Origin of the sequence: Streptomyces sp. NPDC006624 (assembly GCF_040611555.1) — a bacterium.
Lineage (GTDB): Bacteria > Actinomycetota > Actinomycetes > Streptomycetales > Streptomycetaceae > Streptomyces.
Genome location: NZ_JBEXOM010000003.1, coordinates 131,127 through 187,352 on the forward strand (window position 1 = coordinate 131,127; position 56,226 = coordinate 187,352).

Sequence of the window (56,226 nt, forward strand, 5' to 3'; positions counted from 1 at the left end):
GGGGTTCTGCCCCGGTCTGTGGGGCCCGGGGCCCGCCCCCCCAAAAAACAGGCCCGCGCGCCCGTTCGGGGGGCCCCCCGGCCCGCCCCCCCCGCCGCGGCCGGCGGCCCCCGAACGAACCGAAGGAGAAGCATGCGATTCCTGTTCGTCGCCGGAGGCGGCGCCGCGCCGGTGCACGCCAGTGCGCCGCTCGTCTCCGCGGCCCGCACCGCGGGCCACGAGGTCGTCGTGGCCGTGCCGGAGGAGAACCTCGGCCTCGTCACCGGACTCGGTCTGCCCGCCCGCGGGGTGACCTCCCTGGGCATGGCCGACGCCATGCTCAAGGACCGGCAGGGCAACTGGCTGCCCATGCCCACCGGCGAGGACCACGAGATGGACTTCGCGGGTCGCGGCTTCGCCCGGCTCTCCGCGGCCGGCCTCGCGGGCACCTGGGAACTCGCCGAGGCCTGGCGGCCCGACGTGGTGATCGGCGGCGAGTACAACCTGGCCGGCCCGCTCGTCGCCCACCGGCTGGGCGTGCCCTGGGTCATGCACACCTGGGCCATCTACGACCGCACCGAGGTCGACTGGCGGGGCGCCACCGACGAACTGGCCCCCGAGCTGAAGGAGTACGGCCTGGACGCCGTCCCGGACGCCGCCCTCTTCGTCGACATCACCCCGCCCAGCGTGCGGCCCGGCCACGCCGAACCCGCCCAGCCCATGCGCTGGACGGCGGGCAACCCGCAGATCCCGCTGGAGCCCTGGATGTACGCCAAGGGCGACCGGCCCCGCGTGCTCATCACCTCCGGCTCCCGCAGCGCCTTCATCCCCGCCCTCGGCATGGACTTCTTCCGGCCCCTGCTCGACAACAAGCTGCTGCGCGACGGCGGCATCGAGGTCGTCGTCGCCACCGGCGAGCCGCTGGCCGGCCAGATCAGGGAGGCGTACCCCGACGTCAAGGCGGGCTTCGTCCCCCTGGACGTCATCGCGCCGACCCTCGACCTCGCCGTCCACCACGGCGGCGGCGTCACCGTGATGACCCTGCTCAGCGCCGGCGTGCCGCAGCTCGTGCTGCCCGAGATCATGGCCTCGGCGATACCCCTGCGCCGGGTCGACGAGTACGGCGCCACCGTCACCCTCGCCTCGCACCGGGAACCGCCCGAGGTGGTGGCCGAGGAGATCACCCGGATGCTCTCCGACGAGTCCTACCGCGGCCGCGCCCGGGACCTCGCCGACGAGATCGCCGCCCTGCCGGCCCCGGCCGAGGTGGTCAAGGCCATCGAGGCCCTGGTCTGAGCGTTCCGGCACGGCACCACCCTTGTCCGGCTCACCGGGTCACAGGGCCAGCACGGCCTCCCGCACCGCCGCGATCACCTTGTCCTGCAGCCCCACGGGCAGCGACGGATACATCGGCAGCGAGAAGATCTCGTCCGCCAGCCGCTCGGTCACGGGCAGCGAGCCGGGTCCGTAACCGAGGTGCGCGAAACCGGAGTTGGTGTGCACCGGCCAGGGGTAGCTGATGTTCAGCGAGATGTCCTGGGCCTTCAGGCGCTCGATGATCTCGTCCCGCCGGGGATGGCGCACCACGTAGACGTAGTACACGTGCTCGTTGCCCTCCGTCACGGACGGCAGCAGCAGCCCCCGCCCGGCGAGGTCGCCCAGCCCCTCGCGGTACCGCTCGGCCACCGCCCGGCGCCCCGCCACATAGGCGTCCAGCCGGCGCAGCTTGCGCCGCAGGATCTCCGCCTGCACCTCGTCCAGGCGGCTGTTGTGGCCGGGCGTCTGCACCACGTAGTACGTCTTCTCCATGCCGTAGTACCGCAGCCGCCGCAGCACCGCGTCCGTGTCCGCGTCCGGCGTGAGCACCGCCCCGCCGTCGCCGTACGCGCCCAGCACCTTCGTCGGGTAGAACGAGAACGCGGCGGCGTCCCCCATGGAGCCCGCGAGCCGGCCGTGGTGACGGGCGCCGTGCGCCTGCGCGCAGTCCTCCAGGATCGCCAGCCCGTGCCGCTCGGCGAGCGCGCGCAGCGGCGCCATGTCGACGCACTGGCCGTACAGGTGCACCGGCAGCAGGGCCTTGGTACGCGGGGTGATGGCGGCGGCCACCTGGTCGGTGTCCATCAGGAAGTCCTCCTCCCGGACGTCCACGAAGACGGGCGTGGCCCCCGTGCCGTCGATCGCCACCACCGTCGGTGCCGCCGTGTTCGACACGGTGACGACCTCGTCACCGGGGCCCACACCGAGCGCCTGGAGACCGAGCTTGACCGCGTTGGTGCCGTTGTCCACCCCGGTGCAGTGGGCCACGCCGTGATACGCGGCGAACTCCTCCTCGAATCCCGCCACACTCGGCCCGAGCACCAGCCTGCCGGACCGGAACACCGTCTCCACGGCGTCCAGCAGGTCCTCGCGCTCCGCCTCGTACTCCGGCAGGTAGTCCCACACGTAAGTCGTCATGCCGACGGCTCTCCTTTTCGCGTCGCGACCTCTCGTCGCTCGGTGAACTCACGCCAGTACGCCTCCACCGCGTCCGTGAGCGGCCTGCGCGGCCGCCAGCCGAGCGCTCGCCACGCGGGTCCGGGATCCACCCGTGACCAGGTCTCGGTGGAGTGCTGCCGCCCGGCCCCGCTGTGTTCCTCCACGACGGCGGGCAGTCCGCTGCGGTCGATCAGCAGATCGACCAGGGTCCGCACGGAGGTGCTCTCGCCGCTGCCGATGTCGACCAGTTCCCCGGAGCGCGGCGACAGCGCGGCGGCCACGACGGCCTCCGCGACGTCCCGCACGTCCACGTAGTCGCGGTGGGCCAGCAGCGGATCGAGACGGATCACGGCCGGGCGGCCGTTCGCCCGGGCCAGTTGCCCGGCGACCTGCCCGAGCAGGCTCACGTCCGGGCTGCCCGGACCGGCCAGGTTGCTGATCCGCAGCACCATCCCGGTCAGCCGGCCCGTGTGCAGCCGGTCCAGCACCGCCAGCGTCGCGGCGAGCTTGGCCCGGCCGTAGGCGCTGGTCGGCCGGGTCTCGGCGACCGCCGTCGTGGAACTGCCCTCCCGCATCCGGCCGTACTCCAGGACCGAGCCGAGGTGCACCAGCCGGGGGCGTTCGGACAGCAGGTCCAGGGCGTCCAGCAGCCGCAGCGTCGGAACGGCGGCCGCCTCCCACATCTGCTCGTCCCGGCGCCCCCAGATGCTGCCCACGGCGTTGACGACGACCCCGGGCCCGATCGCCGCCAGCTCGCGGGCCAGCCCGGCCGGCGCCGACGCGGCCAGGTCGCGGGAGAGGAACCGCCAGGGCGGGGGATCGGCCGGCGGCGTGCGGGCCACGGCCACCACGTCGAGGCCCCGTTCGTGCAGGGCGGCGCACACATGCCGCCCGAGGAAACCCGTACCGCCCAGGACGACGACCGTGCCGTTCGCGGACATGGTGTCCTTTCTGCCGCTGCCTGTGCCGTCACCGTCGGTGCCCGTGCGGTCGTGCCCCACGTCCGGGAACGGCGTGCCGAGCACATCGTGGACCGCCGCGATCGCGACTCGCTCAAGCCCCGGCCGGGTTCCAGCGGCGCTCGACGGGCAGCGGGGAGCCTGCGGAGCGGGAAGAGACCCAACAGCGCCTGGCAACGGAGGAGTTCGCATGTACGGTGCCGAGTCGGCCAAGATCTACCACGCCCAGCACACCGCACGGGGCAAGGACTACGCCGCGGAGGCCGAGACCGTGGCCGAGCAGATCCGCCGCCGGCTGCCGGGCGCCGCCAGCGTCCTCGACGTCGCCTGCGGCACGGGCGGTCACCTCGGGCCGTTCACCGAACTCATCGGCCGCGCCGAGGGCATCGACCTCTCCGAGCCGATGCTGGAGATCGCCCGCGCCGAGCTGCCGGACGTCCCGCTGCACACCGGCGACATGCGCTCCTTCGACCTCGGCCGCACCTTCGACGCCGTCACCTGCCTGTTCGCCTCGATCGGCTACGTCGGCTCGCTCGCCGAACTGCGCGAGTCCCTGGCCTGTTTCGCCCGGCACGTGGTGCCCGGGGGAGTGGTGGCCGTCGAACCGTGGTGGTTCCCGGAGACCTACGTCGACCGGTGGGTCTCCAGCGACGTCATCGAGTCGGACGGCACCACCATCGCCCGGGTCGCGCACACCGTCCGCGACGGCGACGCGTCCCGGATGACCGTCCACTACCTGATCGCCTCCCCGGACGGCGGCGTCCGGCACGTCACCGAGGTCCACCGGGCCATGCTCTTCACGCGCGAGCAGTACGAGGACGCCTTCCGGCGCGCCGGTCTGCGGCCCGAGTACGTGCCGGGAGTGCTCTCCGGACGCGGGCTGTTCGTCGGCGTCCTCGAGTGAGGGGGCCGTCCGGGCGCAAGCTCCGCTCCGACCGCGTTCGAGCGGGGCAGCGGACCATGCGTCCAGCCGAGCGCTTGCCCAGGGCGCTCACCGCCCGTCAAGAGAGGTGCCCCGTGGCCCGCCTGCTGCACATCGACTCCTCCCCCTCGCCCTACTCCGTCTCCCGCCGGCTCGCCGGGGTGTTCCGGGAGACCTGGGCCAAGGAACTGCCCGACGCGGACGTCACCCACCGCGACCTCGTGGCGGACCCGGTGCCCCATCTGGACGCCGACGGGGTCCACACCCTGCTCAACGCCCCCGAGACCGACGCCCAGCGCACCGCCGCCGCGCTCCACGACGTACTCGTCGAGGAGATCCTGTCCGCGGACGCCCTGCTGATCAGCGCCCCCATGCACAACTGGACCATCCCCTCGCACCTGAAGGCGTGGCTGGACCAGTCCCTGCTGATGGGCCGCACCCTGCCCTACGACCCGTCCGCCAACCCGCTCGCCGGCCGCCCCGCCACGGTGGTCCTGGCGTACGGCGGTGACTACGGCCCCGCCTCCCCGGACCACGCGATGGACCACTGCGCGCCCTACCTGAGGACCGTGCTGGGCCAGGTCCTCGGCTACGAACTGGAGATCGTCACGGCGTCGCACACCGTGGCGCCCTTCACCTCCCAGGACCCGGCCGAGCACGAGAAGGCCGCCGTGTCGCTGCGGGAGGCGGAGAACGCGCTCACGGACCGGGCCAGGACGGTCGCCGCCGTACCGGCCCGCGCCTGACACCGGGGACGGCCGCGGCGCCACACCCCGGGACAGCCGGTTCCCGGGGCGGCGGCCGCGGCGGGGCCCGAGACCCCGGGGGGACCGCACCAGGGCCCACCGGGGCACGGCCGCCGACGGCGCACGACGCCGTGACGGCCGTACCGGAGCCCGACACCGGGACGGGCCGCACCAGGGCCTGACGCCGGGGACGGCCGCACAGGGAGCCGGCCGCCGGGACCCACCCGTCCCGGCGGCCGGCCCTCAGACGTACCCGCCGGCCGCCGCCGCGTCCCGGACCCGCCGGGCCCAGTCGTCGCCGTCCGGCCAGGCCGCCCGGCGCAGCCGGTCGGTCAGCGTCCGCAACCGCTCGACCAGCTCGTCGGGCTCGTGCACCACGAAGTCGAACCCGAACGCCGCGACCCACACGGCCAGATGGTCCAGGCTGTCCGAGCCGATGCGCAGCAGACACGACTCGTCGTCGACGGGCTCCACCGTGCCGAGCGTGGACGGCACCTCCTCGGCGACCTCGACCGCCGACCCCCGCATCGTCAGCACGGCCCGGTAGCGGAACTGGGCGGTCGTACGGCCCGTCGAGAGATAGCCGACCAGGTCCTCCGACGGCAGCGCCCGGGGGGTGAACCGGGGTCCGGTCGGCACCTTGAGCCGCAGCCGGTCGACGCGGAACCTGCGCCAGTCCGACCGCTGCGTGTCCCACGCGAAGAGGTACCAGCGCCGCGCGTCGTGCACCAGCCGGTACGGCTCCACGTCCCGCACGCTCGCCGTGCCCTCGTAGGAGACGTAGTCGAAGCGCAGCCGCTCCCGGTCGCGCACCGCCGAGGCGATCGCGCTGAGGGCCGAGGCGTCGACCGTGCGGCCCGTCACCGGCATGGTGACCACCGCGGCGCTCAGCGTGTTGATCTGGTGCCGCAGCCGCGACGGCAGCACCTGGTCCAGCTTCGTCAGCGCCCGCAGGGACGTCTCCGTGATGCCCGTGACGGCACCGGCCGCCGCCGTGCGCAGCCCCACCGCGACGGCGACCGCCTCCTCGTCGTCGAGCAGCAGCGGCGGCAGCGAGGCACCCGCGCCCAGCTGGTACCCGCCGCCGACGCCCCCGATCGCGTTGATGGGGTAGCCCAGCGCGCGCAGCTTGTCCACGTCGCGCCGGATGGTCCGCGGACTCACGTCGAGCCGGTCCGACAGTTCCTGCCCTGACCAGTCCCTCTGGCTCTGGAGCAGCCCGAGCAGACGCAGCAGCCGCGCCGAGGTTTCCAACATGGCTGGAGTTTCCCATCAATGGCGGTCAATAGGTGACCGCCATTGCTCCTAACGTCGGTCTCACCACGGAAGGAGACCCCCCATGACCATTCTTGTCGCAGGTGCCACGGGCAACGTCGGACGTCCCCTCGTCGAGCAGCTGCTCGCCGCCGGTCACGAGGTCCGCGCGCTCACCCGCAACCCGGACAAGGCCGACCTCCCGGCCGGCGCCCGGGCGGTGGCCGGGAACCTGGCGGACACCGCCAGCCTCGCCCAGGCCTTCGACGGGGTGACGGCCGCGCACCTGATCAGCTTCAACGGCGAGGACTTCTCCCCGCTCACCAACGGCACCGAGATCGCCGACCTGGCCCTCAAGGCCGGTGTCCGCCGGGTGACCGTCCTCAAGGGCGACGTGGAGAAGAGCCCGCTGGAGCAGGCGGTCGAGGCGAGCGGCCTGCAGTGGACGCACCTGTCGCCGGTGGAGTTCATGTCCAACGCGCTGGAGTGGGCCGAGTCCGTGAAGACGGAGGGCGTGGTCCGCGAGGCGTTCCCGGAGGCCAAGAGCGCCATGGTCCACGAGGCGGACATCGCCGCGGTCGCGGCGGTGGCCCTGACCGCGGACGGGCACGCCGGCCAGGAGTACTGGCTCACCGGACCCGAGGCGCTGACCCCGCCGGAGAAGGTCCGGATCATCGGCGAGGCCCTCGGCCGCGAGGTGCGCTACGTCGAGCTGTCCCGGGACGAGATCGTCGGCCAGTGGCGCGAGCAGGGCTACTCGGACGAGGACATCGAGTTCTTCGTCATGATGCGCACCAACCCGCCGGAGGCCGGCTACACGGTCCTGCCGACGGTGGAGAAGGTGACGGGCAAGCCGGCCCGGACCTTCGCCCAGTGGGTGCGCGAGAACGCGGCCGCCTTCGGCGGCTGACGGCGGCCACCCTCCGCGGCGCACCACCGCGCGGCCTGCACGGCGCGCGCACCGGCCGCGGGCCGCGCCGCCCCCGAGCGGGAGCCGGGCGGGCATCCCCCGACCGCCCGGCTCCTTCCCCGGGAACACGCCCCGTCCACTCGACCACCGCTGTGGGCGTCGTCGAGCCCACCTGACAACCGTGGCGGACGACCTGTCGGGCCATCAGGCAATCGGGAGTCCGCCTTGACCGCAACCGCCCCGCCGACCGCACGCCGGCCGGACCCGCCCGCGCAGTCCCCGGCGCCGCGCATCGCCCGGTCCGCCCTGGCGACCTCCGGCCTCCTCACCGGCCTTGACCACTTCCACCGCTGGTTCACCGACGCGGCACGGCAGTTGGCCATGGACGTGCGGGAGGTGCCCCTGGAGGAACTCGCCGGCTGGCACACCGACCCCGGCACCGGCGACCTGCGCCACGACTCCGGCCGGTTCTTCTCCGTGACCGGACTGGAGGTGCACGCGCCCGGCGCGCCCGTCGACCGGTGGCGCCAACCCGTCCTCGACCAGCGCGAGGTGGGCGTCCTGGGCATCCTCGCCAAGGAGTTCGACGGTGTGCTGCACTTCCTGATGCAGGCCAAGAACGAGCCGGGCAACCCGGACGGGCCGCAGCTGTCCCCGACCGTGCAGGCGACCCGCAGCAACTTCACCCGGGTGCACGGCGGCACGAGCGTGCCGTACCTCGGCCACTTCCTCGACACCTCGCGCCACCAGGTGCTGGCCGACGTGCGCCAGTCCGAACAGGGCTCGTGGTTCTACCACAAGCGCAACCGCAACATGGTGGTGCTCGTGGAGGAGGACGTCGAGGCGCTCGACGGCTTCTGCTGGCTGACCCTGGGCCAGTTGCAGCGGCTGCTCGCCGTGGACGACCTGGTGAACATGGACGCCCGGACCGTGCTGTCCTGTCTGCCCTTCGCCGGCGACGGCCTGTCGGAGCTGTACTCGGTGGCGGACCAGGACTCCTTCGCGGCCGCCGTGGTGCGGTCCTGCGAGCCCTCGGCCACCGGCGAGCAGGCCGTCCGCGACCTGCTCGGCTGGCTGAGCGGCATCCGGTCGGTGCGCGAGGACGACGCCCGCCTGGTGCCGCTGCGGGACGTGGACCGCTGGCGGCGCGCCGGCGGCCGGATCGTGCACGAGGACGGCGCCTTCTTCAGCGTCATGGGCGTGTCCGTCTCGGCGACGGGCCGCGAGGTGCGCAGCTGGTCGCAGCCCCTGGTCGAACCCTGCGACGAGGGCGTGTGCGCCTTTCTCGTACGGCGCCGCGAAGGCGTGCTGCAGCTCCTCGTCCAGGCCCGCGCGGAGCGGGGCTTCGTGGACGCCATCGAACTGGCGCCGACCGTGCAGTGCACCCCGTCCAACTACGACGTGCTGCCCGAGGGCGCCCGGCCCCCGTACCTCACCGAGGTGCTGTCGGCCCGGCCGGAGCGGATCCGCTTCGACACCGTCCTCGCCGAGGAGGGCGGCCGGTTCTTCCGCGCCCGCAACCGGTACCTCGTCGTGGAGGTCGACGAGGACGACCGGGACTTCGGCACCCCGCGCCCCGGCTACCGCTGGGTGACGATGGCGCAGCTGGCCTCGCTGCTGTGCCACAGCCACTACCTCGACGTCGAGGCCCGCAGCCTCGTCGCCTGCCTGCACGGGCTGTCCGCCGGACTTCGACCTGACTTCGAGAGCACGCCCCGAAGCTGATCGCCGTCACTTCGTCACCCGACCGTTCCCGACCCGAGGAGACCACCATGGCCGCTCCGGACGACCGCCAGGGCAGCGTGACCTTCGTCAACCGGTTCACCGTCTCCGGTGACCCCGGCGACTTCGAGAAGGCCTTCGCCCGCGTCGCCGACTTCATGACCGCACAGCCGGGCATTCTCGGCTACACCCTGTCGCGGCACGCCGACGACCCGCAGCGCTACGTGAACATCGCCCGCTGGCAGGACGCCGCCGCGCTGCGTGCCGCCGTCGGCCGGCCCGGATTCCAGGAGCACGTGGGGGAGTTGCGCAAGCTGGCCGAGAGCACCTCCGAGCTCTACGTCGAGCGGCAGCGCTACCTCGACGGCGCCCCGGCGGCATGACGTCCCAGCCCGCCGCCGCACCCGGCGGCGGGCCGACCCACCGAGAGGAGCGGTGCCCGTGTCCGTGGACGAGCTGACAGCGGCGGTGCTGGCGGACGCGCCCGCCGAGGAACTCCGGCGCATCCCCCTGCCGGAGACCTACCGTGCCGCCTGCCTGCGCGCGGAGGAGGCCGGGATCTTCACCGGGGTCGACGACAAGGACGTGCGCAAGACGCTCCACGTCGACGAGGTCCCGCTGCCCGAACTGGCCCCGGACGAGGTGCTGGTGGCCGTGATGGCGAGCGCCGTCAACTACAACACCGTCTGGTCGGCGACCTTCGAACCGCTGCCGACCTTCGGCTTCCTGTCCCGCCTGGGCCGCCAGGGCGGCCTCGCCGCCCGCCACGACCTGCCCTACCACGTGGTCGGCTCGGACGGCGCGGGCGTCGTGGTGCGCACCGGCGCGGGCGTCGCGCGCTGGGCGGCCGGTGACCACGTGGTGGTCAGCTGCGTCCAGGTCGACGACCACGAACCGGCCACCCACGCCGACGCCATGCTCGGCACGGGCCAGCGCATCTGGGGCTACGAGACCAACTTCGGAGGCCTCGCCCACTACGCCGTCGTGAAGGCGAGCCAGCTGCTGCCCAAGCCGGGGCACCTGACGTGGGAGGAGGCGGGCAGCTCCATGCTCACCGCGGCCACCTCCTACCGCATGCTGATCAGTGACAAGGGCGCCCGCATCAAGCTCGGCGACGTCGTCCTGATCTGGGGCGCGGCCGGCGGGCTCGGCGCCTTCGCGGTGCAGCTGGTCAAGCAGGCCGGCGGCATCCCGGTCGCGGTGGTCGGCTCGCCGGACAAGGCCGGCGCGGTACGGGCCCTGGGCTGCGAGGTGGTGCTGGACCGCACCGCACTCGGACTCGGCGGCGGCGGAACCGGCGACGAACTGGCCGAGCAGGGCAAGCGGCTCGGGCGCGCCATCCGCGAGGCCGTGGGAGAGGACCCCGCGGTGGTCTTCGACTACGTCGGCCGGGCCACCTTCGGGATCTCCGTGTTCGTGCTGCGGCGCGGCGGCACGGTCGTCACCTGCGGCTCCAGCACCGGCTACCGGCACGAGTTCGACAACCGCTACCTGTGGATGCACTCCAAGCGCGTCGTCGGCAGCCACGCGGCCAACCTCATGGAACAGGCCGAGTGCAACCGGCTGTTCGACCTCGGCAAGCTCGTCCCCGTGCTCTCCGAGGTGCACGGCCTCGACGAGGTCGGCGAGGCGGCGCGCAGGGTCCAGCTCAACCGGCACCTCGGCAAGGTCGGCGTGCTGTGCCTGGCACCGCGCGAGGGGCTCGGCGTCACCGACCCCGAACGGCGCGCCGCGCTCGGCGCCGACACGCTCAACCCGTTCCGCCGCGTCGCCGGCTGAACACCCGCTCCACCTCCCGATGAAGTGACACGAAGCGAAAGGCTCTCCGGTACACCCCGCATGCGAAACACAGAAGACGACATCGTCATCGTCGGCGCCCGTGAGAACAACCTCAAGGACGTGTCCTTGCGGCTGCCCAAGAACAGGATCACGGTCTTCACGGGCGTGTCGGGGTCGGGGAAGTCCTCCGTCCTGTTCGACACCATCGCCGTGGAGGCGCAGCGGCAGCTGAACGGCACCTTCAGCTGGTTCATCCGCAACCAGCTGCCCAAGTACCAGCGCCCGCACGCCGACGTCATCGCGGGCCTCACCTCACCCGTCGTCGTCGACCAGAAGCCGGTCGGCGGCAACGCCCGGTCCACCGTCGGCACCATGACGGACATCTACTCCAGCCTCCGGGTGCTCTTCTCCCGCGTCGCCACCCCCGCCCACCCGCCCTCCGTGTACTCCTTCAACGACCCGCAGGGGATGTGCGCCGAGTGCGACGGGCTCGGCCAGGCGCGCCGCGTCGACGTCGACCGGATGCTCGACCGCACCAAGTCGCTGGACGAGGGCGCCATCCAGCTGCCCACCCACAAGGTGGGCAGCATGGACTGGCAGCAGTACGCCAACTCCGGCCACTTCGACACGGCCAAGCGCCTGTCCGACTACACCGACGACGAGTGGCAGATGCTGCTGTACGGCAGCGGCGGCAAGGTCACCGTCCGCACCGCGAACAGCACCGCGACGCTCAACTACGAGGGAGTGGTGGCGCGTTTCGCCCGCACCAACCTCAAACGCGACCTCAGCTCGCTCAGCGAACGCGGCCGCGCCAACGTCGAACGGTTCATCACCCTGGGCGAGTGCACGGCCTGCCGGGGCGCCCGGCTGAACCCGGCGGCCCTCGCGTCCAGGGCCGGCTCCCACACCATCGCCGACTGGGCCGGCATGGAGGTCAGCGATCTCATCCGGGTCCTCGAGGCCTTCGACGACCCGGTCACCGCCGCCGTCGCCGAGGGCGTGGTCACGGCGCTGCGCCGGATCGAGAAGGTCGGCCTCGGCTACCTCTCCCTGAACCGGCCGACGACGTCCCTGTCGGGCGGTGAGGCGCAGCGCCTGAAGACCGTGCGCCACCTCAGCAGCAGCCTGGTCGGCATGACGTACGTCTTCGACGAGCCGAGCACGGGTCTGCACCCGCGGGACGTGGGCCGGCTCAACGAGATGCTGCGGGAGCTGCGCGACCTGGGCAACACCGTCCTGGTGGTCGAGCACGACCCGGACGTCATCGAGATCGCCGACCACGTCGTCGACATGGGGCCCGGCGCCGGTGCGCACGGCGGCGAGGTCGTCTTCGAGGGGAGCGTCGCCGACCTCCGGCGCGCCGACACCCCCACGGGCGTCGGACTGCGGGCCATCGGCGGGGTGAAGGAACCGGTGCGCGAGCCGTCCGGGGAGCTGCGCGTCGAGGGTGCGAGCGTGCACAACCTGAAGAACGTCTCGGTGAGCATCCCGGCCGGCACGCTGACCGCGGTCACGGGGGTGGCGGGCTCCGGCAAGAGCTCCCTGATGGCCGGGGCCTTCATGGCCGCCCACCCCGACGCCGTCTTCGTGGACCAGTCACCCGTCAAGGGGTCCTCGCGGTCCACGCCCGTCAGCCACCTCGACGCCATGGACGCCATCCGCAAGCTGTTCGCCAAGGCGACGAAGACCCAGGTGTCGCTGTTCAGCTTCAACTCGGCGGGCGCCTGCGACGAGTGCAAGGGACGCGGCGAGATCGTCACCGAGCTCGCCTACATGGACCCGGTGCGCACGCGCTGCGAGGCCTGCGGCGGCCGCCGCTTCAAGGACGAGGTCCTGGCCCACACCCTGCGCGGCCGGTCCATCGCGGACGTGCTGGAGATGTCCGCCGAGGACGCGGTCGCCTTCTTCCACGAGCCCGAGGTGCGCGACAAGCTCACCGGACTGCTGGAGGTGGGCCTCGGCTACCTCACCCTCGGCCAGCCGCTGAGCACCCTGTCCGGCGGAGAGCGCCAGCGCCTGAAACTGGTCGGCCACCTGCACCGCACCGGCGCCGTCCACGTCCTCGACGAGCCGACGACGGGCCTGCACATGTCGGACGTCGACACCCTGGTCGCCCTGCTGAACCGGCTGGTGGACCGCGGCAACACGGTCGTGGTGATCGAGCACAACCTCGATGTCGTCCGGCAGGCCGACTGGGTCGTCGACCTGGGCCCGGACGGCGGCAAGCACGGCGGCGAGGTGGTCTTCACCGGCACCCCGGGCGACCTGCTGAAGTCCGAGACCTCGGTGACCGGCGCGTACCTGCGCCGCTACTGCGGCGCCTGACCGGCGAGCGGCCCCGCGGGCTCCCGCCCGCCGGGCCGCGCGTCACGGCGGCGTGCGACGGTGGAGGGGAACCGGCATCCGGACCTCCGGAAGGAGCACCGGCCATGACCACCCACCCGGCCCACCCCGGCGCCCGGTCGATCAGGACCACCCCCGAAGGCCTCCTGTGGGAGCCCAGCGAGCGCTGGGTGCGCGGCCGCAAGGGCGACGTCACCGTCGTCGACAGCCGGCACCCCGTCCTCGTCTGGGAACCCCACCTGCCCGTGCCGCAGTACGCCTTCCCGCGCGCGGACGTCCGCACCGACCTGCTCCACCCGGCGCAGCGCCCGCCCACGGGCGCGCACACCGGCTCCCGGATCTTCTACGACCTCGACGCCGACGGCGAGCCCCGCCGGAACGCGGCCTGGACGTTCCCCGCCGACGACCTGGCCGGCCACATCGCCTTCGAGTGGTTCCGGCGCACCGACACCGGCCTCGACCACTGGTACGAGGAAGAGGAGGAGATCTTCATCCACCCCCGTGACCCGCACAAACGCGTGGACGCGCTGCCCAGCAGCCGCCATGTGCGGGTCGAGGTCGACGGGACGGCCGTCGCGGACACCCGGTCCCCGGTCCTGCTCTTCGAGACGTCCCTGCCGACCCGGTACTACCTCCCCCGCGAGGACGTCCGCCTCGACCTGTTCGAGGCCACCGCCCACCACACCGGCTGCCCCTACAAGGGCACCGCCGCGTACTGGTCCTGGCGCGGCGGGGGTGAGGTGCCGCCGAACATCCTGTGGAGCTATCCCGAGCCGCTGCCCGCGGTCGCGGCGGTCCGGGGCCGCGTCGCCTTCTTCAACGAGGCCGTCGACATCACCCTCGACGGCGAGCGCCTGGAGCGCCCGGAGACACCGTTCAGCCGGATGCTGCGCGGGGAGAGCCGCCGGTGAGGCCGCTCAGGCCCGCACCAGCAACTGGAAGTCGAACGTGTACCGCGACGCCCGGTACAGGTGCCGTCCGTACTCCACCGCCCGCCCGGTGTCGTCGTACGCCGTGCGCTGCATGGTGAGCAGGGCCGCCCCCGCCGCCTCGTCCAGGCGGGCGGCCTCCTGGGCCGTCGCCGCGCGGGCGCCGACGGTCTGGCGGGCGCTGTGCAGGGTGAGGCCCGCTCCGCGCAGCATGCGGTACAGGCCCGTCGACTCCAGACGCGCGCTGTCGAGGTCCAGCAGCGTCGCCGGCAGGTAGTTGCACAGCAGTGCCACCGGCTGGCCGTGGGTGCGCCGCAGCCGTTCCAGCACGGTGACCTCGCCGCCCTCGGGCACGCCGAGGGCGGCCGCCACGTCGCAGGGCGCCGCGACGACCTCGTTGCGCACGACCTGCGTGGTGGGCCCCTGACCGGCCGCCTCCAGGTCGTCGTAGAGACTGCTCAGTTCCAGGGGGCGCCTGACCTGGCTGTGCACCACCTGCGTGCCCACCCCGCGCCGCCGGACCAGCAGCCCCTTGTCGACGAGGGACTGGATGGCCTGGCGGACGGTGGGGCGGGACAGGCCGAGGCGCACCGAGAGGTCGACCTCGTTGCCCAGCAGGTCGCCCGGCGTGAGGACCCCGTGCTCGATCGCCGCCTCCAGCTGCCGCGCGAGCTGGTAGTACAGCGGCACCGGACTGGCCCGGTCCAGGGCGAAGTCCAGCCGGGCCAGCGCGGGCGCGGCCGCGGTGCGGGCCCGGTCACCTGTCCTCGCCATGGACGGACCTCCCTTTTACGGGGTCAGGAGTTGCTGGGGAAGCCGAGGTTGATGCCGCCGTCCGACGGGTCCGGCCAGCGGGTGGTGACGACCTTGCCCTGGGTGTAGAAGGCGATGCCGTCGTTGCCGTAGATGTGCAGGTCGCCGAAGAGGGAGTCCTTCCAGCCGCCGAAGGAGTGGTAGCCGACGGGCACCGGGATCGGCACGTTGACGCCGACCATGCCCGCCTTGACCTCCAGCTGGAAGCGGCGGGCGGCGCCGCCGTCCCGGGTGAAGATCGCGGTGCCGTTGCCCCAGCGGGAGGCGTTGATCAGCTTGATGGCGTCGTCGTAGGTGTCGGCGCGGACCACGCACAGCACCGGGCCGAAGATCTCGTCCCGGTAGGCGTCCGCCGTCAGCGGCACCCGGTCCAGCAGCGAGACGCCGAGGAAGAAGCCGTCCTCGTGGCCCTCGACGGTCAGGCCCGTGCCGTCGACGACGACCTCGGCGCCCTGCTGCGCCGCGCTCGCCACGTAGGTGGCGACCTTGTCGCGGTGCTCGCGCGTGATCAGCGGGCCCATCTCGGACGCCGGGTCGGTGCCCGGGCCGATCCGCAGGTTCTTCGCGCGCTCGGCGATCCTCCCCACCAGCTCGTCACCGGTGTCGCCGACCGCGACCACGACCGACACCGCCATGCAGCGTTCGCCCGCCGAGCCGTAGGCCGCATTGATCGCCTGGTCGGCGGCGAGGTCCAGGTCGGCGTCGGGCAGCACCAGCATGTGGTTCTTGGCGCCGCCCAGCGCCTGGACGCGCTTGCCGTGCTCGACGGCCTTCAGCTGGATGTACTTGGCGATCGGCGTCGAGCCGACGAAGGAGACCGCCTCGATGTCCGGGTGCTCCAGGATGCGGTCCACGGCCGTCTTGTCGCCCTGCACGACGTTCAGCACGCCCTCGGGCAGACCGGCCTCGGCGGCCAGTTCGGCCAGCCTGAGCGAGGCCGACGGATCCTTCTCGCTCGGCTTCAGCACGAAGGTGTTGCCGCAGGCGATGGCGAGGGGGAACATCCACATCGGCACCATCGCCGGGAAGTTGAACGGCGTGATGCCCGCGACCACGCCGAGCGGCTGGCGGATGGAGGCGACGTCGACCCGGGAGGAGACCTGGGTGGACAGCTCGCCCTTGAGCTGGACGGAGATGCCGCAGGCGAGCTCCACGATCTCCATGCCGCGCGCGACCTCGCCGAGCGCGTCGGAGTGCACCTTGCCGTGCTCGCCGGTGATCAGTGCGGCGATCTCGTCGCGGTGCGCGTCCAGCAGTTCGCGGTACTTGAACAGGATCGCCGTGCGCTTCGCGAGGGAGGAGGTGCCCCAGCTCTCGAAGGCGGCCTTCGCGGAGGCGACGGCGGCGTCCACCTCGTCGGCGGTCGCGAAGGGGACCTGCTTCTCCTGGGCGCCGGTGGCCGGGTTGTAGACGGGGCCGAAGCGGCCGGAGGTGCCTTCGACGGGCTTGCCGTCGATCCAGTGGGTGAGGGTCTTCATGGTGTGCGAGGGCCTTTCGGGCAGCGGGGGGTCGGGCAGCGGGGGTCGGGCGGGGAGGTCAGAGGTGGCGGCGGCGGCCGGCGACCTGGCGGTCGTAGCGCTCGCGGGCCGCGACGGCGGCCTCGCGGGAGGCGGTCTCGGCGACCGGCACGTCCCACCAGGCCTCGGCCGGGGGAGCGGTCGGGGCCGGGTCGGTCTCGACGTACACGCACGTCGGCCGGTCCGAGGAGCGGGCCGCGGCCAGCGCCTCGCGCAGGTCGCGCACCGTCTTGGCGCGCAGGACGTCCATGCCGAGGCTGGCGGCGTTGGCCGCGAGGTCGACCGGGAGCGGGGCGCCGGTGAAGGTGCCGTCGGCGGCCCGGAAGCGGTAGGCGGTGCCGAACCGCTCGCCGCCGGTCTCCTCGGACAGCCCGCCGATGGAGGCGTAGCCGTGGTTCTGGATCAGGACGACGTTGAGCGGCAGGCCCTCCTGGACGGCCGTGACGATCTCCGTCGGCATCATCAGGTAGGTGCCGTCGCCCACCAGCGCCCACACCGGCGTGCCCGGGGCGGCCTGCTGGACGCCGATACCGGCCGGGATCTCGTAGCCCATGCAGGAGTAGCCGTACTCCAGGTGGTACTGGCGCGGGCTGCGCGAGCGCCACAGCTTGTGCAGGTCCCCGGGGAGCGAACCGGCCGCGTTGATCACCACGTCGTCGTCGCCGACGGCGGCGTCCAGCGCGCCGAGCACCTGCGTCTGGGTCGGGACGGCGCTGTCGTCGCCGGCGCGGAAGGCGGCCTCGACGACCTCGTCCCAGCGCTCCTTCCCGGCGCGGTACCCGGCCTCGTACGCCGCGCCCACCCGGTGCCCGGCCAGCGCCTCGGCCAGCGTCTCCAAGCCGGTCCGCGCGTCGCAGACCAGGGTGCGCGCGGCGAGCTTGTGCGCGTCGAAGCCGGTGATGTTGAGGTTGAGGAACCGCACGTCCGGGTTCTGGAAGAGGGTGCCGGAGGCGGTGGTGAAGTCGGTGTAGCGGGTGCCGACGCCGATCACCAGGTCGGCGGTGCGGGCGAGGTCGTCGCTGACAGCGGTGCCGGTGTGGCCGATGCCGCCGAGGTCGGCGGGGTGGTCGTGGCGCAGCGCGCCCTTGCCCGCCTGGGTGGAGGCGACCGGGATGCCGGTGGCGTCCACGAACGCCTTCAGCGCCTCCTCGGCCTCGCTGTGGTGCACCCCGCCGCCGGCCACGATCAGCGGGCGTTCGGCCGACCGGATCGCCTCGACGGCCGCCGTCAGCTCCACCGGGTCCGGCGCGGGACGCCGTACGGTCCAGACGCGCTCGGCGAAGAACTCCTCCGGCCAGTCGTACGCCTCCGCCTGGACGTCCTGGGGGAGGGCCAGCGTCACCGCGCCGGTCTCGGCCGGGTCGGCCAGCACGCGCATGGCCTGCAGCGCCGACGGGATGAGCGCCTCGGGGCGGTGGATCCGGTCGAAGTACCGCGACACCGGGCGCAGCGTGTCGTTGACCGACACGTCGGCCTCGACCGGGTGCTCCAGCTGCTGCAGCAGCGGGTCGGGGGCGTGCGAGGCGAAGTAGTCGCCGGGCAGGAGCAGGACCGGCAGCCGGTTGATGGTCGCGAGGGCCGCGCCGGTGACGAGGTTGGTGGCGCCCGGGCCGATCGAGGTCGTCACGGCCTGCGCGGACAGGCGGTTGAGCTGCCGGGCGTAGCCGACCGCCGCGTGCACCATGGACTGCTCGTTGCGGCCCTGGTGGAACGGCATCACATCGGCGTGCTCGACCAGCGCCTGGCCGACCCCGGCGACGTTGCCGTGGCCGAAGATGCCCCAGGTCCCGGCGATCAGCCGGCGGCGCACTCCGTCCCGCTCGGTGTACTGGGCGGACAGGAACCGCACCAGGGCCTGGGCGGTCGTCAGTCGGCGGGTGCGGGCGCTCATCGGGAGGTCTCCGGGGCGGTGTAGAGGGGGAGCCGGGGGTCGACCGGCTGGTCCGGCCAGGTGTCGCGGACCCAGGCGTGGTCGGGGTGGTCGCAGATCAGCCAGGCGCGCTCGGCCTCCGGGCCCGCCATGACGTTGAGGTAGTACATGTGGTGGCCGGGCGTGGCCATCGACGGGCCGTGCCAGCCGTCCGGGATGAGGACGACGTCGCCGTCGCGGACCTCCGCGAGCACGTCGGTGTCGCGGCCGGGGCCGGAGGGGGTCACGCGCTGGTAGCCGAGGCCGGGGACGCCGTCGTGGGCGGCGAACTCGAAGTAGTAGATCTCCTCCAGCACGGACTCCTCGCCCGGCCGGTGCTCGTCGTGCTTGTGCGGCGGGAACGACGACCAGTTGCCGCCCGGCGTGATCACCTCGACCGCGATGAGCTTGTCGCACTCGAAGACCCCGGCCGCGCCGAAGTTGTTGACCTGCCGGGAGCAGCTGCCGGTGCCCCGCAGCTCCACGGGCACCTCGGAGGCGGGGCCGTAGCGGGCGGGCAGCCGGCGCTCGCAGCGCGCGCCGGTCAGGGCGAACCGGCCGCCGGCGGCGGACGTCACGGTGGCCCGGGCGTCGCGCGGCACGTAGGCGAAGTCGCTCACCGCGCTGAAGACGTCGGGGCGGCCGTGCAGGTCGAAGGAGTCCCGGCCGAAGTCGTCGGCGGAGGCGACCGTGCAGGCGCCGCTGAGCGGGACGACGATCCACTCGCTGTCGCCGCTGTCGAAGGTGTGGGAGCCGCCCGGCGGCAGCTGAAGGACCCGCAGGCTGCAGTGGCCCCAGCCCGCCGTCTCGGGCGTGACGTCGACGACGTAGGGGCCGGCGAGCGCCTTGCCGGCGGGAAGGTGGTACGTCATGGCATCCTCCGGTTCACAGCAGACCGACGGCCGTGTCCACCGCCTCTTCCACGCTGCCCCCGGCCGGGTAGAGCAGCGAGCGCCCGACGACCATGCCCTGGACGGTGGGCAGCCGCAGGGCCTTGCGCCAGCGTTCGTAGGCGCCCTCCTGGTCCTCGCCGACCTCGCCGCCGAGCAGGACGACGGGGAGCGTGGAGGTCTCCAGGACCTCCGCCATGTCGTCCGGATCGTCGGTGACGGGCAGCTTCAGCCAGGTGTACGCGGAGGTGCCGCCCAGCCCGGAGGCGATCGCGATGGACCGGGTGACGGCCTCGGCGGACAGGTCGTTGCGGACCCGGCCGTCGACCCGCCGGGAGATGAACGGCTCGACGAACAGGGGCAGCCGGCGCTCCGCCATGGCGTCGATCGCCCGGGCGGTGGACTCCAGGGTGGTCAGCGAGCCCGGGTCGTCGTAGTCGACGCGGACCAGGAGCTTGCCCGCGTCGAAGCGGAGCCGGGCGATGTCCTCGGCGCGGTGGCCGGTGAAGCGGTCGTCCATCTCGAAACGGGCCCCGGCGAGGCCGCCGCGGTTCATCGAGCCCATGACGACCTTGTTCTCCAGCACCCCGAGCAGGAGCAGGTCCTCCAGGATGTCGGCGGTGGCGAGCACCCCGTCGACGCCGGGCCGCGACAGCGCGGTGCACAGGCGCTGCAGCAGGTCGGCGCGGTTGGCCATGGCCAGGCGCCGGTCGCCGACGCCGAGGGCGCCGCGCGCCGGGTGGTCGGCGGCCACGATCATCAGGCGGCCGCTGTCGCCGATCAGCGGGCGGCGCACCCGGCGCGCCGCCGCCTCGGCGACGGCCTCGGGATGGCGGGCTCTGACCGTGGTGAGGTCGGGGATGCCGATGTTCAAGGAAGGCTCCGTTCAGTGGCTCGTGCTCGGCGACGGTGCCCCGGCGAGGAGGTCCTCGACCTCGGACTCGGTGGGCATCGCGGAGGAGCAGGCGAGGCGCGAGGCGACGAGGGCGCCGGCGGCGTTGGCGTGGCGCATGGTCTTCTCCAGGTCCCAGCCGGCGAGCAGACCGTGGCACAGGGAGCCGCCGAAGGCGTCGCCGGCGCCCAGGCCGTTGACCACCTCGACCGGCACGGGCGGCACCTCGGCCCGGCTGCCGTCGCGGTGCACGGCCAGCACGCCCTTGGGGCCCTGCTTGACCACGGCCAGCTCCACACCCGCCTGAAGCAGCGCCTCGGCGCAGGCCTGCGGTTCGCGCACGCCGGTGGCGACCTCGCACTCGTCGAGGTTGCCGACCGCGACGGTGGCGTGGCGCAGGGCCTCGCGGTAGTGGGGGCGGGCCTGCTCGGGGTCCTGCCAGAACATCGGGCGCCAGTCCAGGTCGAAGACGGTGGTGCCCGCCTTGGCACGGGCCTGCAGGGCGGCGAGCGTGGCGGAGCGGCTCGGCTCCTCGCTCAGACCGGTGCCGGTGATCCAGAAGACGCGGGCGCCGCGGATCGCCGCGAGGTCCAGCTCGTCGCTCCGGATCTCCAGGTCGGGGGCCTTGGGGCGACGGTAGAAGTACAGGGGGAAGTCGTCCGGCGGGAAGATCTCGCAGAACGTGAGGGGGGTCGGGTACGCCGCCACCGGGGTGACCCAGCGGTCGTCGACGCCGAAGCCCTTCAGCTCCTCGTGCAGGTAGGTGCCGAAGGGGTCGTCGCCGGTGCGTGTGATGACCGCGGTCCGGCGTCCGAGCCGGGCCGCCGCGACCGCCACGTTGGCCGCGGAACCTCCCAGGAACTTCCCGAACGTCTCCACCCGGGCCAGCGGGACACCGGTCTGCAGCGGATACAGGTCGACCCCGATGCGGCCCATCGTGATCAAGTCGAAATACTGGGCTGGCTCGGCCATGCGCGACCTCCTCGGGAAGCTGGGGATGCGGGTCCGGAGGTGCCCTGCCACGGTGAAGGGCGGGGGATCCATGGACCTGCCGCCTCCCAGGTGTAGGTCCCGGAGGGCGGTGGTGTCAATAGTTTGTACTTACATTCGGACCTGCTTGTGAAATGATGTCTTAACAAAGTATTGACAGCGGGCGCTGCAAGGACTTGGATCCCGTGGCATCGCAACAGTCTGTTTGCGGCATCATGATCCGGACTCCGTAAGGCTCCGGGACCACGGATCCCTCGTGATCCCCTCCCTTTCCCCCGCAGTAGCACAGTGAGGTGCCAGGAAAGATGGACCGCTCTTCTCACCCCCGCTCCCGCAGGTTCGCGCCCGTAGTCGCCGTGGCCGCCGCGGCGGCCCTGACCCTCGCCGGCTGCTCCAGCAGTTCCGGGGGCAAGAAGTCCGAGGAAGGCGGCGCGGACGCCTCCGCCGGCAAGGCGAACACGCCGCGCATGACGGTCGCGCTGGTCACCCACCAGGCGCCCGGCGACACCTTCTGGGACACCGTTCGCAAGGGCGCCGAGGCCGCGGCCGCCAAGGACAACATCAAGCTCGTCTACTCCGCCGACCCGAACGCCGGCAACCAGGCCAACCTGGTGCAGAACGCGATCGACCAGAAGGTCGACGGCATCGCCGTCACCCTCGCCAAGCCGGACGCGCTCAAGAGCGTCATCGGCAAGGCCGAGAAGGCCGGCATACCCGTCGTCGGCCTCAACTCCGGCCTGAGCGACTGGAAGGAGCTCAACCTGCTGGAGTTCTTCGGCCAGGACGAGTCCGTCGCCGGCGAGGCCTTCGGCAAGAAGCTCAACGAGGTCGGCGCCAAGCACGCCCTCTGCGTCGTCCAGGAGCAGGGCAACGTCGGCCTGACCCAGCGCTGCGACGGCGTCGACAAGACCTTCGACGGCAAGCTCGACACCCAGAACGTCAACGGCACCGACATGCCGTCCGTGAAGTCGACGATCACCGCCAAGCTCAAGCAGGACCCGTCCATCGACTACGTCGTCACGCTCGGCGCCCCCTTCGCGCTGACCGCCGTGCAGTCGGTCGGCGACGCCGGCAGCAAGGCGAAGGTCGCCACCTTCGACCTCAACAAGGACCTCATCAAGGCCATCAAGGGCGACGACATCCAGTTCGCCGTCGACCAGCAGCCCTACCTCCAGGGCTACCTGGCCGTCGACGGACTCTGGCTCTACAAGAACAACGGCAACTACAGCGGCGGCGGCGAACAGCCCGTGCTGACCGGTCCGGCCTTCGTCGACAAGGCCAACGTCGACAGGATCGGGGAGTTCGCCGCGAAGGGCACCCGGTGATGAGCATGACCCAGCAGGCCACGCCGGCGGTGGGAACACCGCCGGCCCCCGGCCCGAAGCAGACCGACGGCCGGACGCGGCAGCGCCCGCTGGCGCTGCGGCTGCTCGCCCGCCCCGAGGTCGGCGTCTTCCTCGGCGCCGTCGCCGTCCTCGTGTTCTTCCTGTTCGCGGCGCCGCCGGTGCGCGACGGCAGCTCGATGGCGAACATCCTCTACCAGTCGTCGACCATCGGGATCATGGCCCTGCCCGTGGCCCTGCTGATGATCGGCGGGGAGTTCGACCTGTCGGCCGGTGTCGCCGTGGTCACCTCGGCGCTGACCGCGTCGATGCTCAGCTACCAGCTGACGCTGAACGTCTGGGTGGGCGTGGTCGTCGCCCTGATCGTGTCCCTCGGCATCGGCGCCTTCAACGGCTGGATGCTGGTCAAGACCGGCCTGCCGAGCTTCCTGGTCACCCTCGGCACCTTCCTGATCCTCCAGGGCGTGAACCTCGCCGTCACCAAGCTGGTCACGGGCAACGTCGCCACCGACGACATCAGCGACATGGACGGCTTCGCCGGGGCGCAGAAGCTCTTCGCCTCGACCTTCGAGGTCGGCGGGGTCAACGTCAAGATCACCGTCGTGTGGTGGCTGGTCTTCGCGGCCCTGGCCACCTGGGTGCTGCTGCGCACCCGGTACGGCAACTGGATCTTCGCCGTCGGCGGCAACAAGGACTCCGCGCGGGCCGTCGGCGTCCCGGTGACCTTCACCAAGATCTCCCTGTTCATGCTGGTCGGCTTCGGCGCCTGGTTCGTCGGCATGCACCAGCTGTTCTCCTTCAACACCGTGCAGTCCGGCGAGGGCGTGGGCCAGGAGCTCATCTACATCGCCGCTGCCGTCATCGGCGGCTGCCTGCTCACCGGTGGCTACGGCTCCGCGATCGGCCCCGTCTTCGGCGCCTTCATGTTCGGCATGGTGCAGCAGGGCATCGTCTACGCCGGCTGGAACCCCGACTGGTTCAAGGCCTTCCTCGGCGTGATGCTCATCGGCGCCGTCCTCATCAATCTGTGGGTCCAGCGCACGGCGACCCGGAGGTGACAGCCATGACCAGCAAAGAGACCGCCACCCACGGCGCCGTCCTGACGGACGCCCCGCCCGACGGGGACCGCCCCCTCGTCGAACTCCGCGCCGCCGGCAAGTCCTACGGCAACATCCGCGCCCTGCACGGCGTCGACCTCACCGTCCACCCCGGCAAGGTGACCTGCGTCCTCGGCGACAACGGCGCCGGCAAGTCCACCCTCATCAAGATCATCTCAGGGCTGCACCAGCACACCGAGGGCGAGTTCCTCGTCGACGGCGAGCCGGTGCGCTTCTCCAGCCCGCGCGAGGCCCTCGACCAGGGCATCGCCACGGTCTACCAGGACCTCGCGGTCGTCCCGCTGATGCCGGTGTGGCGCAACTTCTTCCTCGGCTCCGAGATGACCAAGGGCCCCTGGCCCGTGCGCCGTCTCGACATCGACAGGATGAAGAAGACCGCGGACGAGGAACTGCGCAACATGGGCATCGTCCTGGACGACCTGGAGCAGCCCATCGGCACGCTCTCCGGCGGCCAGCGCCAGTGCGTCGCCATCGCCCGCGCCGTCTACTTCGGCGCCCGCGTCCTCATCCTGGACGAGCCGACCGCCGCCCTCGGCGTCAAGCAGTCCGGTGTGGTGCTGAAGTACATCGCCGCCGCCCGCGAGAAGGGCCTCGGCGTCATCTTCATCACCCACAACCCGCACCACGCCTACATGGTCGGCGACCACTTCAGCGTGCTGCGCCTCGGCACCATGGAACTGTCCGCCTCCCGCAGCGACGTCAGCCTCGAGGAGCTGACCAACCACATGGCGGGCGGCGCCGAACTGGCCTCCCTCAAGCACGAGCTGGCACAGGTCCGCGGCGTCGACGTCGACGAGCTCCCCGAGGAGGGGGACCTCACCGCTCCCGCAGCCGCGCCTTCGGAAGGAAAGTCCTGACATGGCCCTCGCGCTCGACCGCATCCGGGTCGGCTCCGCCCCCGACTCCTGGGGCGTCTGGTTCCCCGACGACCCCCAGCAGGTGCCCTGGCAGCGCTTCCTCGACGAGGTCGCCGAGGCCGGCTACTCCTGGATCGAACTCGGCCCCTACGGCTACCTGCCGACCGACCCGGCCCGGCTCACCGACGAGGTGACCCGGCGCAACCTGAAGGTCTCCGCCGGCACGATCTTCTGCGGACTGCACCGCGGCCCCTCCGAGTGGGACTCCACCTGGGAGCAGGTCAGCCGGGTCGCCGCGCTGACCCAGGCCATGGACGCCGAGCACCTCGTCGTCATCCCGTCCTTCTGGCGCGACGACAAGACCGCCGAGATCCTGGAGGAGCCGGAGCTCACCACCGAGCAGTGGCGCCACCTCACCACGGGCATGGAGCGCCTCGGCCGCGAGGTGAAGGACACCTACGGCCTGGACATCGTCGTCCACCCGCACGCCGACACCCACATCGACACCGAGGAGCACGTCGAGCGGTTCCTCGACTCGACCGACTCCGCGCACGTCAACCTCTGCCTGGACACCGGGCACTACGCCTACTGCGGCGGCGACAGCGTCAAGCTCATCGAGACCTACGGCGAGCGCATCGGCTACCTGCACCTCAAGCAGGTCGACCCGGAGATCCTCGCCGACGTCGTCAAGAACGAGATCCCGTTCGGCCCGGCCGTCGCGCGCGGTGTGATGTGCGAACCGCCCGCCGGCGTCCCGGAGCTGGGCCCGGTCCTGACGGCCGCTCAGAAGCTCGGCGTGGACCTGTTCGCCATCGTCGAGCAGGACATGTACCCCTGCGAGCCGGACAAGCCGCTGCCGATCGCGGTGCGCACCCGCAAGTTCCTGCGGTCCTGCGGCGCCTGACGACCCGAAAGGACGGCCATGACGGAGCGCGCCCCCCTGGGAGTCGCGGTCATCGGTACCGGACGGATGGGCGCCGACCACGTGCGCCGCATCCATGAAGTCACCAGCGGAGCACGGGTGGTGGCCGTCGCCGATGTCGACGCGGAGCGCGCGAAGGCCGTCGCCGCCCGCGTCGACGGCTGCACCGCCCACACCGACCCGGCCGCCGCGATGGCGGCGGACGGCGTCGACGCCGTGCTGATCGCCTCCCCGGGACCGGCCCACGAGGCCACCCTGCTCGCGGCGTTCGAGCGCGACCTGCCGGTGCTGTGCGAGAAGCCGCTCACCCCCGACGCGGCCTCCGCCCTGCGCGTCCTCGAAGCCGAACTGCGCCTCGGCCACCGCCGGGTGCAGGTCGGCTTCATGCGCCGCTACGACCCCGAGTACGCCAAGCTGAAGGCGCTGCTGGCGACCGGCCAGCTGGGCCGGCCGCTGATGCTGCACAACCGGCACCGCAACGTCGCCAGCCCGCCCTTCTTCACCAGCTCCATGCTCGTCACCGACTCCGTCGCCCACGAGGCCGACGCGACACGCTGGCTGCTGGGCCACGAGATCACCGCGGTCACCGTGCTGCGCCCCACCCCCTCGGCCAGCGCCCCGGACGGCCTGCAGGACCCCCAGTTCGTGGTCTTCGAGACCGACGGCGGCGCGATCAGCGACGTCGAGATCTTCGTCAACTGCGGCTTCGGCTACCAGGTGCAGGCCGAGCTGGTCTGCGAACGCGGCACCGCCCGCATCGGCGACGGCCACGCCCTGGTCACCAGCATGGCCGGCCGCTGGGGCGGCACCATCGCCCAGGACTGGACGGAGCGCTTCGAGACGGCCTACGACCGCGAGGTCCAGGCCTGGGTCGACGTCACCCGCCGCGGCGAGGTGACCGGCCCGAGCGTCTGGGACGGCTACGCGGCGGCGGCGGTGTGCGAGGCGGGGGCGCGGGCGCTGGCGGACGGCGGCCGGGTGGAGATCGAACTCGCCGGGAAACCCGCTCTGTACACGTGATTCCGCACCGCGAGGAGGGCCCGGGGGTCGCCCCCGGGCCCTCCTCGCGGCCTGCGCCTCAGATCCGGGTACGCGGCCGTGGCGCGAAGCCGGCCGCCCGGTAGCAGGCGTCGACGAGCTCCATCGTCGTCACCGCGTCGTCCGCGTCCAGCGGCAGGGGCGCCCCGTGGCGCACCCGGGCGGCGAACGCCTCCAGCTGGTACGCGTACGACGAGCGCGTGCCGAGGCGCTCCGTGCGTTCCCCCTCGGCCGTGCGGACCACGACGCGGTCGTCCCGCTGGGGCAGGACGAAGTTCGGCGCCGTCGCCTCGCCCCGGGAGCCGACGATCCGGATGCTCATGTCCAGCTCCCCGTACGCCATGTGGCAGCGGGCCGTGCCCGTCGCGCCGCCCGGGAAGGCCAGCTCGGCGTCCAGCCACTCGTCGGCCCCGGGGGCGCCCGCGCGCTCCCCGGCCCGGGCCCCGACAGCCGCGGCGCGCCTCCCGCCCAGGGCGCGAGCATGCGCAGGGCGTGCAGGCCGTAGCAGCCGAGGTCCATCAGGGCGCCGCCGGCCAGCGGCAGCGACCAGCGCGGGTCGGTGTCCGGCGGCGCGGGGATCGCGACCAGCGCCTCGGCGTGCCGCAGCTCGCCCAGCTCCCCCGAGGCCAGCAGTTCGTGCAGGCGACGGGTGACCGGGTGGAAGAGGTAGTGGAAGGCCTCCATGAAGACCGTCCCCGCCCTCGCCGCGGCCGCCCGTACCTCCGCCGCCTCCCGCGCGTTGCTCGCCGACGGCTTCTCCGACAGCACGTGCTTGCCGGCCGCGAGGGCGGCCAGGTTCCACGGGCCGTGCAGGCCGTTGGCGAGCGGGTTGTAGACCACGTCGATCTCCGGGTCGGCCACCAGCTCGGCGTAGGAGGACGCCACCCGCGCCACGCCGTGCGCCGCGGCGAACGCCTCGGCGCGGGCGCGGTCGCGGGCGGCCACCGCGACGAGGCGGTGGCCGGTCGCCCGGGCCGGGCCGGTCAGGGAGCGCTCGGTGATCCGCGCGGCTCCCAGCACGCCGATGCGCAGCGGGTCCCGGCCCCGGCCGCTCATGCCTGCCGTACCTCCTCGATCGTCACCGGCCGGTGCTCGCGCAGCGACAGCGTGCAGGCGTCCGCGATCCAGCCCGCCTCCAGGGCGTCCTCGATCGTGCAGGGCGAGGGCCGGGTGCCCGCCACGACCTCGGTGAAGGCGGTCAGTTCGGCGCGGTAGGCCTCGGTGAAGCGGTCCATGAAGAAGTCGTGCGGGGTGCCCGCCGGGAAGGTCACGCCCGGCTCGACCGAGCGCAGCGGCAGCTTGTCCTCCAGCCCCACGGCGATGGAGTCCTGGAAGCCGTGGATCTCCATGCGGACGTCGTAACCCCGCGCGTTGTGACGGGAGTTGGAGACCACCGCGAGGGTGCCGTCGTCGAGGGTGAGGATCGCGCCGGTGGTGTCGGCGTCGCCCGCCTCCTTGATGTAGTCCGCGCCGCGGTTGCCGCCGACGGCGTACACCTCGGTCACCTCGCGGCCGGTCACCCAGCGGATGATGTCGAAGTCGTGCACCGAGCAGTCGCGGAAGATGCCGCCGGAGGCGGCGATGTACCCGGCCGGCGGGGGCGCCGGGTCCAGCGTGGTCGAGCGGACCGTGTGCAGCGGGCCCAGTTCGCCGCTGTGCACGGCGGCCCGGGCGGCGGCGAACCCGGCGTCGAAGCGCCGGTTGTAGCCGATCTGGATGGGCACGCCCCTGCCCTGGACGGCCTTGAGCACCTCGACGCCCTCGCCCATCGTCCGGGCGACGGGCTTCTCGCAGAAGACCGGGACCCCGGCCTCGACACCGGCCAGGATCAGGGCCGGGTGGGCGTCCGTGGCGGCCGCCACGACGATGCCGTCCACACCGGCGGCCAGCAGCGCCTCCGGCGAGTCCACCACGTCCGCCCCGAACCGCTCGGCGGCGGCCTTGGCGGCGTCGGCGAACGGGTCGGTGAAGACGAGGGAGTCGACCGCGTCGAGTCCGGAGAGGGTCTCGGCGTGGAAGGCGCCGATGCGGCCGAGGCCGAGGATTCCGATACGCATGGGGTGTTGCTCCTAGAGAGGGGGAGGGGGTCCTGCGGGAGGTCTCAGTCGAGTCCGCCGAGCACGTTCTGGTCCCAGTCGATCACCGACCCGGTGACCACCCCGGACCGGTCGGACAGCAGGAAGACCACGAAGTCGGCGATCTCGTCCGGCTGGCCGAGCTTGCCCATGGGCAGCTTCGCGGCGGCCTCGTCGCGCCAGTCGTCCCCGGCTCCGTGGAAGGTCTTCTGGGTGGCGTCCTCGCCCTCGGTCGCCGTCCAGCCGATGTTGAGCCCGTTGATCCGGACCCGGTCCCAGCGGTGGGCGTGCGCCGCGTTGCGGGTCAGGCCGATCAGGCCCGCCTTCGCCGCGACGTAGGGCGCCAGGAACGGCTGCCCGCCGTGCGCCGAGGACGTGATGATGTTGACGACCGTGCCCGGCGCCTCGCGCGCGACCATGTCCGCGACCGCGGCCTGCATCGCGAAGAACGGCGCCCTGAGGTTGATCGCGATGTGCTGGTCGAACAACTCCGGCGTGGTGTCCAGCAGGGTGCCCCGGGACGTCAGCCCCGCCGAGTTGACCAGGCAGTCGATCCGGCCGTACGCGCCGACGGCCTCGGCGACGGCCGCCTTCGCCTGCCCGGCGTCCGCGAGGTCGGCCCGGACGAACATCGCCTTGCCCCCGGCGGCTGCCAGTTCCGCCACCAGCGCCTCGCCGGGCCCGGGGCGCCGCCCGGTGACGGCCACGACCGCCCCCTCGCGGACCGCGGCCCGCGCGATGGCGGCGCCCACACCCTGGCTGCCGCCGTTGACCAGGACGACCTTGTCGTCGAGAAGTCCCATGACGTTCCTCAGCTCTCTCGCCGTTCGGCACCGGCCCGAAGCCGCGCACGCAGCGCCTCGGGTGTCCACTCCTCGCGCAGCGCCCGCCGGACGACGTCCGCCTGCGAGGGCGGGGCCAGACCGTCGACCGGCGGGTCGCTGTCGAGGTTGGTCGGGAAGGGGTAGCCCTCGGCGCTCGCGGCGATCACGTTGTCCAGCCACGCCAGGTCGGCTCCCTGCGCCTTGCGCCGGAGCAGGACGGGATACACCGCGTTCGCGACGGCCTCCCGGTCCACCGTCTCCATCGCCCGCCCGAACGCGGACGACACCTGCAGCAGGTTGGCCATGCGGCGGATGTCCGCCGAGCGGTTGGTGCCGGCGGCGTGGAAGAGGGCCGGGTTGAAGAACACCGCGTCGCCCTTGGCCAGCGGCAGCTGCACGTGCCGCGCCTCGAAGTACGCCCGGAACTCCGGGAGCCGCCAGGCCAGATAGCCCGGCTCGTACTTCTGCGAGTGCGGCAGGTACAGCGTCGGCCCGGACTCGACCGGCATGTCGCAGTGCGCGACCGCGCCCTGCAGGGTCAGCACGGGGGAGAGGCGGTGCACGTGCGCCGGGTAGGCGGCGGCGACGTCGTTCGACAGGAAGCCGAGGTGGTAGTCGCGGTGCGCGGTCTGGGCGGCACCGCCCGGGTTGACCACGTTGAGCTGGGAGGTCACCTGGTAGCCGGGCCCCAGCCAGGCCGAGGACACCAGGGCCAGGATGTCGTTGGCGTAGTAGTCGGCGAACGTCTCCGGGTCGTACAGGGCGGCCTTCTCAAGCGCGTTCCACACGCGGTCGTTGGCACCCGGTGCGGCGAAGTGGTCACCGGCCGCCGCGCCCGAGGCGCGCTGCTCGGCGATCAGCGCCTCGAAGACGGCGGTGGCGCGGTCCACGATCTCCGGGTCGGAGAAGGCGCCGCGGAAGACGACGATGCCGGGGCCGTCGGCGAGGGCCCGCACCAGCTCGGCCTGGACCACGCGGTCCCCTTCGAGCAGGGCGGAGTCGTAGACCGGCACGTTCCGCTCCACGGCGGAGGCGTGCGGGTAGTCGGCGGGGTCGGTGGCCTGCTCGACCAGCGCGCGGAACGCGTCGAGGTCGCAGTCCTGCTCGGACAGCCAGGCACGGTGGGTCACGGAGGGGAAGGACATCGTCGTCCCTTCGGGGTCACGGAGCGACGCAGCCCTGTCATTCTTGTCAGTACAAACCCCTCGAACAACCAGCAGCGAGCCATCAAAAACCCCTCAAGGAGGCGGCGTATGGGCCACCCCTTCCCCATCCGGGAGATCGCACGTCAGGCGGGGCTGAGCGAGGCCACCGTCGACCGGGTCCTGAACGGCAGGGGAGGCGTGCGCGAGAGCACCGCGCGCGAGGTCCGCCAGGCCATCGCCGACCTGGACCGCCAGCGCACCCAGGTCCGGCTCGTCGGCCGGACGTTCATGGTGGACATCGTGATGCAGGCGCCCGAGCGCTTCACCACGGCGATCCGCGCCGCCCTGGAGGCGGAGCTGCCCGCGCTGCATCCGGCGGTGCTGCGCTCCCGCTTCCACTTCCGCGAGACCGGCCCGCCCGGGGAACTGGTGCGGACCCTGGACCGGATCGCCCGGCGCGGCTCCCAGGGTGTGATCCTCAAGGCGCCGGACGTCCCCGAGGTCACGGCCGCGGTCGGCCGGCTCGCCGCGGCCGGCATACCGGTCGTGACCCTCGTGACCGACCTGCCGTCCAGCGCCCGGCTCGCCTACGTCGGCATCGACGACCGCGCGGCGGGCGCGACGGCCGCCTATCTGACGGGCCAGTGGCTGGGGGACCGCCCGGGCAACATCCTCACCAGCCTCAGCAGCGGCTTCTTCCGCAACGAGGAGGAGCGGGAGATGGGCTTCCGCAGCGCCATGCGCGTCCGGCACCCCGAGCGCAGGCTGGTCGAGATCGCCGAGGGGCAGGGCCTGGACGCCACCCAGTACGACCTGGTCCGGGCGGCTCTGGAACGCGACCCGGACATCCGTGCCGTCTACTCGATCGGCGGCGGCAACATCGCCACGCTGCGCGCCTTCGACGACCTCGGCCGCGAGTGCGCGGTGTTCGTCGCGCACGACCTCGACCACGACAACACCCGGCTGCTGCGCGAGCACCGCCTGTCCGCGGTCCTCCACCACGACCTGCGCCAGGACGTGCGCGAGGCATGCCACACCGTCATGCGCGCGCACGGCGCCCTGCCGCCGGCCGGCCCGACCCTGCCGTCGGCGATCCAGGTGGTGACGCCGTACAACATGCCACCGCAGGCGGCCGTGTGATCCGGGGACACGACCGGGCGTGGGTCCGGGAGGGGACCGGCCCCGGCCCCTACCGTCGGGCCCATGTGGACCTCGCGCCCCGACGGCGGCCCCGAGCGGCTGGTGACCCTGGTCGACGGCGTGTTCGCCATCGCCATCACCCTGCTCGTCCTCGACCTCTCCGTGCCCCGGGAGCTGGACGACGCCGCCTACCGCAGGGCCCTGCGCGAACTCCTCCCGGACCTCGGGGCGTACGCGCTGAGCGTGTGGGTGCTGGGCAGCTTCTGGCGCGACCACCGCCGCATCTTCCAGGACGTCCGCGAGATCGACGGGCAGGTCATCGGCCTCTCCATCGCCGGCCTCGGCGTCGCGGCCCTGGTGCCCTTCCCGACCCGGCTGCTCGCCGAGTACGGCGACCTGTCCGTCTCCGTCGCCGTCTACGCGGGGGCGGTCGCCGCGCTCGGCGCCTGCCATCTGGCGGTGGCCGCCCTCCTGGCGAAGCGCCCCTGGCTGCGCCACCACACGCCCTCACCGACGGCGACCGCGCTCTACCTCGCCGACAGCGCCACGATCGTGCTGGTCTTCGCCGTCACCGTGCCACTGGTCTTCGTGACCGGCCCCGTGATCATGTGGATGTGGCTCGTCCTCGTCCCGGCGAAGGCCTACCTGGGCCGCCGGCTCGAGAACTCCGGCTGAGGCGGGCTCCGCCGGCGCGGCACCTCACACCGCCCCGCCCACCTCCGCCCACGTCCCCGTGCGCACCGACCGTGCCATCGCGTCCAGGGCCGCCGCGCTGCGTACCGCGTCCGTGAGGGTCGCCCCGTGCGGGGTGCCCTCGGCGATCGAGCGCAGGAAGCGGTACGCCTCGACGACCTTCAGGTCGTCGTACCCCATGGCGTTCGCCGCGCCGGGCTGGAACGCGGCGAACTCGCCGTCGCCCGGGCCGACGTAGACCGTGCTGACGGACTGGTCCTGGTACGTCGTGCCGCGGCTGACGCCCAGCTCGTTCATGCGGCGGAAGTCCCAGAACACGGCCCCCTTCGTGCCGTGCACCTCGAAGCCGTAGTTGTTCTGCTCGCCGACCGAGACCCGGCAGGCCTCCAGCACACCGCGCGCCCCGGAGGCGAAGCGCAGCAGGCAGCTGACGTAGTCCTCGTTCTCGACCGGGCCGGTCACCCCGCCCGAGGCGCGGCTGTGACCCGCGGTCGCGCCGGTCGGCCGGGCCCGCTCCGGCAGGAAGATCGCCGTGTCCGCCGTGAGGGAGGTGATGTCGCCGAGCAGGAACCGGGCCAGGTCCACGCCGTGCGAGGCCAGGTCGCCCAGCACGCCGCTGCCGCCCCGCTCCCGCTCGTAGCGCCAGGTCAGCGCGCCCTCGGGGTGGGCCGCGTAGTCGCTGAACAGCCGGATGCGGACATGCGTGACCGTGCCCAGCTCGCCGGAGGCGATCAGCTCGCGGGCCGCCTCGACGGCCGGCGCGTTGCGGTAGTTGAAGCCGACCGTGCCCTGCACGCCCGCCCTCGCCACCGCGTCCGCCACGGCACCGGCGTCCCCGGCGGTCAGGCCCACCGGCTTCTCGATCCAGATGTGCTTGCCCGCCTCGGCCATGGCGACGCCGATCTCGCGGTGCAGGAAGTTCGGCGCGGTGATGCTGACCGCCCGTACCCGCGGGTCGGCGGCCACCCCGCGCCAGTCACGCGTCGTCGAGGCGAACCCGAACTGCGCGGCGGCCTCCTCCGCCCGGCCCGGCACCTCCTCGGCGACCGTCACCAGCTCCGGGACGAGGGGCAGGTGCGGATAGTGGTGCCGCACGCGCGCGTACGCCTGGGTGTGCACCCGCCCCATCCAGCCGAATCCGATGACGGCGACGCCGAGCGTGTCCACCATGAGAGCCCTTCTTTGGACCGTTCCAGAACCTGTCCAGCTCACCCTGGGCGCGGTTTCCCGTCGCTGTCAACCCTTTGACAAGCCGATGGCGCGCATGGAACGGTCCATCCATGAGACCGCCGACGATCCGGGACGTGGCCGAACGGGCCGGTGTCTCCAAGTCGCTGGTCTCCCTGGTCCTGCGCGGCTCCGACCAGGTGCGCCCGGAGAAGCGGGACGCCGTGCTCCGGGCCGTCCGGGAGCTGGGCTACCGGCCCAACGCCGCCGCCCGCAGCCTCAGCGAACGGCGCACCCGCACGGTCGGCGTCCTGCTGAGCGACCTGCGCAACCCCTGGTCCGTCGACCTGCTGGACGGCCTCAACCCGCTGCTGCACGCGCACGGCCTGCACATGCTGCTGGCCGACGCCCGCCTGAACCGCCGCACCGGCCAGCACCCGGCCGATCCGCTGCTGGACCTGCGCGTCGACGGTCTGGTCGTGGTGGGCACGCTGCCCGACCCGGCGGCCCTCGGCTCGGTGGCCGAGCGCATCCCGGTGGTGCTCGCGGGCTCCCGCGAACCCGCCCCGCCCGGCGTCGACGTCGTGGCGGGGGACGACGGGCGGGGCGCCGGGCTGGCCACCGGGCACCTGATCGGACTCGGGCACCGCCGCATCGCGCACATCGCGGGCTACGGCGTCGTGGGGGAGCTGCGGCGCCGCAGCTTCGAGGAGACGATGCGCCGGCACGGTCTCGCGGACCGTGCGCCGGTCGAGCCGGGCGACATGACCGAGGAGGGCGGCTACCGGGCGACCGTACGGCTGCTCAGCCGCCCCGAACGGCCCACCGCCGTCTTCGCCGTCAACGACATCACCGCGATCGGCGTGCTCTCGGCGGCCGGGGAGATGGGGCTGCGCGTGCCGCACGACCTGTCCGTCGTCGGCTACGACAACACGAGCATCGCCCGTCTGCGGCACGTGTGGCTCACGACGGTCGACAACACGAGCCACGAGATCGGCCGCCGCGCGGCCCGCTGCCTCCTGGAGCGTATGGAGCGTCTGGAGGGCGGCGGCGGAGCGGGACGGCTCGACCTGACCGCGCCCACCCTGGAGACCAGGGGGTCGACGGCGTCCCCGCCCGCCCACTGAGCGGACCCGCCCCCCGCGCGCTCCCCGCCAGAGTTGCCCGCGTACATCTCAGAGCTTGCCCGCGTACACCTCAGAGGTTGATCGAGTACACCTTGCGGAGGGTCTCGTGCACGGTCCAGGTCGTACGGTCGCCCTCGCGCAGCACGGCCATGTCGCCGGGCCCGACCGTGAGGGTCGGCCCGCCCTCGACCTCGATCGTCGCCGATCCGCTGAGCACGACGAAGAGTTCGTCGGCCTCGGTGTCGGTGACCACGCCGGGCGTGATCTGCCAGACGCCCCGCACCTGGCGGCCGTCCTCCGACTCCCAGACCACCTTGCCGGTCACCTCGGGCGTTCCGGAGACGATCTGCTCGGGCGCGAGCGGCTCGGGTTCGAGCGCGGCGCCGGGGACGTGGACCACGAAGCTGTGCGTCATGCGGCCGACCCTAGACCCGGGCCGCGTGCGAGCGGCCCCGACAGAGTGTGGGGTGCCGGCGGCGCCGGGCGGACACTTCGTCGCACCGGCCACCGCGGCGCGCGGCCGTCCCACCCGCACCGGATACGGCGGACAAAATTGTTGACAATCTTGTCTGGCTAGATTTAGGTTCGACAGGCACTCATTCAGGGAGGGCAACGCATGCCGACTCAAGCCCGTCCGGGCACCGGGGAGCAGGCCAAGCAGCACGCGCTCGCGCAGCTGCGGCAGGCGATCCTGCACGGCGACATGGCACCGGCCCAGCGGCTGGTGGAGAACGAGCTCGCCGAGCAGTTCGGTGTGACGAGGGCCAGCATCCGGGCCGCACTGATCGACCTGGAGGCCCAGGGCCTGGTCGAGCGGATCCGCAACCGCGGTTCGCGGGTCCGGGTGGTGACCGTCGAGGAGGCGGTCGCCATCACCGAATGCCGCATGGTCCTGGAAGGGCTCTGCGCGGCGAAGGCGGCCGTGGCGGCGAGCGACGAGCAACTGGCCGAACTGACCGTCCTCGGCACGGCGATGAGCAAGGCCGTGGCCGACGGCGAACCGGTCACCTACTCCGACCTCAACCACGAACTGCACGCCCGCGTCCGGGAGTTCTCCGGCCAGCAGACGGCCGTGGAACTGCTGGAGCGGCTCAACGCGCAACTGGTGCGCCACCGCTTCCAGTTGGCGCTGCGGCCCGGGCGCCCCCAGCAGTCCCTGAAGGAGCACCTGGCCATGATCGAGGCGATCCGGGCCAGGGATCCGCAGGCGGCCGAAACGGCCGTCCGCGCCCACCTCGGCAGTGTGATCGAGGCCCTGCGCGACTGACACACACGCACGAGGCGGGCGCATCACCTGACCAGCAAGGAGATGCAGTATGACCCACGGCAACGCGCCCGCCGGCAGCCCACCCCGCTCGACCCTCGTCGTCACCGCGCACGCGGGCGACTTCGTGTGGCGGGCGGGGGGCGCCATCGCCCTGGCCGCCTCCCGCGGCGAGCAGGTCACCATCGCGTGCCTGACGTACGGCGAGCGCGGCGAGTCCGCCAAGGCCTGGCGCGAGGGGAGGAAACTGGAGGAGATCAAGGCGATACGCCGCGAGGAGGCCGAGCGGGCCGCCGCCACGCTCGGCGCCGAGGTCCGCTTCTTCGACGCCGGCGACTACCCGCTCCTCGCCACCCCCGAGTTGACCGACCGGCTCGTCGGGGTCTACCGGGAGACCCAGCCCGACGTGGTGCTCACGCACCCGGCCGAGGACCCCTACAACGGCGACCACCCGGCCGCCCACCACATGGCCCTCCAGGCCCGGGTGCTCGCCCAGGCCATCGGCTACCCGGGGCCGGGCGGGATCATCGGCGCCCCGCCCGTCTTCTGCTTCGAGCCGCACCAGCCGGAGATGAGCGGCTTCCGCCCCGAGGTGCTGCTCGACATCACCGAGGTGTGGGAGACCAAGCGCAAGGCCATGGAGTGCCTCGCCGCCCAGCAGCACCTGTGGGACTACTACACCGACCTCGCCGTCCGCCGCGGCGTCCAGCTCAAGCGCAACGCCGGCCCCAACCTGGGCCTGCCCCACACCACGATGGCCGAGGCGTACATGCGCCCCTACCCGCAGGTCACGAAGGAGCTGGCATGAGCGGCGTGATCGTCACCGACTGGCCCAAGGCCTCCGCCGAGGACGTCACGGCCCTCGCCGGACACGGCGTCGCCACCGTGCACGAGGCCATGGGCCGCACCGGCCTGCTGGGCCCGCACCTGCGCCCCGTCCAGCAGGACACACGCGTGGCCGGCACCGCCGTCACGGTCCTCAGCTGGCCCGGCGACAACCTCATGATCCACGCCGCGGTCGAGCAGTGCGGCGAGGGCGACCTCCTGGTGGTGACCACCACCTCGCCCTCCACGGACGGCATGTTCGGCGAACTGTTCGCCACCGCGCTCCAGCGGCGGGGCGTGCGCGGTCTCGTCATCGACGCCGGCATCCGCGACACCGCCGAACTGCGCGCCATGGGCTTCCCCGCCTGGTCCGCCGCGGTCTGCGCCCAGGGCACGGTCAAGGCGACCGGCGGCTCGGTCAACGTCCCGGTCGTCATCGGCGGCCAGGTGATCCGCCCCGGCGACGTGATCCTCGCCGACGACGACGGCGTGGTCGTCGTCCCGCGCGAACGCGCCCGGCGGGCGGCCGAGGCCTCCGAGGCCCGCGAACGCAAGGAGGCCGCCACCCGCGCCGCCTTCCTCGACGGCGAACTGGGCCTGGACCGCTACCACTTGCGCGAGAAGCTCGCCCGGCTCGGCGTCACCTACACCTCGTACGAGGAGCACCGGCGAGCCGGGGAGCGGCCATGACCGTGCGCTGCACGCTGATGCGCGGCGGCACCTCCAAGGGCGCCTTCTTCCTCGCCGGGGACCTGCCCGCCGACCCGGAGACCCGGGACGCGCTCCTGCTGCGCGTCATGGGCGGCCCGGACCCGCGGCAGATCGACGGCCTGGGCGGCGGGCACCCCCTCACCAGCAAGGTCGCCGTGGTGTCGCCCTCCGCGGACCCGCGCGCCGACGTCGACTACCTGTTCCTCCAAGTGGCGGTCGGCCGAGCGGAGGTGAGCGACCGACAGAACTGCGGGAACATCCTCGCCGGGGTCGGGCCGTTCGCCGTGGAACGCGGGCTGGTCCCGGCGGGGCGCGAGCACACCTGCGTGCGGATCCGCATGGTCAACTCGGGCGACCTCGCCACGGCCTCCTTCGCCACCCCGGGCGGCCGTGTCACGTACGAGGGCGACACCCCGATCGCCGGGGCCCCCGGCACCGCCGCCCCCGTGACCCTCGCCTTCCCGCCCGGCGACGGGCCGCTGCTGCCCACCGGCAGCGCCCGGGACGACATCGACGGCATCCCCGTCACCTGCGTCGACAACGGCATGCCGACCGTGCTGGCCGAGGCCGCCGCCCTCGGCGTCACCGGCTACGAGAGCCCCGCGGACCTGGAGGAGGACACGGCGCTCGCCGGCCGGCTGCACGCGCTCCGGCTGAAGGCGGGCCGCCTCATGGGACTCGGCGACGTCTCCGGCACGACCGTGCCCAAGCTGACGCTGCTCGCCCCGCCCAGGCACGGCGGCGCCATCGCCACCCGCACCTTCATCCCCGTGCGCTGCCACACCTCGATCGGCGTGCTCGGCGCGGCGAGTGTGGCCGCCGGACTGCGCGTCGAGGGCGGCGTCGGCGCCGGCCTCGCCCGGCTGCCCGCCGGCGGTGATCCGGTGCGGATCGAACACCCCACCGGCCACCTGGACATCGAGAGCGGTGTCGGCACCGACGCCGAGGGCAGGCCCGTGGCCCGGCGCACGGCCGTGGTGCGCACCGCCCGCAAGATCTTCGACGGCACGGTCTTCCCCGCCCCCGCCCCGCCCCCCGAGGACTCCCCATGACCCCACCCCTGGGCGACATCGCCCACATCGGCCACACCCAGCTCTTCACCCCCGACCTGGACGCCAGCGTCGCCTTCTTCACCGACTTCCTGGGGCTCACCGTCAGCGCCCGGGACGGCGGCACCGTCTACCTGCGGACCTACGACGACTACGAGCACCACAGCCTGGTCCTCACCGCCCGCGACCGCCCCGGCCCCGGCCGGCTCGCTCTGCGCACCTCCAGCGAGGAGGCCCTGCGGCGCAGGGTGCGGGCGATCGAGGACGCCGGCGGCTCCGGCCACTGGACGGAGGACGAGCCCGGCCTCGGCAAGCTCTGGGTCACCACCGACCCCGACGGCCACGAACACGCCCTGTACTGGGAGAGCGAGCACTACCGGGCCCCCGAGGAGCTGAAACCCGCGCTGAAGAACCAGCCGCAGGCCAAGCCCGGCCGGGGTGTCGGCGTCCGGCGGCTGGACCACGTCAACTTCCTCGCCGCCGACGTGCTCGCCGGCGCCGAGTTCCAGCAGCACCTCCTCGGGGCCAGGCCGACCGAGCAGATCCGCCTGGACAGCGGCCGGATCGCCGCCCGCTGGCTGACCTTCACCGACAAGTCCTACGACGTCGTCTACACCGAGGACTGGACCGGGACGTCGGGGCGGCTGCACCACATCGCCTTCGCCACCGACACCCGTGAGGACATCCTGCGCGCCGCCGATCTCGCCATCGACACAGGAGTGTTCATCGAGACCGGCCCGCACAAGCACGCCATCCAGCAGACGTTCTTCTTGTACGTCTACGAGCCGGGCGGCAACCGCGTCGAACTGTGCAACCCGCTCACCCGCCTGGTCCTCGCGCCCGACTGGCCGCTGATCACCTGGACCGAGGCGGAGCGCGCCAAGGGCCAGGCGTGGGGTCTGCAGACCATCGCCTCGTTCCACACCCACGGGACCCCGCCGGTCGCCTGAGAGGGGCTCAAGGGCCCACCCCGCCGACGGGAATCCGCAGGCCGGAAGACTGTCGATGAGATTGTTGACAAAAGTGTTGACTCCCACGGGGTGGGTCCTTAGCGTCTAGCGCACTCACGCACGAGAGGTAACCAACGATGTCGTCCTCACCCTCGCGGGCCACCCGCGGCAGCAGACTCGCCCTCCTGGCCGTGGCCCTGTGCTGGCTGGCCGTCCTCTTCGACGGGCTCGACATGTTCATCTACGGGTCGGTGCTGCCCCACATGCTCCAGGAGGGGGCCCTCGGCATCACCTCCGCCCAGGCCGGCGACCTCGGCAGCTACGCCACCTTCGGCATGCTGGTCGGCGCCCTCACCGCGGGCACCGTCGCCGACCGGATCGGCCGCAAGAAGCTGATGGTCGGCTGCGTCACCCTCTTCTCGCTGGCCTCCGGCCTGTGCGCGGTGGCCGACGGCGTCGCGGTCTTCGGCCTCGGCCGCACCCTGGCCGGGCTCGGCCTCGGCGGTCTGCTGCCCACCGCGATCAGCATGGTCTCCGACTACGCCCCGCGCGGCCGCGGCGCCCTCACCATCGGCCTGCTGATGACGGCCCACCACGCCGGCGGCATCCTCTCCGCCTACGTGGCCCTGTGGGTCGTCGAACCGCTCGGCTGGCGCGCCGCGTTCTGGGTCTGCGTCGCCCCGCTGCTCTTCGTCCCGGTCCTCGCCAGGCTGCTGCCCGAGTCGCTCAGCTTCCTGCTGGCCAAGGGCCGCACCGACGAGGCCCGCGCGCTGGCGGACCGCTACGAGGTCGAACTCCCCGCCGCCAAGCCGTCCGGCACCGCGCCCGCCTCCCGCCGGTCCTCCCTGGCCGCCCTGTTCCGCGGCGGCGAGTGGATCCAGACCCTGCTCTACTGGGTGGCGTCCTTCGGCGGCCTGCTCCTCGTCTACGGCGTCGCCACCTGGCTGCCCACCCTGATGCGCAGCGAGGGCTACGAACTGGGCTCCGCCCTGACCTTCGTCGTCCTGTTCAACCTCGGCGGCATCGTGGGCATGCTGGTCGCCGGCCGCGCCTCCGACCGCTTCGGCGCCCCGCGCATCTCGGCGATCTGGTTCGCGCTGACGGCCGCCGGGGTCTTCCTGCTCAGCGTCCGCATGCCGCTCACGCTGACCTTCACCGTCGTCTTCCTCACCGGCGTCTTCCTCAACAGCGCCCAGACGATGATCTACGCGACCGTCTCGATCCGCTCGGCCCCGGACAGCCGCGCCACCGCCGTCGGCTGGACCTCCGGCATGGGCCGCTTCGGCGCGGTCTTCGGGCCGTGGCTGGGCGGACAGCTGCTCGCCGCGGGCAAGGGCGACTGGGGCTTCACCGCCTTCGCGCTGGCGGGCGTGTCCTCCATGGTCTTCATCGGCCTGGCCGCCCTGCGCGGTGCGCGCCGGGCGCCGCAGGACAGCGCGGGGCGGGCCCTCATCGGCGCGCACTGACCGAGTGCGCCGCCTCAGGGGGGCGTGCACGGACACCGGCCGGCGCATCGGCGCCCGGCCGGTGTCCACTCGCCGTGCGGGCCCCGGCCGGATGCGCCCCTGGAGCCCGCTTAGGGTGTGCGGCATATGCCGGGGGAGGTCCCGGGCGGACCGTACGAAAGGGGTCACGGGTGGACACAGTGGGGGACCGGCGCGGCCGGCGAGCCGAGGCGGCCAGGGGCGCCGTCACGGCACTCCTCGCCGTGGCCGCCTGTGCCGGACACGCGACCAAGTCGGGCCTGCCCTGGTGGGCCGTCCTCGCGGTCGCCGTCTCGACGGCGGGCCTCGCCGGCTGGAAGGGAGCACGGACCGGCGCGCGGCCCACACCGCGCCACGAACTCCTGGCCCCCGCGGACCGGTTCCTCGGCGCACCGGCGCCCCCGCAGCCCCCGCCCGGGCACACGCCGCCCCCGGGACGGCGAGGCAGAACGCCCCTGCCCCCATGCGGTAGGGTTGACCTGCGTGATCACGCGGGTCACCCGCGCGAGCCGCATCGGGACGTGGCGCAGCTTGGTAGCGCACTTGACTGGGGGTCAAGGGGTCGCAGGTTCAAATCCTGTCGTCCCGACAGATGAGGCAGTGGGCCGGAGGGCCGTACCGGACGCGTCCGGTACGGCCCTCCGCTCGTCCGCGTTCCGGCACGGGACCAGGAGGTCCGGGCGCCGGGGCTCGGCGGCCAGCGGCAGGGGGACAGGGCGCGAGCGGGGCGGAGCGTCGGCAGGGGGACAGGGCGCGAGCCGGGTGGAGCGTCGGCAGGTCCCCGCGGAGCACGGCCCGGGGGAGCGCAGCGGACCGACGCCGACGGCACCGTGCGGCCCTCCGGGACCAGGCGCGACGCGCAACCTCCGCCTCAGGGTGAGCCCGTTCCCCCGGTCCTGTCCGGCGAGGCGGCCCGGCGGCGATCCCGGAAGCCCGCGGCGCCCGGCCCGCGCGCAGGCCGCGGGGAACAGGTCCTGCCGGGGGCCTGGGCGGGAGTCAGGGTGCCCGGTGCGCGGTCCCGCGGCCGCTCCTCCTCCCGGTGGCGCGGACAGCGTCCGCGTGAAGAAGCGGCCGGCGGCGCACGCGCCGCTGCTCCGCACGCGGCCGGACGGGGACCGGCGCGAGCGGGAGCCGGGCGCACATGGCGTGGTCGAGGACGTCACCCACCCCCATGGGCGACGTCCTCGACCGCTCCCCCGGTGCCGGACTGTGGCTCAGGTGCCCGTGCGGCGGGACCGTGCCGTCACCAGCACATCACCGCCGTCTCGCCGGCACCCCAGGCGGAGTACAGGCGGACACGGACGTGGTAGCGGCGGCCCTTCACGAGCCGGGCGCTGATCGTGGCGTTGTGCGGAGTCCCTCCGTCGTCCTGGCCGGCGAGGTAGCGCGGCTCCCCGTCCCGCTCCTCGAAGACCACGACGACGGCGTCGCTGTCGCCGAAGGTGCCCAGCGTGTACGTCCGGGTCTCCGGCGGGTCGACGGCGAAGTCGGCCTGCTCGCCCGGGCCCAGACCGAGCGGCACCGAGCGGAACGGGACCAGCGCGGGCGGCTCCGGCCGGGCCGCGGGCGGATACCAGCGCAGCACGAACTCCTTGTCCGCGGCGGACAGGGTGCCGGGCGGACGCAGACCCGCGTGGTACCGCTCCGGCTCCAGGATCAGCCCCGGCGCGAACGGGTACTCCATGATCGAGTGCGGGTCCCAGACGGAGCCGTTGACCTCGTCCGCACCCAGCTTGCGCAGGATGTTGTAGTGCGTCCGCTCCCGGCTCCAGTGGTTCGGCGGGCCCGCCAGCTCGGCGTACACCGCCTCGTCGTCCCAGTGGATCCCGGCGAACGGGCTCTGGTGCTCGTGCAGCATGCCGAGCGCGTGCCCGATCTCGTGCAGGGCCGTCCCGCGCTCCCCGGGTGCGGTCAGGTCCCAGCCGAAGTTCATGGTGCGCTCGTGCCGGCCGGCCAGCAGCGCGTCCCGGCCCACCGCCGACCAGGAGCCGTCGCCGAGCTGGAAACCGATGCGCAGTTCGGCCTCCGAGCGGTCGTCGACCTCGGCGAAGACGATCCCGATGCCGAGGTCCTGCCACTCGCGGAAGCAGTCGCGCACCACCTCCCGCTGGTCCTCGCCGCCGGCCCACGGCACCCGTCGCGTCATCCCCGTCCCCGGCACGGGGATGACGGACGCGTCGGTGTCACCGTCGAAGAACCAGTAGTGCAGGACCGTGCCGTTGACCCACATCCGCCGTCCGCCCGCGAGCGCGCTCAGCCGCTCGGCGGCCAGCCCCGGTGCGAAGGCGGGCGCCGGCGCCTGGGCCAGCGAGCAGTAGCGTGCGGTCATGGGCCACAGCCTGCCCGGCGGCCCGTCCCGGGCGCCTGAGTCGCGGGCTACTCAAGTCGCCCTGTATCAGGAGTGAGTAGCCGCGCTCATGTCTGTGTGACGACTTACGAGCGGGACGCGACGACACTGGAGCTGCCCTGGCCGTTCGCCGGGCGGGAGGACGAACTGGAGCTGGTCCGCCGGGCCCTGACGGGGACCCGGCGCGGCATCGTGGTGACCGGCCCGGCGGGCTGCGGCAAGACCCGCCTGGTCACCGAGGCGGTCCGCGGCACCGACTGCGCCCGGGCCGCCGGCACGCCCGAGAGCCGCCGCATACCCTTCGCCGCCTTCGCCCACCTGCTGCCCGAGGACGTCACCCTGCACCGCGCCGTCCAGCTCCTGTCCGGCGTCCGGACCCTGGTCGTGGACGACGCGCAGCTGCTCGACGACGCCTCCGCCGCCCTGGTCCACCAGCTCGCCGTGCACGGCCGCACCCGCCTGCTGGTCGTCGCCACGGACGGCACGCCGGTGCCCGGCGCCGTCTCCCGGCTGTGGACCGGCGAACTCCTGCCGCGCCTGCCCCTGGAACCCCTGCCGCGGGAGGAGACCGCCCGGCTCCTCACGGCCGGCGCCGGCCCCCTCGATCCGCTCACCGCCGACCGGCTGCGCCGTCTGAGCCAGGGCGACCTCAGGCTGCTGCGCGACCTGCTCGGCGCGGTGCGCGGCGTGCTGACCGCCGTCGAGGACAGCGGGGAACGGGCGTGGCGCGGCCCGGTCCCGCTGACCCCGGCCGTGCGGGACCATGCCGCCCCCGTCCTCGGCCGCGGCTGCCCGCGCGAACGCGAGACCCTCGACCGCCTCGCCTTCGCCGAGCCCCTGCCGCTGGACCCGGACACCCTGGACCTGGCGGCCCTCGAAACCCTGGAGGCGGACGGTCTGGTGCGGGTCGACGACTGTGGCGCCGTCCGTCTCGGCCGTCCGCTGTACGGCCCGGCGCTGCGCGCCGCGGCGGGCCGGCTGCGCGTGCGCCGGCTGTCCCGGAGCGCGGAGGCGTACGCCGCCGCCCTCGACGCCGAGCGCGCCGCCCTGGTCCGCCGGATCGAGCGGGACGACGTACGGGCGACGCCCACCCCGGTGGGGGAGTGGCTGGTGGCCGAAGGCCGCCCGCTGCCGGGCGGGTACGCCGCCGTACGCGCCCGGTTCGCCCGGCTGCGCGGCGAGGTGCGGCAGGCGGCGGCCTGGGCGCGGGAGGGCCTGCGGGCGGACCCCGGGGACGTCGCGTGCCGGGACGAACTCGCCCGCGCCCGCGCGGCGGTGGACAGCGGGGGCGAGGCCGGCACCGCCGTCTCGGCCCTCACCGACCCCTACGACGCCGTCCGGCTCGGCGCCCCCGGGCAGGCCGCCGGCCGGCTGCGCGGGGTGTTCGCCCGGCACGCCGCCGCACTGGCCCGTGCCGACGGTCCCGCCCTGGACGAGGTGGCCGGGGAGCTGGAGCGGCGGGGCTTCACGCTGTTCGCCGCCGAGGCGCACGCCCAGGCCGTGAGCGCGCACCGCGACCCGCGCGCCGCCCGGCACTCCCGTACGCGCGCCGTGGCCCTGGCCCGGCGCTGCGAAGGCGCCCGCACCCCCGCGCTGTCCGGGCTGGTGCTCGGCGAACTCACCGCCCGGCAGCGGCAGATCGTCACCCTCGCGGCGGCGGGGCTGAGCAACCGGCAGATCGCCGAACGCCTCACCCTGTCGGTCCGCACCGTCGGCAACCACCTCTACAGCGCCTACGCCCGACTCGGTGCCGGCGACCGCGGCGCCCTGCCGTCGCTGACCCGGGAGCGGGAGGCGCAGCCGGCCTGAGCCGCGGCGGACCACCACCGGCGGCGCGGACGGGCCCACGAGGCCGCCGCAGCCGCCCCAGGACCGGCGGCCTGACCCGCACAGGGGACGGGTCAGGCCGCCCCGAACGCCGAGAACGCCCAGCCCGTCGCCTGGTGCAGGGCGTCGCCCGGCAGCGACGCCCGGGCGTCGCGCAGCGCCTCCGCCAGGGACAGGCCGGCGTCCAGCCCCTTGTGCAGCGCGAGCATCAGCGGCACCACGGCGGCGTCGTTGACGGGCGCGCTGCACGCCACCACCCCGGCCGTGCCGAGCGGCAGCAGCGCGGTCACCAGGCCGAGCAGTTCGTCGGCACCGACGGAGGCCAGGCGGGCGGTGTCGCAGCAGGACAGGATGATCCGGTACGGGCTGCGGTCCAGGCGCTCGAAGTCGTGCACCACGATCGGCCCGTCCGCCATCCGCAGGGACGAGAACAGCGGGCTGTCGGCGCGGAACGTGCCGTGCGCGGCGATGTGCGCCAGCGCCGCCCCGTCCAGCTCCTCCAGCACCCGCGGCACCCGCGCCCCGTCGTCCTCCAGGACCGTCGCGCAGCCGTAGCGCTCGGCCAGTTCGGGCACCTCGGCGCCGCCGGTGGCCAGTCCCGGTCCGCGCACCAGCACATGGCAGCCGTCCGGCGGCGGCGCGGTCTGCCGGGCGCGCAGCCAACTGCCCGCCGACGGCGACACGCTGAGCACCCGCTCCCGCAGCGACGGCAGCAGCGCCCACGGCACCCGGTGCAGCCGCGCCGGCGGCACGACCACCACCGGCCCGCCGCCCAGCCGCGCCGCCGCCGGCCCCAGCAGCAGCTCCTCCAGCCGCCGCCCCGCCGCCTCCACCACCGCGAGCCGCGCGTCGGCCCCGGGGTGCGCCAGCCGCCGCAGCCCCGCCTGGACGTGCTCGGCCTCGGTCTCCGCCTCGGCGAGCAGCCCGGCCTCGAACCGGCGCACCCGCCCCTGCCCGCACAGCAGCACCTGCACCCGCCCGTCGAGCACGGCCAGCTCCACCAGCCGCACCTCGTCACCCAGGTGCTCCAGCAGCCGCCCGACGTCGAACCGGTCCCCGCCGCCGGGCGCCTCGCCCCTGATGTGCAGGGTCCGGGAGCGGATCTCCCGCTCCAGGCGCCGCTGTTCACGCTCCAGCGCCACCACCGGCCGGCCCTCCATCCGGGCGGCCTCCGCACGCGAGGCGATCTCGCGGAAGGCGGTCATGCCGCTCAGCAGCTCGGGGTCGGCGGGCGGCCGGGTCGGCGCGGCGGACAGCACGGTGGCCCGCCAGCGCTCGCTCCACACCAGCAGCCGCCGCGGCCCGCCCGAGACCAGACTCGCCCGCTGCGCCAACGCCGCCAGCTCCGCGCCCTGTTCGGTGGCGCGGGCCCGCAACTCCGAGGCCCCCAGCGTCATCCGGTGGTCGTCGAGCACGTCCAGGCCCCGCCTGCAGGCCTCCAGCACCCCCCGCGTCGACCCGGCGGCCCGCGCCCGCAGCGCCTGCGCCGCCCAGCCCGTCAGCCTCGCCAGCGGCGGACCGCTGCGCCGGCTGCGCGCCGCGACGGCCAGATGCCGCTCGGCGTCGGCCGTCCAGCCCAGCCCCAGGGCGATCCGGCCCGCGAGCAGCGAGGCCTCGGGAGCGGCGGGCGCACCGAAGGACGCCAGCTTCTCGGCGACCGCGGCGGCGTCCGCGACCAGCCGCCCCGAACCGCGCCCGGCCGCGTGCCGCGCCTCGATCAGCACCAGCCGGGCGTGCGTCTCCCACCAGGTGCGCCGCTGCCCCGCGAACAGCCGTACCGCGAGGGCGGCCCGGGCGATCGCGGTCTGCGGGTCACCCGCGAGCCGGGCGGCCCGCGCCGCGGCCAGCAGCAGCTCCGCCTTGCGGGTGGACTGCCCGCCGATCCCGTCGAGCGTCCTGATCGCCGCGTCCGCCTCCGCCAGCGCCTCCGGCGCCAGCCCCGCCGCCATCAGCACCTCGCAGCGCCGGATGTTCAGCATGAACGTCGGCGTGCCCAGCCGGGCGTAGCGCTCCTCCGCCTCGTCGAGCAGCCGCAGCGCCGCCGGCACGTCGCCCGACCGGAACGCGGCGAGCCCCCGGCTCTCCACCGCGTCGGCCTTGTCGTGCTCCTGGCCCGTGGTGTCCCACAGCGCCTCGGCCGCCGCGAAGTCCGCCTCGGCCCGCTCCACCGACCCCAGCGCCAGATGCACCGTCGCCCGCAGGGTCAGCGCCCGCGCCGTCCAGATCACGTCCTCGGCCTGCCGCAGCACGGGCACCGCACGGCGTACGTCCTCCAGCGCCTCGCGATGACGCCCGAGCACCCACCACACGTACGCCCGCCGGTACAGCACCCGCGCCCGGGTGTGCCCGCCGCCGCGCGCCACCCCCTGCTCGAACGCCGCCAGTCCCTCCCGGGTGCGGCCCGCGTGCACCAGCGCCACGCCCGTGGTGGCCAGCACGTCCGCCTCCCGGTCCGCGGAGTCCGCGCGCGCCGCGCACTCCCGCGCCCGCCGCAGATGGTGCAGCGCGAGCCGCAGATCGCCGAAGTCCCGCTGCCAGATGCCGATCACCTGGTGCGCGACGGAGGCGTCCAGCGGGGCCGGGTCGGCGTCGAGCAGCGCCCGGGCCCGCGTGAGAGCCTCGCCCGGGTCGGCGAACACCATCGGCAGCAGTTCGAGCACCGAGTCGCTTCCCGCTGTCACGCCTCGGATGGTAGTGGCCCGGCCACCGCGGCACACCGGGGTGGCGCTGTATCAAAAGACCGCCGCGCGGCTCATGTCGGAGAGAACCGACGGCCGCTCCGCGGCACCGTCCGACGCCGTCGTCCACCGGGAGGGGACCCGCCATGGCACCTCAGCGATTCCACGAGCAGTTCGACCAGATCCAGCGCTCGATGCCCGACGTGCCCCTGGCCATGGGCCCGGACGACTCGGCCGAGTTCCTGTACGAGAAGGGCGTCGTCCTCGTCCGCGACGGCGAGGAGGCCCGGGTCGTGGAGGACACCGTCCGGGCGCACTTCACGGCGGCGCCCGACCTCGACCAGCACCAGGTCCGCCGGGCGGGCCCCGAGACCAACCGCAGCGGCATCACCCGCATCCGGGTCGGCGACCCCGGCGAGGGGGGCCGCGACGCCGACCGCGCCGTCGCCCACGCGCTGCGCTCCGTACGGGAGCAGGAGACGCGGGCGGGGCGCCGGATGGTGGCCCGCAACCACGTGGTGCACATCGCCGTCAACGCCTGCCCCGGCGACGAACCGGTCCCCGCCCCGCTCAGCGAGCCACCCAACCCGGCCGCCGCCGACACCGCCCACGACCCGGACACCGCCGTCGGCGTCCTCGTCGTCGACACCGGCCTCATGCACGACTACCGCGCCTGCGGCCTGCTCGCCCACACCGACGGCGACGCCCAGGTCCGGGAGTGCGACGAGCAGGGGATCCTCCAGCAGTACGTCGGGCACGGCACGTTCATCGCCGGGCTCGTCGCGGCCGTCGCGCCCAACACCGACATCACCGTGCGCGGCTCCCTCAACGACGCGGGCGCCATCCTGGAGTCCGAGTTCGGCGAGAAGCTCTTCGAGGCCGTCGACGCGAGCGGCTGGCCCGACATCCTCAGCCTCTCCGCCGGCACCTCCAACGGCCGCACCGACGGCCTGCTCGGCGTCGAGAACTTCATGCGGGAACTGCGCGAGCAGCGCACCCTGCTGGTCGCCGCCGCGGGCAACAACGCCAGCGCGATGCCCTTCTGGCCCGCCGCCTACGCCGACCTGCCCGGCTGGGAGGACACGGTGCTGTCGGTCGGCGCCCTGCGCAGCGACGGCGAGTTCGGCGCCTGCTTCACCAACCACGGCCCCTGGGTGAAGGTCTACGCCCCCGGCGAGCGCCTCACCAGCGCCCTCACCGGCTTCGAGTCGCCCGTGCCGTACGTCTACCAGCACTCCACGTACGACGCCTGCCGCTACGGCTTCGCCTACGGCTGCACCTGCCAGCTCCCGCGCCACAGCGGCGTGCTGAGCGACGAGGGCAACGCGGCCAAGCCGGACCAGGTGATGTTCGAGGGCTACGCGCAGTGGAGCGGCACCTCCTTCGCCACCCCCGTGACGGCGGGCATGATCGCCGCCCACATGACCGCGCACAAGGAGACCGACCCGCGCGCCGCCCGGCGGCAGCTGCTCGCGGCCTCCACCGGCTTCGCGGAGGTGCGCGGGGCGCACGTTCCGGCGCTGCGCCCGCCCACCTGGCGCCCGGTCCCGGTCGTGCGCCTGGCGCCCGGGCTGTGACGGCCGGAACCGCCCCCTCCACGGCGTACCATGACGTGCCGTACACGAGGGGTGGGGCTGCCGTGGAACGTACTGATGCCGGCGCGCTCGTCCAGGCCGCGGCCGACGGCGACGCGGCGGCCTGGAAGGCGCTCGTGGAAGGGCTGAGCCCTTTGGTCTGGTCCGTCGTACGCGCTCACCGGCTGTCCGACGCCGACGCGCACGAGGTGTACCAGACGGCGTGGTTCCGCTTCGCCCAGAACCTGGGGCGGCTGCGCGACCCCGGCAAGGCGGGCGCGTGGCTGGCGAGCACCGCGCGCCACGAGTGCCTGAAGGTGATCAAGAGCGCGCAGCGGCTGACCCTGACCGACGATCCGCAGGTGCTGGACCGCGTCAGCGAGGACGGCACGCCGGAACAGTCACTGCTCGACTCCGAGGAGGCCGCCGCGCAGAGCGAACGCGTCCGGCGGCTGTGGCAGGAGTTCGAGGAACTGGGCGAGCGCTGCCGGCAGTTGCTGCGCGTGCTGATGGCCACACCGCCGCCCAGCTACCAGGACGTGTCCGCCGCGCTGGGGATCGCGGTGGGCAGCATCGGGCCGCTGCGCCAGCGCTGTCTGCGGCGCCTGCGGGCCCGGCTCGAGGCGCGGGGGGCGATGTGAACGGCACCCACGACGACGACCTCTTCGGCGAAGGCGACTTCGACGACAGGGAGTTCGACGACGAACTGCTGGAGGAGGAACTGCGGCAGGCCGCCGCCGTCCTCGACCCCGTCCCGGCGGAGCTGCAGCAGCTCGCCGTCGACGCGTATGCGCTGCACGACCTCGACGCCCGGGTCGCCGAGCTGACGTTCGACTCCCTCGTCGACGCCCTGCCGGTGCGCGGTGCCACGGACGTGCCCCGGATGCTCACCTTCCGGGCGGGCGAGGTGACCGTCGACGTCGAGGTGACGCCGCACGGCCTGATGGGGCAGGTGCTGCCGCCGCAGCCGGCCCGGATCGAGGTCCTGGGCGGACCCCGCCCGGGCGCGCCGCTCACAGCGGACGACCTGGGCCGCTTCACCGGCGACCTGCCCCTGTCGGGTCCGTTCGCGCTGCGGCTGCGCACGGCCGGGGACGTGGTGGTGACGCAGTGGCTGCGGGCCTAGCCGATCTGTCCGCGCGCCCGGTTCACCAGGTGCACGGCAGGGTCCGCGGCCCCCGGATCATCGTCCTGCGGCGCCAGGCGACCTGGTCCGCGGGGACGGCGAGGCGCAGGTGCGGAAGGCGGTCCAGCAGGGTGGTGAGCAGCAGGTCGGTCTGCAGGCGGGCGAGGACGGCGCCGGTGCAGTAGTGGGGGCCGTTGCCCAGGGCCAGGTGGGGGTTCTCGGCGCGGCCGGGGTCGATCCGGTCGGGCTCGGGGAAGACCTCCGGGTCGCGGTTGGCGGCGAGGTAGGACACGTAGACCGGGTCGCCCGCGCGGATGAGGTGCCCGCGCAGCTCGACGTCCTCCAGGGCGATCCGCGCCAGGCCCACGGAACTGCGGTGCGGGATGTACCGCAGCAGCTCGTCCAGGAGCGCGTCGCGGGCCTCGGGCCGCTCCTGCCACCACTGCCTCAACTCAGGCCTGGTGAGCAGCAGATAGAGCATCTGCCCGCAGTTGTGGGTGACGGCCTCGCCGCCGATCTGCAGGGGTCCGGCGAGTCCGATCGCCTCCGTCTCGCCGATGTCGCCGCGGGCGACGGCTGCTCCCAGCAGGGAGTACACGTCCTCGCCGGTGCTGTCGGCGCGGGAGCGGACCGTCTCCGTGATCCACCCGTACAGGCTGTTCTTGGCGCGGTCGGCGGCCTCGGCCCCGCCGGAGGTGGAGATGATCTGCCGGGTCCAGGTGTGGACCTGTTCCCGGTCGGCGGCGGGCACGCCCATGACCTCGCTGACCAGGGCGATCGGGAACGGTTCGAGGACCCGCTCGATCAGGTCGGCCGGCGGCCCGTCCCGCACCACGTCGTCCACCAGCTCGTCCAGCATCTCCTGCGCCCGGGGCCGCAGCCGTTTCGCCGCACTCACGGTGAAGGCACCCGCGACGACCTTGCGCAGCCGGTTGTGGTCGGGCTGGTCGGCGAAGGCGAGCGAGCCGGGCCGCGGCTTGAAGTGCGGTGCCATTCGCGTCACCTGACGCTTCGTCACCTCGGCGCGGCTGAAGCGCGGGTCGTTGGTGATCAGCTTCACGTCGTCGTGGCGGGTGGCCAGCCACGCCCACCCCTCGCCGAACGGCAGCCGGATCCGGGTCAGCGGGCCCTCGCGCATCAGCTCCGCGAGGACCGGGTCGAAGTCCGTCCCGTCCAGGTCGAGGGCGGGCCAGTCCCGCACCGGGGGCGGGGCCTGGCCGGTCAGTGTGGTGGTCTCCTCCGTCATGCCCCCACCCTCGCCGCGCTCCCCGCCGCTTGTCGCGCGGAAGTGCTCCAGCCGGTGGCGGTTCAGCCGGACACGGCGTCGGCCAGGGCGGCCAGCGCACCGGCCAGCCGCTCCAGTCCGGCCCCGGCGGGACCGCCCGGCTCGGTCATGTAGGTGTCCCGGCGGATCTCCACCATCAGCGCGCTCACCTCGGGACGCCGCCCGTGGAACTCCAGGGGCACGTACGCCCCGCTGAACGGGCTGTCGAGCCCGGTCTCCCCGAACGCCTCCCGCGCCGCGGCCAGCAGTCCGGCCGGGGTGTGGAAGGGGTCCGTGCCCAGGCAGACCGCGGGGCGGGGCCCGTCGCCGTGGAGCTCGTAGGGCAGCCGCCGGCTCGGGTACGAGTGCACGTCGATGATCACGGCCCGTCCGGTGGCCGCCAGCCGGTCCGCCACGGCCCGTGTCATCGCCCGCGCGTACGGCAGGAAGTACCGCTCCACGAGCGGACCGGTCTCGAAGTCGTCCGGCCGCAGGACCTCGCCGTGCGTGGTGCGCGTGTACACCGCGCCCATGCCGACGGCCCGCATCTCCTCCCGCTCGTCGGGGAACCGCTCCGGGTCGACGACCAGCCGCGACAGCCGGTTGACGAACCGCCACGGGGTGACGCCGGCCAGTCCGGCCGCCACCTCGGCGATCCGGGCCGTGTGCGCGTCGGTGATGTGGTCCAGCTCCCGCGCCAGCTCGCCGTCGTCCAGCGCGATCCCCGCGCGCACGTCCCGCGGGACGTCCCGCGCCGAGTGCGGCACGTGCAGGATCACCGGGGAGCTGCCGGCGCCGGGCAGCAGCTCGAAGGACGGTGCGGCAGGGGTCATGGGGCGGCTCCGGGGACGGTGGTCAGTGGCCTGGTGCATGATCGCAGCATGCCGTCGGCCACCGTGAAGCGACCTCGCACGCGTTGCCCGAGGCGCTCGCCGCCGCCCGCGACCGACGGGACACGCCTCCGCCCCGGCCGGGCACTGCCGACCGGGGCGGACGCCGTACGCGAGCCCTCTCAGGGGCGGGACGTCAGCTCAGCGACGCCAGGGCCTCGTTCCACGTGGCCGACGGGCGCATGACCTCCGCGGCCTTCGCCGGGTCGGGCTGGTAGTAGCCGCCGATCTCGGCCGGCTTGCCCTGGACGGCGATCAGCTCCTCGACGATCTTCTGCTCGTTCGCGGCCAGCGTCTCGGCGAGCGGGGCGAAGGCCTTGGCCAGGTCCGCGTCGTCGGTCTGCCGCGCCAGCTCCTGCGCCCAGTACAGGGACAGGTAGAAGTGGCTGCCGCGGTTGTCGATGCCGCCGACGCGCCGGGTCGGGGACTTGTCCTCGTTGAGGAAGGTCGCCGTGGCGCGGTCGAGGGTGTCGGCCAGCACCTGGGCGCGGGCGTTGCCCGTCACCTTGGCGAACTGCTCGAGGGACGGCACCAGCGCGAAGAACTCGCCCAGGGAGTCCCAGCGCAGGTAGTTCTCCTTGACGAGCTGCTGCACGTGCTTGGGCGCCGAGCCGCCCGCGCCCGTCTCGAACAGGCCGCCGCCCGCCATCAGCGGGACGACCGACAGCATCTTGGCGCTGGTGCCCAGCTCCAGGATCGGGAACAGGTCGGTCAGGTAGTCGCGCAGCACGTTGCCGGTGACCGAGATGGTGTTCTCGCCGCGGCGGATGCGCTCCACCGACAGCTTCGTCGCCTCGACGGGGGACAGGATGCGGATGTCCAGGCCCTCGGTGTCGTGCTCCGCCAGGTACGTCTTGACCTTGGCGATCAGGTTGGCGTCGTGGGCGCGGGTCTCGTCCAGCCAGAACACCGCCGGGTCGCCGGTGGCGCGGGCACGCGTGACGGCCAGCTTCACCCAGTCCTTGATGGGGGCGTCCTTGGTCTGGCAGGCGCGGAAGATGTCACCGGCCGAGACGGCCTGCTCGATGACCACCGTGCCGCCGGCGTCGACCAGGCGGACCGTGCCCGTGGTGGCGATCTCGAAGGTCTTGTCGTGGCTGCCGTACTCCTCGGCCTTCTGCGCCATGAGGCCGACGTTCGGCACCGTGCCCATGGTCGAGGGGTCGAAGGCGCCGTTGGCCTTGCAGTCCTCGATCACGGCCTGGTAGACGCCCGCGTAGGAGGAGTCCGGGATGACCGCGAGGGCGTCGTGCTCCTGGCCGTCCGGGCCCCACATGTGGCCCGAGGTGCGGATCATCGCCGGCATGGAGGCGTCGATGATCACGTCCGACGGGACGTGCAGGTTGGTGATGCCCTTGTCGGAGTCGACCATCGCCAGCTGCGGACCCTCGGCCAGCTCGGCGTCGAAGGAGGCCTTGATATCGGCGCCCTCCGGCAGGGCGTCCAGGCCCTTCCAGATGCCGCCCAGGCCGTCGTTCGGGGTCAGGCCGGCCGCGGCGAGCTTGTCGCCGTAGCGCGCGAACGTCTTCGGGAAGAAGGCGCGCACCACGTGGCCGAAGACGATGGGGTCGGAGACCTTCATCATCGTCGCCTTCAGGTGCACCGAGAACAGCACGCCCTGGGCCTTGGCCTCGGCGACCTGCTCGGTCAGGAACTCGCGCAGCGCGGCGACGCGCATCACGGAGGCGTCGACGACCTCGCCGGCCAGGACGGGTACGGACTCGCGCAGCACGGTGGTGGTGCCGTCGTCACCGACGAGCTCGATGCGCAGCGTGCCGTCCTCGGCGATCACCACGGACTTCTCGGTGGAGCGGAAGTCGTTCTCGCCCATCGTCGCCACGCCGGTCTTGGACTCGGCGGACCAGGCGCCCATGCGGTGCGGGTGGGACTTGGCGTAGTTCTTCACCGAGGCCGGGGCGCGGCGGTCCGAGTTGCCCTCACGCAGGACCGGGTTCACGGCGGAGCCCTTGACCTTGTCGTAGCGGGCGCGGATCTCGCGCTCCTCGTCGCTCTTCGGGTCGTCCGGGTAGTCGGGCAGCGCGTAGCCCTGGCCCTGCAGCTCGGCGACGGCGGCCTTGAGCTGCGGGATGGACGCCGAGATGTTCGGCAGCTTGATGATGTTGGCGGCGGGTGTCTTGGCCAGCTCGCCGAGCTCGGCGAGGGCGTCCGGGATGCGCTGGTCCTCGGTCAGGTACTCCGGGAACACGGCGATGATGCGCCCGGCCAGCGAGATGTCGCGGGTCTCCACAGGCACGCCCGCCTGCGAGGCGTACGCCCGGACCACCGGCAGGAAGGAATACGTCGCCAGGGCGGGGGCCTCGTCAGTGTGCGTATAGATGATGGTCGAGTCAGTCACCGGGTGCTCCGCTCCACGTCTGCAACATTGCTCGACATCAAGATATCTCGTGGCCGACCTCGTCTCGACAGGGGTCCGCGACCGGTTTCGGGCAACCGATCGGCCCGCTCCCGAGTCATGCAGACAGATCACTCACTCCCAGCCACGGCCGGACCTGACCACCCGGCCGCCCGAGCGAAAGCGGACCATGAGATATCGCAGCAGAGTGACGGCCCCGGCGGCCGCCCTGATCGGCACGGCGGCGGCCCTGACCACGGGGGTCCCGGCCCAGGCGGCCACCTCCCGGGCAGCGGGGGCGTCCGGCGCCTCGCCGGGCGCGGAGACCCTCGGTGACCCCGTCTACCCCGCCCTCGGCAACGACGGCTACCGCGTGTCGGCCTACCACCTCGACTTCGCCTACGACGCCGTCACCGGGCTCGTCGAGGCCACCGCGACCCTGACCCTCCGCACCACCCGGCCCCTGACCCGGCTGTCCCTCGACGCGCTCGGCCTGGACATCCGCTCCGTGCGCGTCGACGGGTGCGCCGCCGCCTTCGAGCAGGCCGCCGAGAAACTGCGGATCACTCCCGAGCGCCCGCTGCGGGCGAAGGCCAGGGCCACCGTGTGCGTGGCCTACACGGCCGACCCGCGCCGGTCCCTGCCGCACACCGGCTGGGTCGCCACACCGGACGGTTTCGCGGTGTGCTGCCAGCCGGACTCCGCCCACACCGTCTTCCCCTGCAACGACCACCCCTCGGACAAGGCCGACTTCACCTTCCGGCTCACCGTGCCCGACGGACTGCGGGGCGTGGCCAGCGGCCGTCTGGTGCGCACCGAGCGGCTCGGCGGCGAGCGGACCGCGTACACCTACCGCTCCCGCTCGCCCATCGCCACCGAAGTGGTGCAGATCACAATCGGCGACTATGTGATCAAGGAGCGGCAGGGGCCGCACGGCCTGCCGCTGCGGGACGTCGTCCCCACCGCCCGGGCCGCCGCCCTCGAACCCGCGCTCGCGCTCACCCCGGCCCTGGTGGACTGGGTCGAGCAGCGGCTCGGCGCGTACCCCTTCGAGACGTACGGCCTGCTGCCCTGCAACAACGACGCCCCGGACGCCTTCGACTTCACCGGCCTGGAGACCCAGACCCTCACGCTCTACAAGCCGAACTACCTCCTCCAGGAGGAGAGCAGGATCGGCTCGCACATGATGCACGAGCTGGTCCACTCCTACTTCGGCAACAGCGTCAGCCCCGCCACCTGGGCCGACCTGTGGCTGAACGAGGGCCACGCCGACTTCTACGGCCTGCTCTACCGCTACGAGCGCGGCTGGCCCGACTCGCTGGGCATGACCACGCTGGAAGCCCGGATGAAGCACACCTACGCCCAGGGCGACCAGTGGCGCCTGACCTCCGGGCCGGTCGCCGCGC

At 73.4% G+C, this 56,226-nt stretch carries 47 protein-coding genes, 1 tRNA gene and 1 pseudogene (1 of these 49 cut by a window edge); 29 read left to right on the forward strand and 20 right to left on the reverse strand.

The features are described 5' to 3' along the window. The first annotated feature begins 132 nt into the window (after positions 1-132). Positions 133-1,275, forward strand: a complete 1,143-nt coding sequence (locus tag ABZY20_RS07040) for a glycosyltransferase (protein WP_356437741.1) — start codon at positions 133-135, stop codon at positions 1,273-1,275. 39 nt (positions 1,276-1,314) lie between these two features. Here the strand turns inward: ABZY20_RS07040 and ABZY20_RS07045 are convergent, their stop codons facing one another. Beyond that, positions 1,315-2,433 (reverse strand): DegT/DnrJ/EryC1/StrS family aminotransferase, encoded by a 1,119-nt coding sequence (locus ABZY20_RS07045; protein WP_356437743.1) that lies wholly within the window; start codon positions 2,431-2,433, stop codon positions 1,315-1,317. Continuing rightward, positions 2,430-3,395, reverse strand: a complete 966-nt coding sequence (locus ABZY20_RS07050) for an NAD(P)-dependent oxidoreductase (RefSeq protein ID WP_356437746.1) — start codon at positions 3,393-3,395, stop codon at positions 2,430-2,432. Before ABZY20_RS07050 ends, ABZY20_RS07045 begins: the two co-directional genes overlap by 4 nt. A gap of 208 nt (positions 3,396-3,603) precedes the next feature. Between ABZY20_RS07050 and ABZY20_RS07055 the strand changes: the two genes are divergently transcribed. Then, complete coding sequence (locus ABZY20_RS07055; protein WP_356437749.1) at positions 3,604-4,317, forward strand: class I SAM-dependent methyltransferase; 714 nt, start codon at positions 3,604-3,606, stop codon at positions 4,315-4,317. Positions 4,318-4,430: 113 nt separating this feature from the next. Continuing rightward, positions 4,431-5,081 carry an NAD(P)H-dependent oxidoreductase gene (locus ABZY20_RS07060; RefSeq protein WP_356437752.1) on the forward strand — a complete coding sequence of 217 codons (651 nt, stop codon included), beginning with the start codon at positions 4,431-4,433 and terminating at the stop codon, positions 5,079-5,081. Positions 5,082-5,324: 243 nt separating this feature from the next. On the opposite strand, the gene ABZY20_RS07065 is transcribed toward ABZY20_RS07060, so the two are convergent. Next, on the reverse strand, positions 5,325-6,338 hold the full coding sequence (locus tag ABZY20_RS07065; RefSeq protein ID WP_356437755.1) for a WYL domain-containing protein: 1,014 nt from the start codon (positions 6,336-6,338) through the stop codon (positions 5,325-5,327). Positions 6,339-6,420: 82 nt separating this feature from the next. On the opposite strand from ABZY20_RS07065, the gene ABZY20_RS07070 reads away from it, so the two are divergent. From ABZY20_RS07070 to ABZY20_RS07095, 6 genes are all read left to right on the forward strand, one after another. Continuing rightward, on the forward strand, positions 6,421-7,245 hold the full coding sequence (locus ABZY20_RS07070; protein ID WP_356437757.1) for an NmrA family NAD(P)-binding protein: 825 nt from the start codon (positions 6,421-6,423) through the stop codon (positions 7,243-7,245). Positions 7,246-7,470: 225 nt separating this feature from the next. Then, positions 7,471-8,970: an NDP-hexose 2,3-dehydratase family protein gene (locus ABZY20_RS07075; RefSeq protein ID WP_356437759.1), complete on the forward strand. Its 1,500-nt coding sequence runs from the start codon at positions 7,471-7,473 to the stop codon at positions 8,968-8,970. A 47-nt stretch (positions 8,971-9,017) separates the two neighbouring features. Further along, the gene (locus tag ABZY20_RS07080; protein WP_356437761.1) at positions 9,018-9,350 is read left to right on the forward strand and encodes an antibiotic biosynthesis monooxygenase family protein; all 333 of its coding nucleotides are present in this window, start codon (positions 9,018-9,020) and stop codon (positions 9,348-9,350) included. A 64-nt stretch (positions 9,351-9,414) separates the two neighbouring features. Beyond that, complete coding sequence (gene ccrA, locus ABZY20_RS07085) at positions 9,415-10,746, forward strand: crotonyl-CoA carboxylase/reductase (protein ID WP_356438660.1); 1,332 nt, start codon at positions 9,415-9,417, stop codon at positions 10,744-10,746. 60 nt (positions 10,747-10,806) lie between these two features. Further along, positions 10,807-13,071: an excinuclease ABC subunit UvrA gene (locus ABZY20_RS07090; RefSeq protein ID WP_356437764.1), complete on the forward strand. Its 2,265-nt coding sequence runs from the start codon at positions 10,807-10,809 to the stop codon at positions 13,069-13,071. Positions 13,072-13,175: 104 nt separating this feature from the next. Continuing rightward, the gene (locus tag ABZY20_RS07095) at positions 13,176-14,000 is read left to right on the forward strand and encodes a DUF427 domain-containing protein (RefSeq protein WP_356437767.1); all 825 of its coding nucleotides are present in this window, start codon (positions 13,176-13,178) and stop codon (positions 13,998-14,000) included. Between the two features lie 6 nt (positions 14,001-14,006). Here ABZY20_RS07095 and ABZY20_RS07100 read toward each other — a convergent pair whose 3' ends face one another. Genes ABZY20_RS07100 through iolC form a run of 6 tightly spaced genes read right to left on the reverse strand, consistent with a single transcriptional unit; the run spans position 14,007 to position 21,011 of the window. Continuing rightward, positions 14,007-14,792: a GntR family transcriptional regulator gene (locus tag ABZY20_RS07100; RefSeq protein WP_356437769.1), complete on the reverse strand. Its 786-nt coding sequence runs from the start codon at positions 14,790-14,792 to the stop codon at positions 14,007-14,009. Positions 14,793-14,815: 23 nt separating this feature from the next. Further along, complete coding sequence (locus ABZY20_RS07105) at positions 14,816-16,309, reverse strand: CoA-acylating methylmalonate-semialdehyde dehydrogenase (protein ID WP_356437772.1); 1,494 nt, start codon at positions 16,307-16,309, stop codon at positions 14,816-14,818. Between the two features lie 58 nt (positions 16,310-16,367). Next, a complete protein-coding gene (gene iolD / locus ABZY20_RS07110; RefSeq protein ID WP_356437774.1) occupies positions 16,368-18,239 on the reverse strand; it encodes a 3D-(3,5/4)-trihydroxycyclohexane-1,2-dione acylhydrolase (decyclizing) in 1,872 nt (623 codons plus the stop codon). Beyond that, the gene (gene iolB, locus ABZY20_RS07115) at positions 18,236-19,129 is read right to left on the reverse strand and encodes a 5-deoxy-glucuronate isomerase (RefSeq protein ID WP_356437776.1); all 894 of its coding nucleotides are present in this window, start codon (positions 19,127-19,129) and stop codon (positions 18,236-18,238) included. Before iolB ends, iolD begins: the two co-directional genes overlap by 4 nt. Before the next feature lie 13 nt (positions 19,130-19,142). Then, positions 19,143-20,021, reverse strand: a complete 879-nt coding sequence (locus ABZY20_RS07120) for a deoxyribose-phosphate aldolase (RefSeq protein WP_356437778.1) — start codon at positions 20,019-20,021, stop codon at positions 19,143-19,145. Between the two features lie 12 nt (positions 20,022-20,033). Beyond that, positions 20,034-21,011 (reverse strand): 5-dehydro-2-deoxygluconokinase, encoded by a 978-nt coding sequence (gene iolC, locus ABZY20_RS07125; RefSeq protein ID WP_356437780.1) that lies wholly within the window; start codon positions 21,009-21,011, stop codon positions 20,034-20,036. Between the two features lie 323 nt (positions 21,012-21,334). Here iolC and ABZY20_RS07130 point away from each other — a divergent pair, with 323 nt between their 5' ends. From ABZY20_RS07130 to ABZY20_RS07150, 5 genes are read left to right on the forward strand one after another with little or no spacing between them, the layout of a single operon-like run. After that, a complete protein-coding gene (locus tag ABZY20_RS07130) occupies positions 21,335-22,354 on the forward strand; it encodes a sugar ABC transporter substrate-binding protein (RefSeq protein ID WP_356437782.1) in 1,020 nt (339 codons plus the stop codon). Further along, complete coding sequence (locus tag ABZY20_RS07135) at positions 22,354-23,430, forward strand: ABC transporter permease (protein ID WP_356437784.1); 1,077 nt, start codon at positions 22,354-22,356, stop codon at positions 23,428-23,430. The genes ABZY20_RS07130 and ABZY20_RS07135 overlap by 1 nt, the downstream gene beginning before the upstream one ends. Before the next feature lie 5 nt (positions 23,431-23,435). Continuing rightward, entirely contained in the window at positions 23,436-24,347 is a 912-nt protein-coding gene (locus ABZY20_RS07140; protein ID WP_356437786.1) for an ATP-binding cassette domain-containing protein, read from the forward strand. 1 nt (position 24,348) lies between these two features. Further along, positions 24,349-25,251 (forward strand): sugar phosphate isomerase/epimerase, encoded by a 903-nt coding sequence (locus ABZY20_RS07145; protein WP_356437788.1) that lies wholly within the window; start codon positions 24,349-24,351, stop codon positions 25,249-25,251. A gap of 18 nt (positions 25,252-25,269) precedes the next feature. Beyond that, positions 25,270-26,289 (forward strand): Gfo/Idh/MocA family oxidoreductase, encoded by a 1,020-nt coding sequence (locus ABZY20_RS07150; RefSeq protein WP_356437790.1) that lies wholly within the window; start codon positions 25,270-25,272, stop codon positions 26,287-26,289. Positions 26,290-26,347: 58 nt separating this feature from the next. Here ABZY20_RS07150 and ABZY20_RS07155 read toward each other — a convergent pair. From ABZY20_RS07155 to ABZY20_RS07170, 4 genes and pseudogenes are all read right to left on the reverse strand, one after another. After that, positions 26,348-27,363 (reverse strand): annotated as a pseudogene (locus ABZY20_RS07155) (Gfo/Idh/MocA family oxidoreductase). Further along, on the reverse strand, positions 27,360-28,364 hold the full coding sequence (locus ABZY20_RS07160; protein ID WP_356437793.1) for a Gfo/Idh/MocA family oxidoreductase: 1,005 nt from the start codon (positions 28,362-28,364) through the stop codon (positions 27,360-27,362). Before ABZY20_RS07160 ends, ABZY20_RS07155 begins: the two are co-directional and overlap by 4 nt. Before the next feature lie 44 nt (positions 28,365-28,408). Continuing rightward, a complete protein-coding gene (locus tag ABZY20_RS07165) occupies positions 28,409-29,185 on the reverse strand; it encodes an SDR family oxidoreductase (RefSeq protein WP_356437796.1) in 777 nt (258 codons plus the stop codon). Positions 29,186-29,193: 8 nt separating this feature from the next. Continuing rightward, positions 29,194-30,351, reverse strand: coding sequence for a phytanoyl-CoA dioxygenase family protein (locus tag ABZY20_RS07170; RefSeq protein WP_356437799.1), 1,158 nt, complete (start codon positions 30,349-30,351; stop codon positions 29,194-29,196). A gap of 108 nt (positions 30,352-30,459) precedes the next feature. Between ABZY20_RS07170 and ABZY20_RS07175 the strand changes: the two genes are divergently transcribed. Together ABZY20_RS07175 and ABZY20_RS07180 are read left to right on the forward strand one after the other, a co-directional pair. Next, the gene (locus tag ABZY20_RS07175; RefSeq protein ID WP_356437801.1) at positions 30,460-31,491 is read left to right on the forward strand and encodes a LacI family DNA-binding transcriptional regulator; all 1,032 of its coding nucleotides are present in this window, start codon (positions 30,460-30,462) and stop codon (positions 31,489-31,491) included. 63 nt (positions 31,492-31,554) lie between these two features. Next, the gene (locus ABZY20_RS07180) at positions 31,555-32,166 is read left to right on the forward strand and encodes a TMEM175 family protein (protein ID WP_356437804.1); all 612 of its coding nucleotides are present in this window, start codon (positions 31,555-31,557) and stop codon (positions 32,164-32,166) included. A gap of 24 nt (positions 32,167-32,190) precedes the next feature. Here ABZY20_RS07180 and ABZY20_RS07185 read toward each other — a convergent pair whose 3' ends face one another. After that, the gene (locus ABZY20_RS07185; RefSeq protein ID WP_356437806.1) at positions 32,191-33,354 is read right to left on the reverse strand and encodes a Gfo/Idh/MocA family oxidoreductase; all 1,164 of its coding nucleotides are present in this window, start codon (positions 33,352-33,354) and stop codon (positions 32,191-32,193) included. A 110-nt stretch (positions 33,355-33,464) separates the two neighbouring features. Here ABZY20_RS07185 and ABZY20_RS07190 point away from each other — a divergent pair, with 110 nt between their 5' ends. Then, entirely contained in the window at positions 33,465-34,478 is a 1,014-nt protein-coding gene (locus ABZY20_RS07190; protein ID WP_356437808.1) for a LacI family DNA-binding transcriptional regulator, read from the forward strand. A 70-nt stretch (positions 34,479-34,548) separates the two neighbouring features. On the opposite strand, the gene ABZY20_RS07195 is transcribed toward ABZY20_RS07190, so the two are convergent. Next, a complete protein-coding gene (locus ABZY20_RS07195) occupies positions 34,549-34,893 on the reverse strand; it encodes a cupin domain-containing protein (protein WP_356437810.1) in 345 nt (114 codons plus the stop codon). A 201-nt stretch (positions 34,894-35,094) separates the two neighbouring features. Here ABZY20_RS07195 and ABZY20_RS07200 point away from each other — a divergent pair, with 201 nt between their 5' ends. From ABZY20_RS07200 to ABZY20_RS07230, 7 genes are all read left to right on the forward strand, one after another. Continuing rightward, positions 35,095-35,745, forward strand: coding sequence for a GntR family transcriptional regulator (locus ABZY20_RS07200; RefSeq protein ID WP_356437812.1), 651 nt, complete (start codon positions 35,095-35,097; stop codon positions 35,743-35,745). Between the two features lie 49 nt (positions 35,746-35,794). After that, positions 35,795-36,550, forward strand: a complete 756-nt coding sequence (locus ABZY20_RS07205) for a PIG-L deacetylase family protein (RefSeq protein WP_356437814.1) — start codon at positions 35,795-35,797, stop codon at positions 36,548-36,550. Then, positions 36,547-37,257, forward strand: coding sequence for a 4-carboxy-4-hydroxy-2-oxoadipate aldolase/oxaloacetate decarboxylase (locus tag ABZY20_RS07210; protein ID WP_356437816.1), 711 nt, complete (start codon positions 36,547-36,549; stop codon positions 37,255-37,257). Before ABZY20_RS07205 ends, ABZY20_RS07210 begins: the two co-directional genes overlap by 4 nt. Next, positions 37,254-38,330: a 4-oxalomesaconate tautomerase gene (locus tag ABZY20_RS07215; RefSeq protein ID WP_356437819.1), complete on the forward strand. Its 1,077-nt coding sequence runs from the start codon at positions 37,254-37,256 to the stop codon at positions 38,328-38,330. Before ABZY20_RS07210 ends, ABZY20_RS07215 begins: the two co-directional genes overlap by 4 nt. Beyond that, entirely contained in the window at positions 38,327-39,277 is a 951-nt protein-coding gene (locus tag ABZY20_RS07220) for a VOC family protein (RefSeq protein ID WP_356437822.1), read from the forward strand. Before ABZY20_RS07215 ends, ABZY20_RS07220 begins: the two co-directional genes overlap by 4 nt. A gap of 137 nt (positions 39,278-39,414) precedes the next feature. Further along, on the forward strand, positions 39,415-40,743 hold the full coding sequence (locus ABZY20_RS07225; RefSeq protein WP_356437825.1) for an aromatic acid/H+ symport family MFS transporter: 1,329 nt from the start codon (positions 39,415-39,417) through the stop codon (positions 40,741-40,743). Between the two features lie 533 nt (positions 40,744-41,276). Next, positions 41,277-41,350 (forward strand) — tRNA-Pro (locus ABZY20_RS07230). Positions 41,351-42,004: 654 nt separating this feature from the next. On the opposite strand, the gene ABZY20_RS07235 is transcribed toward ABZY20_RS07230, so the two are convergent. Next, on the reverse strand, positions 42,005-43,090 hold the full coding sequence (locus ABZY20_RS07235; RefSeq protein ID WP_356437826.1) for a M12 family metallopeptidase: 1,086 nt from the start codon (positions 43,088-43,090) through the stop codon (positions 42,005-42,007). Positions 43,091-43,186: 96 nt separating this feature from the next. On the opposite strand from ABZY20_RS07235, the gene ABZY20_RS07240 reads away from it, so the two are divergent. Further along, complete coding sequence (locus ABZY20_RS07240; protein WP_356437828.1) at positions 43,187-44,917, forward strand: LuxR family transcriptional regulator; 1,731 nt, start codon at positions 43,187-43,189, stop codon at positions 44,915-44,917. Positions 44,918-45,009: 92 nt separating this feature from the next. Here ABZY20_RS07240 and ABZY20_RS07245 read toward each other — a convergent pair whose 3' ends face one another. Beyond that, entirely contained in the window at positions 45,010-47,577 is a 2,568-nt protein-coding gene (locus ABZY20_RS07245) for a CHAT domain-containing protein (protein WP_356438663.1), read from the reverse strand. A 182-nt stretch (positions 47,578-47,759) separates the two neighbouring features. On the opposite strand from ABZY20_RS07245, the gene ABZY20_RS07250 reads away from it, so the two are divergent. The 3 genes from ABZY20_RS07250 (at position 47,760) to ABZY20_RS07260 (ending at position 50,313) form a co-directional block, all read left to right on the forward strand. Beyond that, positions 47,760-49,190: a S8/S53 family peptidase gene (locus tag ABZY20_RS07250; protein ID WP_356437830.1), complete on the forward strand. Its 1,431-nt coding sequence runs from the start codon at positions 47,760-47,762 to the stop codon at positions 49,188-49,190. A 62-nt stretch (positions 49,191-49,252) separates the two neighbouring features. Continuing rightward, positions 49,253-49,828, forward strand: coding sequence for a sigma-70 family RNA polymerase sigma factor (locus ABZY20_RS07255; protein ID WP_356437832.1), 576 nt, complete (start codon positions 49,253-49,255; stop codon positions 49,826-49,828). Further along, positions 49,825-50,313, forward strand: a complete 489-nt coding sequence (locus ABZY20_RS07260) for a hypothetical protein (RefSeq protein WP_356437835.1) — start codon at positions 49,825-49,827, stop codon at positions 50,311-50,313. The genes ABZY20_RS07255 and ABZY20_RS07260 overlap by 4 nt, the downstream gene beginning before the upstream one ends. Before the next feature lie 22 nt (positions 50,314-50,335). Here the strand turns inward: ABZY20_RS07260 and ABZY20_RS07265 are convergent, their stop codons facing one another. From ABZY20_RS07265 to ABZY20_RS07275, 3 genes are all read right to left on the reverse strand, one after another. Continuing rightward, positions 50,336-51,559: a cytochrome P450 gene (locus ABZY20_RS07265; protein ID WP_356437838.1), complete on the reverse strand. Its 1,224-nt coding sequence runs from the start codon at positions 51,557-51,559 to the stop codon at positions 50,336-50,338. Between the two features lie 62 nt (positions 51,560-51,621). Continuing rightward, complete coding sequence (locus ABZY20_RS07270) at positions 51,622-52,410, reverse strand: N-formylglutamate amidohydrolase (RefSeq protein ID WP_356437841.1); 789 nt, start codon at positions 52,408-52,410, stop codon at positions 51,622-51,624. Between the two features lie 193 nt (positions 52,411-52,603). Next, a complete protein-coding gene (locus tag ABZY20_RS07275) occupies positions 52,604-54,823 on the reverse strand; it encodes an NADP-dependent isocitrate dehydrogenase (RefSeq protein ID WP_356437844.1) in 2,220 nt (739 codons plus the stop codon). Positions 54,824-55,010: 187 nt separating this feature from the next. On the opposite strand from ABZY20_RS07275, the gene ABZY20_RS07280 reads away from it, so the two are divergent. Beyond that, positions 55,011-56,226: the 5' portion of a M1 family metallopeptidase gene (locus ABZY20_RS07280; RefSeq protein WP_356437847.1), read on the forward strand. It continues 341 nt past the right edge of the window; 1,216 of the gene's 1,557 nt are visible here — the first part of the coding sequence; its start codon is at positions 55,011-55,013; the stop codon falls past the right edge of the window.

What these genes read in the sequence shown, in the direction of transcription:
- ABZY20_RS07040 (WP_356437741.1), top strand. Translation starts at nt 133, where the DNA reads ATGCGATTCCTGTTCGTCGCCGGAGGCGGCGCCGCGCCGGTGCACGCC.
- ABZY20_RS07045 (WP_356437743.1), bottom strand. Translation starts at nt 2,433, where the DNA reads ATGACGACTTACGTGTGGGACTACCTGCCGGAGTACGAGGCGGAGCGC.
- ABZY20_RS07050 (WP_356437746.1), bottom strand. Translation starts at nt 3,395, where the DNA reads ATGTCCGCGAACGGCACGGTCGTCGTCCTGGGCGGTACGGGTTTCCTC.
- ABZY20_RS07055 (WP_356437749.1), top strand. Translation starts at nt 3,604, where the DNA reads ATGTACGGTGCCGAGTCGGCCAAGATCTACCACGCCCAGCACACCGCA.
- ABZY20_RS07065 (WP_356437755.1), bottom strand. Translation starts at nt 6,338, where the DNA reads ATGTTGGAAACCTCGGCGCGGCTGCTGCGTCTGCTCGGGCTGCTCCAG.
- ABZY20_RS07070 (WP_356437757.1), top strand. Translation starts at nt 6,421, where the DNA reads ATGACCATTCTTGTCGCAGGTGCCACGGGCAACGTCGGACGTCCCCTC.
- ABZY20_RS07080 (WP_356437761.1), top strand. Translation starts at nt 9,018, where the DNA reads ATGGCCGCTCCGGACGACCGCCAGGGCAGCGTGACCTTCGTCAACCGG.
- ABZY20_RS07090 (WP_356437764.1), top strand. Translation starts at nt 10,807, where the DNA reads ATGCGAAACACAGAAGACGACATCGTCATCGTCGGCGCCCGTGAGAAC.
- ABZY20_RS07095 (WP_356437767.1), top strand. Translation starts at nt 13,176, where the DNA reads ATGACCACCCACCCGGCCCACCCCGGCGCCCGGTCGATCAGGACCACC.
- ABZY20_RS07100 (WP_356437769.1), bottom strand. Translation starts at nt 14,792, where the DNA reads ATGGCGAGGACAGGTGACCGGGCCCGCACCGCGGCCGCGCCCGCGCTG.
- ABZY20_RS07105 (WP_356437772.1), bottom strand. Translation starts at nt 16,309, where the DNA reads ATGAAGACCCTCACCCACTGGATCGACGGCAAGCCCGTCGAAGGCACC.
- iolD (WP_356437774.1), bottom strand. Translation starts at nt 18,239, where the DNA reads ATGAGCGCCCGCACCCGCCGACTGACGACCGCCCAGGCCCTGGTGCGG.
- iolB (WP_356437776.1), bottom strand. Translation starts at nt 19,129, where the DNA reads ATGACGTACCACCTTCCCGCCGGCAAGGCGCTCGCCGGCCCCTACGTC.
- iolC (WP_356437780.1), bottom strand. Translation starts at nt 21,011, where the DNA reads ATGGCCGAGCCAGCCCAGTATTTCGACTTGATCACGATGGGCCGCATC.
- ABZY20_RS07130 (WP_356437782.1), top strand. Translation starts at nt 21,335, where the DNA reads ATGGACCGCTCTTCTCACCCCCGCTCCCGCAGGTTCGCGCCCGTAGTC.
- ABZY20_RS07135 (WP_356437784.1), top strand. Translation starts at nt 22,354, where the DNA reads ATGAGCATGACCCAGCAGGCCACGCCGGCGGTGGGAACACCGCCGGCC.
- ABZY20_RS07140 (WP_356437786.1), top strand. Translation starts at nt 23,436, where the DNA reads ATGACCAGCAAAGAGACCGCCACCCACGGCGCCGTCCTGACGGACGCC.
- ABZY20_RS07145 (WP_356437788.1), top strand. Translation starts at nt 24,349, where the DNA reads ATGGCCCTCGCGCTCGACCGCATCCGGGTCGGCTCCGCCCCCGACTCC.
- ABZY20_RS07150 (WP_356437790.1), top strand. Translation starts at nt 25,270, where the DNA reads ATGACGGAGCGCGCCCCCCTGGGAGTCGCGGTCATCGGTACCGGACGG.
- ABZY20_RS07160 (WP_356437793.1), bottom strand. Translation starts at nt 28,364, where the DNA reads ATGCGTATCGGAATCCTCGGCCTCGGCCGCATCGGCGCCTTCCACGCC.
- ABZY20_RS07165 (WP_356437796.1), bottom strand. Translation starts at nt 29,185, where the DNA reads ATGGGACTTCTCGACGACAAGGTCGTCCTGGTCAACGGCGGCAGCCAG.
- ABZY20_RS07170 (WP_356437799.1), bottom strand. Translation starts at nt 30,351, where the DNA reads ATGTCCTTCCCCTCCGTGACCCACCGTGCCTGGCTGTCCGAGCAGGAC.
- ABZY20_RS07175 (WP_356437801.1), top strand. Translation starts at nt 30,460, where the DNA reads ATGGGCCACCCCTTCCCCATCCGGGAGATCGCACGTCAGGCGGGGCTG.
- ABZY20_RS07180 (WP_356437804.1), top strand. Translation starts at nt 31,555, where the DNA reads ATGTGGACCTCGCGCCCCGACGGCGGCCCCGAGCGGCTGGTGACCCTG.
- ABZY20_RS07185 (WP_356437806.1), bottom strand. Translation starts at nt 33,354, where the DNA reads ATGGTGGACACGCTCGGCGTCGCCGTCATCGGATTCGGCTGGATGGGG.
- ABZY20_RS07190 (WP_356437808.1), top strand. Translation starts at nt 33,465, where the DNA reads ATGAGACCGCCGACGATCCGGGACGTGGCCGAACGGGCCGGTGTCTCC.
- ABZY20_RS07195 (WP_356437810.1), bottom strand. Translation starts at nt 34,893, where the DNA reads ATGACGCACAGCTTCGTGGTCCACGTCCCCGGCGCCGCGCTCGAACCC.
- ABZY20_RS07200 (WP_356437812.1), top strand. Translation starts at nt 35,095, where the DNA reads ATGCCGACTCAAGCCCGTCCGGGCACCGGGGAGCAGGCCAAGCAGCAC.
- ABZY20_RS07205 (WP_356437814.1), top strand. Translation starts at nt 35,795, where the DNA reads ATGACCCACGGCAACGCGCCCGCCGGCAGCCCACCCCGCTCGACCCTC.
- ABZY20_RS07210 (WP_356437816.1), top strand. Translation starts at nt 36,547, where the DNA reads ATGAGCGGCGTGATCGTCACCGACTGGCCCAAGGCCTCCGCCGAGGAC.
- ABZY20_RS07215 (WP_356437819.1), top strand. Translation starts at nt 37,254, where the DNA reads ATGACCGTGCGCTGCACGCTGATGCGCGGCGGCACCTCCAAGGGCGCC.
- ABZY20_RS07220 (WP_356437822.1), top strand. Translation starts at nt 38,327, where the DNA reads ATGACCCCACCCCTGGGCGACATCGCCCACATCGGCCACACCCAGCTC.
- ABZY20_RS07225 (WP_356437825.1), top strand. Translation starts at nt 39,415, where the DNA reads ATGTCGTCCTCACCCTCGCGGGCCACCCGCGGCAGCAGACTCGCCCTC.
- ABZY20_RS07235 (WP_356437826.1), bottom strand. Translation starts at nt 43,090, where the DNA reads ATGACCGCACGCTACTGCTCGCTGGCCCAGGCGCCGGCGCCCGCCTTC.
- ABZY20_RS07245 (WP_356438663.1), bottom strand. Translation starts at nt 47,577, where the DNA reads ATGGTGTTCGCCGACCCGGGCGAGGCTCTCACGCGGGCCCGGGCGCTG.
- ABZY20_RS07250 (WP_356437830.1), top strand. Translation starts at nt 47,760, where the DNA reads ATGGCACCTCAGCGATTCCACGAGCAGTTCGACCAGATCCAGCGCTCG.
- ABZY20_RS07265 (WP_356437838.1), bottom strand. Translation starts at nt 51,559, where the DNA reads ATGACGGAGGAGACCACCACACTGACCGGCCAGGCCCCGCCCCCGGTG.
- ABZY20_RS07270 (WP_356437841.1), bottom strand. Translation starts at nt 52,410, where the DNA reads ATGACCCCTGCCGCACCGTCCTTCGAGCTGCTGCCCGGCGCCGGCAGC.